Annotated in this window: 46 protein-coding genes and 1 pseudogene (2 of these 47 cut by a window edge); 21 read left to right on the plus strand and 26 right to left on the minus strand. The window is 72.1% G+C overall.

What is annotated here, in order from left to right; translation table 11 throughout:
• Positions 1-14 carry the 5' end (the start) of a DUF3140 domain-containing protein gene (locus ACI2L3_RS12680; RefSeq protein WP_404752337.1) on the minus strand. The gene continues 385 nt to the left of window position 1, outside the view, so 14 of the gene's 399 nt are visible here — the first part of the coding sequence; the start codon lies at positions 12-14; its stop codon lies off the left edge, out of view.
• A gap of 268 nt (positions 15-282) precedes the next feature.
• On the opposite strand from ACI2L3_RS12680, the gene ACI2L3_RS12685 reads away from it, so the two are divergent.
• Positions 283-1,713, plus strand: coding sequence for a vanadium-dependent haloperoxidase (locus ACI2L3_RS12685; RefSeq protein ID WP_404752338.1), 1,431 nt, complete (start codon positions 283-285; stop codon positions 1,711-1,713).
• Between the two features lie 62 nt (positions 1,714-1,775).
• Here the strand turns inward: ACI2L3_RS12685 and ACI2L3_RS12690 are convergent, their stop codons facing one another.
• From ACI2L3_RS12690 to ACI2L3_RS12705, 4 genes are all read right to left on the minus strand, one after another.
• Entirely contained in the window at positions 1,776-2,756 is a 981-nt protein-coding gene (locus tag ACI2L3_RS12690) for an SMP-30/gluconolactonase/LRE family protein (RefSeq protein ID WP_404752339.1), read from the minus strand.
• Between the two features lie 81 nt (positions 2,757-2,837).
• Entirely contained in the window at positions 2,838-3,548 is a 711-nt protein-coding gene (locus ACI2L3_RS12695; RefSeq protein WP_404752517.1) for an alpha/beta fold hydrolase, read from the minus strand.
• Positions 3,549-3,662: 114 nt separating this feature from the next.
• Entirely contained in the window at positions 3,663-4,388 is a 726-nt protein-coding gene (locus ACI2L3_RS12700) for an alpha/beta fold hydrolase (protein ID WP_404752340.1), read from the minus strand.
• Positions 4,389-4,668: 280 nt separating this feature from the next.
• Positions 4,669-4,947 (minus strand): hypothetical protein, encoded by a 279-nt coding sequence (locus tag ACI2L3_RS12705; protein WP_404752341.1) that lies wholly within the window; start codon positions 4,945-4,947, stop codon positions 4,669-4,671.
• A 461-nt stretch (positions 4,948-5,408) separates the two neighbouring features.
• On the opposite strand from ACI2L3_RS12705, the gene ACI2L3_RS12710 reads away from it, so the two are divergent.
• From ACI2L3_RS12710 to ACI2L3_RS12740, 7 genes are all read left to right on the plus strand, one after another.
• Positions 5,409-6,320 (plus strand): glutaminase, encoded by a 912-nt coding sequence (locus ACI2L3_RS12710; RefSeq protein WP_404752342.1) that lies wholly within the window; start codon positions 5,409-5,411, stop codon positions 6,318-6,320.
• A gap of 131 nt (positions 6,321-6,451) precedes the next feature.
• Positions 6,452-7,246, plus strand: coding sequence for a phytanoyl-CoA dioxygenase family protein (locus ACI2L3_RS12715; protein ID WP_404752343.1), 795 nt, complete (start codon positions 6,452-6,454; stop codon positions 7,244-7,246).
• A gap of 119 nt (positions 7,247-7,365) precedes the next feature.
• A complete protein-coding gene (locus ACI2L3_RS12720; RefSeq protein WP_404752344.1) occupies positions 7,366-7,707 on the plus strand; it encodes a GNAT family N-acetyltransferase in 342 nt (113 codons plus the stop codon).
• Complete coding sequence (locus ACI2L3_RS12725; RefSeq protein ID WP_404752345.1) at positions 7,707-10,598, plus strand: AAA family ATPase; 2,892 nt, start codon at positions 7,707-7,709, stop codon at positions 10,596-10,598. The genes ACI2L3_RS12720 and ACI2L3_RS12725 overlap by 1 nt, the downstream gene beginning before the upstream one ends.
• Positions 10,599-10,638: 40 nt before the next feature.
• Positions 10,639-10,845 carry a hypothetical protein gene (locus tag ACI2L3_RS12730; RefSeq protein WP_404752346.1) on the plus strand — a complete coding sequence of 69 codons (207 nt, stop codon included), beginning with the start codon at positions 10,639-10,641 and terminating at the stop codon, positions 10,843-10,845.
• Positions 10,846-10,943: 98 nt separating this feature from the next.
• Positions 10,944-11,468 (plus strand): hypothetical protein, encoded by a 525-nt coding sequence (locus ACI2L3_RS12735; protein WP_404752347.1) that lies wholly within the window; start codon positions 10,944-10,946, stop codon positions 11,466-11,468.
• Positions 11,469-11,484: 16 nt separating this feature from the next.
• Complete coding sequence (locus tag ACI2L3_RS12740) at positions 11,485-12,048, plus strand: dihydrofolate reductase family protein (protein WP_404752348.1); 564 nt, start codon at positions 11,485-11,487, stop codon at positions 12,046-12,048.
• On the opposite strand, the gene ACI2L3_RS12745 is transcribed toward ACI2L3_RS12740, so the two are convergent.
• The gene (locus ACI2L3_RS12745; protein WP_404752349.1) at positions 12,045-14,765 is read right to left on the minus strand and encodes an AAA family ATPase; all 2,721 of its coding nucleotides are present in this window, start codon (positions 14,763-14,765) and stop codon (positions 12,045-12,047) included. The two genes, ACI2L3_RS12740 and ACI2L3_RS12745, sit on opposite strands and share 4 nt — an antisense overlap.
• A 209-nt stretch (positions 14,766-14,974) precedes the next feature.
• On the opposite strand from ACI2L3_RS12745, the gene ACI2L3_RS12750 reads away from it, so the two are divergent.
• Complete coding sequence (locus ACI2L3_RS12750; protein ID WP_404752350.1) at positions 14,975-15,865, plus strand: AraC family transcriptional regulator; 891 nt, start codon at positions 14,975-14,977, stop codon at positions 15,863-15,865.
• Here the strand turns inward: ACI2L3_RS12750 and ACI2L3_RS12755 are convergent.
• Positions 15,862-16,851 carry a helix-turn-helix domain-containing protein gene (locus ACI2L3_RS12755; RefSeq protein WP_404752351.1) on the minus strand — a complete coding sequence of 330 codons (990 nt, stop codon included), beginning with the start codon at positions 16,849-16,851 and terminating at the stop codon, positions 15,862-15,864. The genes ACI2L3_RS12750 and ACI2L3_RS12755 overlap by 4 nt on opposite strands.
• Before the next feature lie 316 nt (positions 16,852-17,167).
• Between ACI2L3_RS12755 and ACI2L3_RS12760 the strand changes: the two genes are divergently transcribed.
• The gene (locus ACI2L3_RS12760) at positions 17,168-18,145 is read left to right on the plus strand and encodes an alpha/beta hydrolase fold domain-containing protein (RefSeq protein WP_404752352.1); all 978 of its coding nucleotides are present in this window, start codon (positions 17,168-17,170) and stop codon (positions 18,143-18,145) included.
• Positions 18,146-18,151: 6 nt separating this feature from the next.
• Here the strand turns inward: ACI2L3_RS12760 and ACI2L3_RS12765 are convergent, their stop codons facing one another.
• The 3 genes and pseudogenes from ACI2L3_RS12765 to ctaD all read right to left on the minus strand — a co-directional run.
• Positions 18,152-19,138 carry a helix-turn-helix domain-containing protein gene (locus tag ACI2L3_RS12765; protein ID WP_404752353.1) on the minus strand — a complete coding sequence of 329 codons (987 nt, stop codon included), beginning with the start codon at positions 19,136-19,138 and terminating at the stop codon, positions 18,152-18,154.
• A gap of 52 nt (positions 19,139-19,190) precedes the next feature.
• Positions 19,191-19,541 carry a hypothetical protein gene (locus ACI2L3_RS12770; protein WP_404752354.1) on the minus strand — a complete coding sequence of 117 codons (351 nt, stop codon included), beginning with the start codon at positions 19,539-19,541 and terminating at the stop codon, positions 19,191-19,193.
• Between the two features lie 5 nt (positions 19,542-19,546).
• Positions 19,547-21,157: pseudogene (gene ctaD / locus ACI2L3_RS12775) on the minus strand (cytochrome c oxidase subunit I); the annotation flags it as partial.
• Between the two features lie 193 nt (positions 21,158-21,350).
• Here ctaD and ACI2L3_RS12780 point away from each other — a divergent pair.
• Both ACI2L3_RS12780 and ACI2L3_RS12785 read left to right on the plus strand, forming a co-directional pair.
• Positions 21,351-21,923, plus strand: coding sequence for an RNA polymerase sigma factor (locus tag ACI2L3_RS12780; protein ID WP_404752355.1), 573 nt, complete (start codon positions 21,351-21,353; stop codon positions 21,921-21,923).
• A complete protein-coding gene (locus ACI2L3_RS12785) occupies positions 21,913-22,947 on the plus strand; it encodes a CU044_5270 family protein (protein ID WP_404752356.1) in 1,035 nt (344 codons plus the stop codon). The genes ACI2L3_RS12780 and ACI2L3_RS12785 overlap by 11 nt, the downstream gene beginning before the upstream one ends.
• Before the next feature lie 21 nt (positions 22,948-22,968).
• Here ACI2L3_RS12785 and ACI2L3_RS12790 read toward each other — a convergent pair whose 3' ends face one another.
• Positions 22,969-25,254, minus strand: coding sequence for an FUSC family protein (locus tag ACI2L3_RS12790; protein WP_404752357.1), 2,286 nt, complete (start codon positions 25,252-25,254; stop codon positions 22,969-22,971).
• A gap of 204 nt (positions 25,255-25,458) precedes the next feature.
• Here ACI2L3_RS12790 and ACI2L3_RS12795 point away from each other — a divergent pair, with 204 nt between their 5' ends.
• On the plus strand, positions 25,459-25,929 hold the full coding sequence (locus tag ACI2L3_RS12795) for a peroxiredoxin (protein ID WP_404752358.1): 471 nt from the start codon (positions 25,459-25,461) through the stop codon (positions 25,927-25,929).
• A gap of 30 nt (positions 25,930-25,959) precedes the next feature.
• On the opposite strand, the gene ACI2L3_RS12800 is transcribed toward ACI2L3_RS12795, so the two are convergent.
• A complete protein-coding gene (locus ACI2L3_RS12800; RefSeq protein WP_404752359.1) occupies positions 25,960-26,484 on the minus strand; it encodes a MarR family winged helix-turn-helix transcriptional regulator in 525 nt (174 codons plus the stop codon).
• 124 nt (positions 26,485-26,608) lie between these two features.
• Here ACI2L3_RS12800 and ACI2L3_RS12805 point away from each other — a divergent pair, with 124 nt between their 5' ends.
• The 3 genes from ACI2L3_RS12805 (at position 26,609) to ACI2L3_RS12815 (ending at position 30,556) form a co-directional block, all read left to right on the plus strand.
• Entirely contained in the window at positions 26,609-28,117 is a 1,509-nt protein-coding gene (locus ACI2L3_RS12805) for an MFS transporter (protein ID WP_404752360.1), read from the plus strand.
• Positions 28,118-28,203: 86 nt separating this feature from the next.
• Positions 28,204-28,761, plus strand: coding sequence for a PadR family transcriptional regulator (locus ACI2L3_RS12810; RefSeq protein ID WP_404752361.1), 558 nt, complete (start codon positions 28,204-28,206; stop codon positions 28,759-28,761).
• Positions 28,762-28,831: 70 nt separating this feature from the next.
• Positions 28,832-30,556, plus strand: a complete 1,725-nt coding sequence (locus ACI2L3_RS12815; RefSeq protein ID WP_404752362.1) for an acyl-CoA dehydrogenase family protein — start codon at positions 28,832-28,834, stop codon at positions 30,554-30,556.
• A 16-nt stretch (positions 30,557-30,572) separates the two neighbouring features.
• Here ACI2L3_RS12815 and ACI2L3_RS12820 read toward each other — a convergent pair whose 3' ends face one another.
• From ACI2L3_RS12820 to ACI2L3_RS12830, 3 genes are read right to left on the minus strand one after another with little or no spacing between them, the layout of a single operon-like run.
• The gene (locus tag ACI2L3_RS12820) at positions 30,573-32,102 is read right to left on the minus strand and encodes an aldehyde dehydrogenase family protein (RefSeq protein ID WP_404752363.1); all 1,530 of its coding nucleotides are present in this window, start codon (positions 32,100-32,102) and stop codon (positions 30,573-30,575) included.
• Positions 32,099-33,487 (minus strand): 2-oxoadipate dioxygenase/decarboxylase family protein, encoded by a 1,389-nt coding sequence (locus tag ACI2L3_RS12825; RefSeq protein WP_404752364.1) that lies wholly within the window; start codon positions 33,485-33,487, stop codon positions 32,099-32,101. The genes ACI2L3_RS12820 and ACI2L3_RS12825 overlap by 4 nt, the downstream gene beginning before the upstream one ends.
• Positions 33,488-33,538: 51 nt before the next feature.
• Positions 33,539-34,732, minus strand: coding sequence for an NAD(P)/FAD-dependent oxidoreductase (locus tag ACI2L3_RS12830; protein WP_404752365.1), 1,194 nt, complete (start codon positions 34,730-34,732; stop codon positions 33,539-33,541).
• A gap of 303 nt (positions 34,733-35,035) precedes the next feature.
• Here ACI2L3_RS12830 and ACI2L3_RS12835 point away from each other — a divergent pair, with 303 nt between their 5' ends.
• Complete coding sequence (locus ACI2L3_RS12835; RefSeq protein ID WP_404752366.1) at positions 35,036-36,070, plus strand: helix-turn-helix domain-containing protein; 1,035 nt, start codon at positions 35,036-35,038, stop codon at positions 36,068-36,070.
• On the opposite strand, the gene ACI2L3_RS12840 is transcribed toward ACI2L3_RS12835, so the two are convergent.
• Together ACI2L3_RS12840 and ACI2L3_RS12845 are read right to left on the minus strand one after the other, a co-directional pair.
• On the minus strand, positions 36,042-37,043 hold the full coding sequence (locus tag ACI2L3_RS12840) for a hypothetical protein (protein WP_404752367.1): 1,002 nt from the start codon (positions 37,041-37,043) through the stop codon (positions 36,042-36,044). The two genes, ACI2L3_RS12835 and ACI2L3_RS12840, sit on opposite strands and share 29 nt — an antisense overlap.
• Positions 37,044-37,189: 146 nt before the next feature.
• Entirely contained in the window at positions 37,190-38,602 is a 1,413-nt protein-coding gene (locus tag ACI2L3_RS12845; protein ID WP_404752368.1) for a helix-turn-helix domain-containing protein, read from the minus strand.
• Between the two features lie 201 nt (positions 38,603-38,803).
• Between ACI2L3_RS12845 and ACI2L3_RS12850 the strand changes: the two genes are divergently transcribed.
• Positions 38,804-40,150 (plus strand): M64 family metallopeptidase, encoded by a 1,347-nt coding sequence (locus ACI2L3_RS12850; RefSeq protein ID WP_404752369.1) that lies wholly within the window; start codon positions 38,804-38,806, stop codon positions 40,148-40,150.
• A 106-nt stretch (positions 40,151-40,256) separates the two neighbouring features.
• Here the strand turns inward: ACI2L3_RS12850 and ACI2L3_RS12855 are convergent, their stop codons facing one another.
• On the minus strand, positions 40,257-41,108 hold the full coding sequence (locus ACI2L3_RS12855) for a calcium-binding protein (protein ID WP_404752370.1): 852 nt from the start codon (positions 41,106-41,108) through the stop codon (positions 40,257-40,259).
• Positions 41,109-41,320: 212 nt separating this feature from the next.
• The gene (locus ACI2L3_RS12860; protein WP_404752371.1) at positions 41,321-42,427 is read right to left on the minus strand and encodes a LacI family DNA-binding transcriptional regulator; all 1,107 of its coding nucleotides are present in this window, start codon (positions 42,425-42,427) and stop codon (positions 41,321-41,323) included.
• A 276-nt stretch (positions 42,428-42,703) separates the two neighbouring features.
• Here ACI2L3_RS12860 and ACI2L3_RS12865 point away from each other — a divergent pair, with 276 nt between their 5' ends.
• Positions 42,704-43,651 (plus strand): nucleoside hydrolase, encoded by a 948-nt coding sequence (locus ACI2L3_RS12865; protein ID WP_404752372.1) that lies wholly within the window; start codon positions 42,704-42,706, stop codon positions 43,649-43,651.
• Positions 43,648-45,099 carry an MFS transporter gene (locus ACI2L3_RS12870; RefSeq protein ID WP_404752373.1) on the plus strand — a complete coding sequence of 484 codons (1,452 nt, stop codon included), beginning with the start codon at positions 43,648-43,650 and terminating at the stop codon, positions 45,097-45,099. The genes ACI2L3_RS12865 and ACI2L3_RS12870 overlap by 4 nt, the downstream gene beginning before the upstream one ends.
• 30 nt (positions 45,100-45,129) lie before the next feature.
• Here ACI2L3_RS12870 and ACI2L3_RS12875 read toward each other — a convergent pair whose 3' ends face one another.
• Both ACI2L3_RS12875 and ACI2L3_RS12880 read right to left on the minus strand, forming a co-directional pair.
• Positions 45,130-50,796, minus strand: coding sequence for a WD40 repeat domain-containing protein (locus ACI2L3_RS12875; RefSeq protein WP_404752374.1), 5,667 nt, complete (start codon positions 50,794-50,796; stop codon positions 45,130-45,132).
• 129 nt (positions 50,797-50,925) lie between these two features.
• Entirely contained in the window at positions 50,926-51,852 is a 927-nt protein-coding gene (locus tag ACI2L3_RS12880; RefSeq protein WP_404752375.1) for an SMP-30/gluconolactonase/LRE family protein, read from the minus strand.
• Between the two features lie 76 nt (positions 51,853-51,928).
• On the opposite strand from ACI2L3_RS12880, the gene ACI2L3_RS12885 reads away from it, so the two are divergent.
• Complete coding sequence (locus ACI2L3_RS12885; protein ID WP_404752376.1) at positions 51,929-52,399, plus strand: Lrp/AsnC family transcriptional regulator; 471 nt, start codon at positions 51,929-51,931, stop codon at positions 52,397-52,399.
• Positions 52,400-52,407: 8 nt separating this feature from the next.
• Here ACI2L3_RS12885 and ACI2L3_RS12890 read toward each other — a convergent pair whose 3' ends face one another.
• From ACI2L3_RS12890 to ACI2L3_RS12910, 5 genes are all read right to left on the minus strand, one after another.
• Complete coding sequence (locus ACI2L3_RS12890; RefSeq protein WP_404752377.1) at positions 52,408-53,739, minus strand: APC family permease; 1,332 nt, start codon at positions 53,737-53,739, stop codon at positions 52,408-52,410.
• Between the two features lie 84 nt (positions 53,740-53,823).
• Positions 53,824-54,588, minus strand: coding sequence for an SDR family NAD(P)-dependent oxidoreductase (locus ACI2L3_RS12895; protein ID WP_404752378.1), 765 nt, complete (start codon positions 54,586-54,588; stop codon positions 53,824-53,826).
• Positions 54,585-55,574 (minus strand): ornithine carbamoyltransferase, encoded by a 990-nt coding sequence (locus ACI2L3_RS12900; protein ID WP_404752379.1) that lies wholly within the window; start codon positions 55,572-55,574, stop codon positions 54,585-54,587. The genes ACI2L3_RS12895 and ACI2L3_RS12900 overlap by 4 nt, the downstream gene beginning before the upstream one ends.
• Positions 55,571-56,899 (minus strand): APC family permease, encoded by a 1,329-nt coding sequence (locus tag ACI2L3_RS12905; protein ID WP_404752380.1) that lies wholly within the window; start codon positions 56,897-56,899, stop codon positions 55,571-55,573. Before ACI2L3_RS12905 ends, ACI2L3_RS12900 begins: the two co-directional genes overlap by 4 nt.
• Positions 56,896-57,384, minus strand: the 3' portion of a protein-coding gene (locus ACI2L3_RS12910) for an ArpA protein (RefSeq protein ID WP_404752381.1). 300 nt of this gene lie beyond the right edge of the window; the window shows 489 of its 789 coding nt (coding positions 301-789); its start codon lies off the right edge, out of view — the gene reads right to left on this strand; it ends in the stop codon at positions 56,896-56,898. The genes ACI2L3_RS12905 and ACI2L3_RS12910 overlap by 4 nt, the downstream gene beginning before the upstream one ends.

A 57,384-nucleotide genomic window follows, 5' to 3' on the forward strand; every position in this document is an offset into this window, starting at 1 on the left:
TTGCTGTCGTTCATCCGCCTGTCCCGGGTTGCCCAGGCGCCCCGAGCGAAACGAAGGCGGAGGGGAGGGCGGGGAGGGGGAGGTCGGTGAAGCCGTCGCTTTGCACCTTAAGCATAGAAGTGTCCGGAATTGGCTATGGCGGCGACGGATTTCGGACAAGCATCCTGCCGGGGTCGGACATTCCGCGGGGAGCGGTCCGTGCCATCGGTGCGCCGGGGCGAGGATCACGCCGCCACCGCTGCGGTGGTGCTCGTTCAGGATCGTTCCCAGGGGGGTTTGACCATGACCGCGCACATCCGGACCGTCAACGACAAGCGGACGGCGCGCTGGCGCCGGGCCCTGGTGGTCGCCGTGGCGGTGACCGTCGCGAGCACCACGCTGACCGCGGCGCCGCAGCCGGCCCACGCGGCGCTGCCGCCACAGACCATCGCGGACCCGGTGCACTACTGGAACGACGTACTCATGGAGGTCATCCGAAGAGAGGGCGGCGGTCCCGGCCCGATGGCCAGGTCCGCCGCGATGCTGAACGCCGCCATCTACGACGCGGAGTCCTCGTACCAGCTCAAGTGGAAGGGCAAGATCACTTCCGAGCCGTACATCCGCGCCGACAAGTACGCGGGCTGGGTCGAGGGGCCCGACGAGGAGGAGCGGGTCGTCGGACGGACGGCCTACAACATTCTGCTCGGGCTCTACCCGGGGCAGACCCACTACCTGGACGCCCGGTTCCGGGAGCGCTTCGGCACCGAGCCGACCGGGTTCGACCTCCTCGACACGACGATCGTCGGGCCGATGGTCAAGCAGATGCGGGACGCCCGTCACGCCGACGGCTCCGACAACGACGAGAAGTACGTCGCGGACAACAAGCCCGGCGCCTGGCGGCCCACCAGCTACCCCGACATGGTCGACCCCAGCTGCAGCCAGGCCAGCCATGCCGTGACCCCCTTCTGGGGACAGGTCAAACCCTTCGCGCTGACTTCGGGCTCGCAGTTCCGGCCGCCGACCCCCGGCCTGTACGGCACGTACGAGAAGCTGCTGGCCAGCGACGCGTACAAGCAGCAGGTCGACGTGGTGCGCAGAGCCGGCGCCGACCAGCCCACCGCCGAGACGCCCAAAATCAACCGCACCACGGAACAGGAAGCGGTGGCCTGGTTCTGGGCCAACGACGAGGACGGCACGTACAAGCCGCCGGGCCAGCTGCTCCAGGCCACTCGTGAGGTGGCGACCCAGCAGAAGCTCAACACATACGAGAACGCCCGGCTGTTCGCACTCGTCTCCATCGCGATGGCGGACGCCGGGATCGCGGTGCGGGACGTGAAGTATCTGACCTCGATCGATCTGTGGCGCCCCGTCTCCGCCATCCGCGACAGCGGCCTCGACCCCAAGTGGAAGCCCCTGCTCAAGACGCGCGCCGGAGTCAACGTCACCCCGTGCTTCCCGGCCTGGGCCTCCGGACACGCCACCTTCGGCGCCTCCTGGGCCGGCGTGATGAAGCGCTACTTCCGCACCGACGACATCGCCTTCACCATGACCACCGACGAACCGCAGTCCCCCATCAAGTCCCGTTCGTTCACCAGCTTCAGCCAGGCCGCCCGGGAGGACGCCCAGAGCCGGGTCTGGCTCGGCGTCCACTTCCCGTGGGACGCCGACGACGGGCTCGTACTGGGCGACAAGATCGCCGACCACGTCTACACGACAAAGCTGCGCAAGCTCTGACGCCGTGCTCAGGTCCGGCAGCCGGGCGTCGCGACGACCGGCTGCCGGCGGCCGGCGGCCGGCTAACGGGCAGGGCCAGGGTTGATCCGGGCGGTCAGGAGGTTGGGGTCGTTGTTGGTGAAGTAGGCGCCGCTGGCGATGTAGGCCTTGTTGCCGCGCACGGCGAGCGAGGTCGGGTTCTCCAGCCCGTCGGCGCCGGTCAGTACGACGGTGTGGCTGCCGTCCGGCCTGACGTGGGCCACCTCGTTGTCCGCGTTGATCGCGGCCAGGAGCGTGTTGCCGTGGCCGGTGAACGCGAAGTCGTCGATGTTGGTCAGGCCGGTGGCGCGGGTCTCGACACGGCCTGCGGCGCCGTGCCGGGTGACCGGGATGCGCAGCACGGTGCCCTTGTCCAGGTTGGACACCCAGACCGCCCCTTTGTGGACCTTGATGCCGTTGGCTCCGAGGAATCCGGCGGCGGCCAGTTCGGGGGCGGCGGCCCACCGGGCGGGCTTGCCTCCGGTGACGGGCACCCGCCAGACCGTGCCGAGAACCGAGTCGGCCACGTACAGCCGGCCCTCGTGCCGGTCGAGGGCCAGGCCGTTGGGCAGGCCTTCGGCCGGGAGCGCGGCGATGCGCTGCGGGGTGCCGCCGGGGCGCAGGCGCCACAGCCCGGTCAGGTCGCCGCTGCCGGTGGCATACAGGAAGTACAGGGTTCCGTCATGGGCACGGACGATGCCGCCGAGGAAGGGCGAGGAGAGGGCCGGGGTTTCCGCGCCGGCCGGAGGCTTGGGCAGAGTGGCGAGGACCTGTACGCGGCCGTCGCGGTGCACGCGGGCCACTTGCCGGCTGTAGGCGAAGGTGACGACGGCGCTGCCGCCGGGCTCGAGGGTGATGTTCTCCGGGCGCTGACCGTCGGCCATGTTCAGGTGCGCCACGAAGCGCACGTGGGGCTTCGGGACGGCGGTGGCCGCCGTAGTGGTACCGGCCGCGGTCATGGTGAGAGCCGCGGCGACGGCCGAGGCCAGGAGGCCGGTGCGGCTGCCTGTCAGGAATCCGGGCATGGGGGTCTCGTCTCTGTGTCTCGGATGTGTCTTGTGTCTTTGATTGCGAGGTGTGGCGGCCGGGGGCGCGCGCCCGTCCGGTCAGTGGTGGGAGCGGACGGAGCGGACGGAGCGGACCGCGCGCAGGATGAGACCGGTGACGGGGCCGGGATCGCTCACCGCGACCGCGTGCGGGGCGCGGACGGTGACCGTGTGGGCGTGGGCGCGCTTGGCCATCCAACGCTCGGCGGCCGACGGGATGTTGCGGTCCTCGGTGGCCACGAGGTACCAGCTGGGGATCTTCTTCCACGCGGCCGCGGTGGCCGGTTCCTGGAGGGCCGCCAGGGTGATCGGACGCTGTCCCGCGGCCATGACCTGGGCGGTCTGCCGGGGGACACCGGCCGCGAACTGCTTGCGGAACAGGTCCTTCTTGATGACCAGTTCCTCTCCCTGACCGCCGTCGGGCAGCGGGTAGTACTGCGTGGCGGTCGCCTGTCCCAGCGTGCTGCCGGGGAACTTGTCGGTGAGCTGTAGTGCGCTCTCCCCGATGTCGGGCACGAACGCGGCGATGTACACCAGTGCCTTGACCCGGGGGTGGCCGGCCGCGGCCTGGCTGATGACGGCTCCGCCGTAGGAGTGCCCCACCAGCACGATCGGTCCGGTGACGCTGTCCAGCACGCTGCGGATGTAGGCGGCGTCGCTCGCGAGGCCGCGCAGGGGCAGGGCCGGTGCCAGTACGCGGTGGCCCTGGCGTTGCAGGCGTTCGACGACCGCGCTCCAGCTGGAGGCGTCGGCGAACGCGCCGTGGATCAGGACGACGGTGGGCGCGGCCGGGCGGCCGTACCGTTCGGCGTGAGATCGGTGGGTTCATCGTTCGCTCTCTGGAGGGGTGAAGATCTGCTGAGGGCTGTGCGTGCGGCGTCGGCGTCAGTCGGAGGTGGCCCGTACGGCTTCCTCGATCAGGTCGACGACGCGCTCCGGGTGGGCGAGCATCACCAGGTGGGAGGAGTCGACCTCGACGGTGGTCATGCCGGCCCGCTGGTAGCCGTAGCGCTCCACGTCGGGGTTGATGGTGTGGTCGGACGACGCGACCAGGCCCCAGGACGGCTTGGTCTTCCAGGCCGCGGCCGGGGCCGCGTCAACGAAGGCCTGGGCGGCCAGCGGTCGCTGCGACACGGCGAGGACGGCGGCGAGCCGCGGGTCGACGTCGGCGGCGAAGATGGCAGGGAACTTGTCGGTACGGACCGACACGTCGGTGCCGGGCGTGGCCGAACCCTCGATAGGGAAGGGGGTGTGGACGAGCGCGGCGGCGAGGTCGCTGTCCGGGAAGCGGCCCTGCAGCTCGCCCAGGCTCTCGCCCTTCTCCAGGGCGTAACCGGCCAGGTACACCAGTGCCTTGACGTTGTCCTCGGTACCGGCGACGGTGATGACCGCGCCGCCGTAGGAGTGGCCGACCAGGACGACAGGACCGGGTATCTGCCGGACGACGGAGGCGACGTAGGCGGCGTCCCCGATCAGGCTGCGGTTGGGCACGGCCGGGGCGACGACGTCCAGGCCGCGGGCGAACAGCCGGGGGATGACCTGGGCGTAGCTGGAGGCGTCGGCGAAAGCGCCGTGCACGAGGACGACGGTCGGCTTGGCGGAACTGGGCATGGGAAACTCCCTCATCAATGGGGTGGGTGTTCGGCGGGATTGCCGCGAGGCGTCGGTGAACTGCCGGTGCGGCGCCGCGAGATGTCGCGGTTCGGTCCGGCCTCGGTGCCGATTGCGTGCGGTATGCACTGACCGGATGTGAGCAACCTTAGGGACGACCGGCCGGGGGTGTTTGTCTGTCAGCGCCCTGACTGTGGCCTGTGCGTGTCCATGTCGGAGGGCCGCGCTGTTCCGGCTTTCCTCGTTCGGCGGACGGGTGTGGCGGGCGGCGCCCGGCCCCTTATGGACGCGGCATGTTCCGGATGTTCGCGCGGGCGAGGTGCGCCATGCGTCCGACGCCAGGAGTTGCGGCGCCCACCAGCTCCACCAGCCGGGTCAGATCGTGGTCGGCGGGGCGGATCGCGGGCCGGTCCAGCGGCATGGCGAGTTCGGCCCCGCCCGCCGGAGAGTGCTCGCCGGCGACGTCTCCCGGCAGCGACACGACGGACACCCCGCGCCGGCGCACTCCGGCGCGGGCCAGGAGGTCGACGTACTGCTCGGCAACGGTCTGTCTGGGCACGGGTGCTCCTCGGATGGTCGCTCGCGGGGCGGTGGCCACGCCAAGGAGGAAGCGAGCGGAACACTTGTCCGTCCGACCTCCGGAATCGCCATTTCGACAGTGCCGTGCCGGTGGGATTCCTCAGGACGACGCGCAGGGAATGCGGATGGCAGCGGGGCCGGGGAATGACCCGCACATCACCGGAACCGGTCGGCCGGTGCGCCATCAGCGAGCTCACCGGCGGAAGAGGCCGAGGCTGACGGAGGCCCGAGTGCCTGCCTACAGGTGCAGACCCGCGTGGCTCGTCAGCGAGCTGGTGCGCGAAGCGGGTGTCGCGGCCGTCCGGCTCGGCGGCGGATTTCTCCGTGCTCGCCTGCGGTGACGACCGGGCGTTATTCTGTGGCCGCGGATGCTGACATAGCCCCGTAACCAGCGGCTTTCTGGACGAACCAGCCGCGCACCATATGCAGAAAGCTCGGATTGTGGACTACCAGGCCGTTCTCGAAGAAGTCGCCGCCTTCGCCCGGCCGCTGGTGGGCCGCGGCCAGGTGGCCGGGTACATTCCGGCGCTCGCGGGCGTGGACGCCGAGCGCTTCGGCATCGCGGTCGCCGACGTCAACGGTGAGGTGCACGGGGTGGGGGACTGGCAGGAGCCGTTCTCCGTCCAGTCCATCTCGAAGGCTTTCAGTCTCGCGCTCGTCCTGGCGGAGGGCGGCGAGCGGATCTGGGACCGGGTCGGCACGGAGCCCTCCGGCAACCCCTTCAACTCGCTGGTCCAGCTCGAGTACGAGAACGGCATCCCGCGGAACCCCTTCATCAACGCCGGCGCCCTGGTCGTCACGGACCGGCTGCAGAGCCTCACCGGCGACGCCGCCGCGACGATGCTGGAGTTCCTGCGCGCGGAGAGCGGCAACCCGGATGTCGCCTTCGACCCGGTGGTGGCGGCCTCCGAGGCCGAGCACGGCGACCGCAACGCGGCTCTCGCACACTTCATGGCGAGCTACGGCAACCTCGACAACCCCGTGAGCACGGTGCTCGAACACTACTTCCGGCAGTGCGCGATCCGTATGAGCTGCCGCGACCTCGCCCTCGCCGCGGCCTTCCTGGCCCGGCACGGGCTGCGCGGCGACGGCACGCGCCTGCTGCCCGCGCGCGAGGCGAAGCAGGTCAACGCGGTCATGCTCACCTGCGGTACGTACGACGCGGCGGGCAGCTTCGCCTACCGCGTCGGCCTGCCGGGCAAGAGCGGCGTCGGCGGCGGCATCGTCGCGGTGATCCCGGGCCGCTGCACCCTGTGCGTCTGGAGCCCGGGCCTGGACTCGTACGGCAACTCCGTGGCGGGTGTGGCGGCGCTCGACCACTTCACCACGGTGACGGGCTGGTCGGTGTTCTAGGGGCCGCCGGCGCAGGCCCCAGGCAGAGCCGTGCCGGCCATGCCGACACATGCCGGCCACGGCTTCGGCCCGACAGCAGCCGTGCGGCATGTGTCGGGTGGGACGCCCGGCCCCGATGCCACGCTGACAGCATGAGTGAAGCGATGATCAGCGCCGATGATGTGACCGAGTTCGTGGAGAACGGGTTCCTCCGTGTGGAGGAGGCGTTCTCGCGCGACCTCGCGGCGGAGTGCCGGGAGATCATGTGGCGGGACATCGACGGTGAGCCCGATGACCCGACGACGTGGAAGAGCCCCGTCGTGCGGCTCGGCGCCTACGGGCAGGAGCCCTTCCGGGCCGCCGCCAACTCCCCTCGCCTGCACGCCGCGTTCGATGCCCTCGTCGGCGAAGGGCGCTGGGCGCCCCTCGGCGGACTCGGCACGTTCCCCGTGCGGTTCCCCAGCGACCTGGAGCCGGGCGACGACGGATGGCACATCGACGCGAGCTTCCCGGGAGACGATCCCGCCGACTTCATGTCCTACCGGGTGAACGTCGCCTCCCGGGGGCGGTGGCTGCTGATGCTGTTCCTGATGTCCGACGTGGGCCAGGACGACGCGCCCACCCGCATCCGAGTCGGATCCCACCTGGACGTCGCCGCACTGCTCGCACCCGAGCGGGAGGCCGGCCTGCCCTTCATGGAACTCGCCGAGCGCGCCGTGCCCGCCACTGATCACCGGCCGCTCGCCCTCGCCACGGGCCGGGCCGGCGACGTCTACCTCTGTCACCCCTTCCTCGTACACGCGGCGCAACCGCACAGAGGTACCGAGCCCCGCTTCATGGCGCAGCCACCGCTGCTTCCCCGGCCGGGGCGGGGCCCGAGCGTCGAACGTTCCGATGGCGAACCCTCCGCCGTGGAGACCGCGATCCGCCGGTCTGCCGCCTTGTAGGCGCCTGACCTGCACAGACGCCGCAACTGTATAAGATGTGCCGAAACTTCATCGGCCGCAGTCGCGAGGGCACCGCACCGTGCAAAGGGCCCCACGCGCCACTGAAAGGCAGTACGACAATGACGCAGCCCGCACCGACTCCGGTCGTTCGACGCGTGGACGCCCGGCATCGGTACGAGATCCTGGTCGACGACAAGAGCGCCGGATTCACCGCGTACCGCGACCGCGACGACCGACGCGTGTTCTTCCACACCGAGATCGACGACGCCTACGCGGGACAGGGCCTGGCCTCGATCCTCGTACGAAAGGCATTGGACGACGTACGCGGCGCGGGGCTGCGCATCGTGCCGGTCTGCCCTTACGTGGCGAAGTTCCTGGAGAAGCACGAGGAGTTCGCCGACCTCGCCGATCCGGTGGACCCCGAGGTCGTGGAGTGGCTGGACGGCGTGCTGAAGCGCTGATGGGGCGCGACGTTTCCCCTCTGGTGGGGCGCGACGCGCAGCTCGCCGTCATCGACGCCGCCCTGGCGGACATCGGCTCCACCGGCACCTCCGTGATCCTGCGCGGCGACCCCGGCACGGGGCGGACCGCGCTGCTCGGTTCCGCCGAGGCGACGGCCCGTCGCGCGGGACTGCGCGTGCTCCGGATGACCGGGGCCGAGGCAGAGGCGGGGCTGCCGTTCGCCGCCCTCCACCAGATCCTCTGGCCGCTGCTCGACGACGCCCGGGGACTCACGGACGAGCAACGGCACGCCCTGGAAAGCGCGTTGGGCATCCGCGAGGGGACACCGCCCGAAGGGTTCACCGTGGCGAGCGCCGCCCTCACCCTGCTCGCCCACGCCGCCGCACGCCGCCCCGTGGTCGTCCTCCTGGACGACCTGCAGTGGGCCGACCCGTCCAGCGTCGCCGTGTTCGGATACGTACAACGTCACCTGGCCCCGCTGCCCGTCGTCGCCATCGCCGCGACCCGGCGGGCGGGAGACACGGCCGGCCGCGCACCGGCCGCCGTCAGGGAGAAGCGCGACGCCAACGAGGGCCTGCCGGGACAGGTGATCGACCTGCCGCCGCTGGATGCCTCCCAGGCCGAACGGCTGCTCCGCACGACGCACCCCGCCCTGCCCGACGGGGCGCGCCGCAGGGTGCTGCGGGCCGCCGCCGGCAACCCGCTCGCCCTGCACGAACTCCCGCGGCAGCTGCGGCGGGTGGCCGCCGACCGTGCCGAGTCCTACGCGGGCCCCGCCCCGCTCGGGCTGACCGACCCCTTCGACGCACTGCCTCTCGGGGAGCGCCTCGGGCGGCTGTACGAGGACAGGCTGCGCGCCCTGCCCGATGCCGTCCGGCGCCTGCTGCTGGTGGCCGCACTCGACGACGCGTCCGCCCGCTGCGGCACCGTACTGCGGGCCATGGCCGACCGTGACCCGGGCACAGCGTGGACACGGCTCAAGGAGCACATCGAGAGCTCCGGCCTCGCGCACACCGACCCGGACAGCGACGTCGTGGTGTTCCACCACCCGCTGGTCCGCGCCTGCCTGGTGCACATCGCCTCCCCGGCGGAGCGCCGCGCCGCACACCGGCTGCTGGCGGACGCCCTGCCCGCGAAGAGCCCCCGCCGAGCCCTGCACCTGGCCGCCGCAGCGCTCGGCACCGACGGCGAACTGGCCGCACTGCTGCACGCGGAGGCGGACAGCATGGCCGCCCAGGGCGGAGACGTGGAGGCGGCGGAGCTGATGGCGCGGGCGGCCCGGCTGAGCCCCGACCCGGCGAGCAGAACCGCGCGCCTCGTCGCCGCCGCGGCCGCCGCCGTCCGGAGCGGCCGCCCGCACCTCGCGGCGGAACTCGTCGCCGAGGCCGAGACCGAGGCCCGCCCCGGAAAGCCCGAACCCGCCGCCCCCTACGCCTTCGCCGTCGCCTACACCCGCCTCCAGCTCGGCGCCGACCCGCATCCGTCGATCGAGCTGCTTCCCGCCGTACTGGGGACGCCCGTACTGGAGACGCCAGTACTGGAGACGCCCGTACTGGACGAACCGGACGGCGGCGATCCGCAGGCCGCACTGCGCGAACCGATGCTCTTCCTTCTCCTCGTCGCGGCCGCCCTCACCGGGGACGAGCGTGCCTGGGCCGCCGTCGAACGCCACGCGGCACACGCCTCTCCGGCCGCGACGCTGTGCCGCGACGCCTGGGCCGGTGCCGTCCACGAGGTGCCGCGCCGGCTGCGCGAGACGGTCGCCACCCTGCCGGCGGACCGGGAGACCACCGCCGCCTGGTTCCTCCTGTGGGCGGCCGCCGCCGTCGATGCCGTCGGCGAGCACGACGCCCTGTGGAGCGCCTTCGCGCGCCACCACGCGTACGCGACGCAGACGTTCATCGACAGTCTGCGCGCCCGCGACGACTTCCTGCACGGCCACTGGGACGCGTCCCTGACCGCCTCCCGCGCGGGCGCCCGCACCTCCGCGGACCACGGCTACGCGCTGGCCGAGACGCTGTTCCTGCAGAACACCGCGCAGATCCTCGCGGCCCGCGGGGACCGGGCCGGACTCGCCGAGCTGGAGCCCGCGCTCCGCGCCCGCGCCCGAGCCCGTGGGCTCCGCCTGGTCACCGAGCGCCTGCGCGGCGCGAAGGTGCTGTGCGCACTCGGGCACGGCCTCACCGAGGAGGCATGGCACCACGCGCGCGGTCTCATGCCGCCCGACGAGGGCGAAGAGCTTCCCTCCGGCAGCCCGTGGCTCCACCTGTCGCTCGTCGACCGGGTGCAGGCGGCGGTCGACAGCGGCCGGCGAGCGGAGGCCCGTCACCACCTGCGCGCGGTCCGCTCGTCCGGCCTCGCCCGCGCATCGGCGCACCACACCTTCCTGATGGCCGTCGCCGAGGCCTTCGCGGCCGAAGAGGACGAGGCGGAGGAGCGGTACGAGGCCGTGTACGCGCTGCCCGGCGCGGAGAGCTGGCCCTTCCCGCTCGCCCGGGCCCACCTGGCCCATGCCGCGTGGCTCCGGCGTCACGGTCGGCCCGAGCGGGCGGTCGTCCACTCCCGGGCCGCGCTCACCGTGTTCACCCGCCTCGGCGCCACGCCCTGGGCCGCACAGGCGTCCCGGGAACTCGCCGCGGCGACGGCGGACGCCGGGACAGCGGCAGGGCCGGCCGGAGGACACCGGCACTCTTCCCTCTCGGCCCAGGAAACGCGTATTGCGGAGCTCGCGGCCGAAGGGCTGACCAACCGGCAGATCGGTGAGCGGCTCGGCCTGTCACCGCGGACGATCGGCGCGCACCTCTACCGCGTGTTCCCCAAGCTCGGCATCACGACGCGGGCCGGCATCGCCCGCGCCCTCGCGGACGGGCCGGGAACCGGGCGCGATTGAGGAACCGACGTGCTGTACCGTCCTGCTGTCCAACAGGCACATGATCAGCGGGGGAACGACGATGGCGGCGCTGGGCCTCGTCTTCATCCTGCTGCCCTGCCTCAGCATCATCGCTTTCACCGGCTTCGCCGCCTGCCGTGCCCAGCGGCCCCGTGTCTTCAAGCTCTTGGCGGCCTTGTGCCTGAGCGCCGGTCTAGTCTGCGCCCTGGTCCCGGTCGGAACGGTCACCTGGTTCCTGTTCCTGTAGAGGGTCTCTCGTAGAGGACTACCTGTGTAGGTGGCGAGGCGGCAGCCGATCGGTGCACCGTCTTCCCGGCGTCCCCCTTCTGCTGGATGATCCCTCGCATGACTCAGCAGCGAACCGACGGAGCATTACCGGCCGACGCGGCCAACAGCTACGTGGAAGCACTTCGTGAGCGGCTGGCGGCCGACGGATGCGGGGTGACCGCGGCCAACTGGGGCGAGCACCGCGTGGCGATCGGCAGCCGGGCGGACCGCAAGGCGCGGTGGTTCGGCACCAGGACGGAGCTGTTCGTCTTCGCCGCCGCTGTGCCGCGCGTCGACGACGCCTCGCTCGCCGAGTTCACCGGATGGTCCCTGACCTACGCGAAGAGCATCCGCAGCGGCCTGCCGGGTGCCCGCAACGCGGTGATGGTCCTGTCCGCCCTGGTCAGCGACGACGTCCAGCCGTCCGCGAGGGAGTGGGCGGCCGCGGACGCCCGGATGCTGGGGACGTCCGTGGTCGGCCGGCCTCTCACGATAGAGACGGCCCCGGGAGCCGGCCGGGTCACCATGTACCGAGGCGGGGTCGCGTGGGGCGGCATGTTCACGCGTCACGTCCTGGAGAAGGCGGCCCTGTACTTTCCCTGACCGGTGAGGACTTCAGATGCGCAGCGTGACCTATTCGATGGGCGTCTCGCTCGACGGCTACATCGTCGGGCCGGACGGCGGGTTCAACTGGACGGATCCCGACGCGGAGGTCTTCCGCTTCTGGATCGACGAGATCCGAGAGGTCGGTGTCCACCTGTTGGGGCGCCGGCTGTACGAGACGATGCTGTACTGGGAGACCGCCGACCAGGACCCGTCGCTCGACGACTCCATGCTCGAATGGGCCGCGCTCTGGAATCCACTCCCCAAGGTGGTGTTCTCCACCACGCTGTCGGCGGTGCGGGGCAATGCCCGCCTGCTCTCCGGGGGCCTGGCGGAGGAGATCGAGCGGCTGCGGGCCGAGCCGGGGGAGGGCGACATCGCGATCGGCGGCGCGACGCTCGCCGCCGAGGCCGCCGCCGCGGGACTGATCGACGAGTACCGGGCCGTGGTCCACCCGGTGCTGGTCGGCGGCGGTATCCCGTTCTTCCCTCGGCACGAGCGCCAGGTGGACCTCGAACTCGTCGAGACCCGCACCTTCGGCTCCGGCGTCGTCTACCTCCGCCACCGTGTGACGCGCTAGGAGTCGGGCAGTGCCCTCGCCAGAGCGGCCCGCGATGTGACGCCCAGCTTGGGGAAGATGCGGTAGAGATGGGCTCCGATCGTGCGCGGTGACAGCTGGAGCGCGGCGCCGACCTGTTTGTTCGTCAGGCCGGTGGAGACCAGGCGGGCGATCCGCAGCTCCTGAGCCGTGAGCAGGACAGGCGCGGGGCCCGGGCCGCGGTCGGCGGCCCGCAGCTCCGCCCGGCACTGCGCCACCCAGGGGTCGGCGCGCAGTTCCTGGAAGGCGCGGATCGCGGCGCGCAGGGGCTCCGCCGCCTCGGTGTACCGCCCCCGGCGGCGCAGCCAGGTGCCGTGCGACAGGCGCAGCCGCGCCAGGTCGAAGACCCACTCACCGGCGCCCGGTACCGCGTAGGCCGCCGCGTACGCCGCGTCGGCCTCCTCGTCCTCGGCGGTGATCGCACATGCGGCGGCCAGCAGAAAGGCGTGGTGCGCGGAGATGGAGTCCATCCCCGCGGCCCGCGCTGCCGCGACATGGGCGAGCGCCTCCGCCCGGCGGCCGCAGCGTAGGCTCGCGACGACGAAGTCGTAGAAGGGGAGGTGGAACCAGGCGAGGCCGCGCGGCAGTTCACCCGGCGCCATCAAGCGCCGCAGCAGCCCGTACGCCTCCTCGTGCCGGCCGTGCGCCAGGGCGGCGAGGGCTTCGAGGCGGTCCAGGTGGTCGGTGACGAACCGCATCCGTGCCCGGGCCGCCGCCGGTTCGACGAGGGCCCGCACCGCGCGCAGGCCCTGCTCGTCACCGCGGCCCGCCACGAAGTGCGCGTAGTAGTACCGGAAGAGCAGGGCGTTGCAGTGGTAGCCGAGTTCGTCCGCGAGGCCGGCCTCGCGCAGACAGTCTTCCGCGGTGTCCCAGCCGCCCCGCAGAAACGCCTGATGACACCGCGCCTTCGCGACGGAGCCCTGTGTGGCGTACGTGTGCTCGTCGTTGAAGAGCCGCCACAGCTCGTCGTCGGCCGCGTCCACCGCCGACGCCGCCCACAGCAGCAGCCACGCACCCGCGGTCTCCCGCTGCACGGCCATCCGCGCCACCAGGGCGCGCAGCTCCGCCTCCGCGCCGTGCGCCGTGCGCGGCGGGTCCGACCAGGCGCGACGGCAGAGCACGGCGGCGGGGGAGAGGTGCGCCTGATGCCGCTCCAGCGCCTCCCAGCCACGCGGGTCGCCCGTGTAGGCCGAGGCCAGCAGCAGCTTGAACGCCATCTGCTCGACGAGATCGCCGAACGCCGGGGCGCCGGGAGCGGTCAGCGCGGCCAGGGCGCCGGGCAGCAGCGCGAACGACGAGGCGAAGTCGACGTGGTGACTCTGGTCGACGTACACGACCGCGTAGGCGAACAGCGGCGCGATGTCCTCGGGCACAGGACCTCGCCGGATCTCCGCCACCAGTTCCGCCGCGTACGCGAGGCGGCCTCCCCGGGCCGACATGACGGCGGCCCACGTCAGCCGCCGCGCCCGGTCACCGGGGTCGGTGCCGAGAGCCGCCGCGCGGTCGAGGAGCAGCGCCCCCTCCGCGTCGCCGCCGCGCAACGCGATGCGGGTTCCGGCCTCCTGAAGCCGCGCGGCGAGCCGTTCGTCCGTCCCGTCCGCGGCGGACGCCTCGTGCAGCAGCCGGCGAGGGTCGTCCGCGCGCAGCCGCTCCGCCAGCGTCCGGTGGGCGGCGCGCCGTTCCGCCGCCGACGCGGAGGCGATCACCGCGCTGCGTACGAGTGGATGCCGGAACACCAGCCGCCCCGCGGAGTCCAGCCGCGCCAGACCGCTGGCCTCGATACGCCCGAGAATCCACTCGGCACGGTCCTCACCCGCCCGCAGCACGGCGTCGTTCGCGACGGTGGCGGCGCCGTCCAGCGCGGTGAGCAGCAGCGCCCGGGCCGCGCTCTCGGGCAGTGACCGAAGCCGGCGCGCGAACAGTTCCTCCAGACGCTCGCCCAACGGCAGCCTCTCCGGCAGCGGCAGCACACCGCTGCGGTGCTCGGCCGCCAGCTGTCCCGGCAGCTCGGCCAGGGCCAGCGGATTGCCCGCCGCCTCGTCCATCACGCGCCGGGCGGTGGCGGCCGCGAGCCCCGGGTGCCAGCGCCGCAGCAGGGTGCGGGAGTCGTCGCCCGACAGCGCCTCCACGTCCACCGGGTGGGCGGGCCAGCCCTCCAGGGCGGAACGGTCGGGCCGGCTCGTGCACACCATCACCACGGGGAGCCCGGCGACCCGCTGGTGGAGGAAGACGAAGACGGCCGCGCTGGACGGGTCCACCCAGTGCAGGTCGTCGACGAGGACGAGCACGGGACGGCGGCGCGCCTCCGCCGCGAGCAGGGCCAGTGCCGCGGCGCCCACCATGAAGCCCTCCGGGGGCAGTCCGTCCCGCAGCCCCAGGGCCCGTTCGAGTGCGAGCCGCTGGTGCGGGGGCAGCGCGCGCGAGTTCTCCCGAAGCGGCCGCAGTACGTGGTGCAGCGCGCCGAAGGCGATACCGGACTCCGCCTCGTTCCCCGCGACGCGCAGGACGGTGAAGCCGTCCCGTGCGGCGCGCGCGGCGGTCCAGTCGAGCAAGGTGGTCTTCCCGATGCCGGCGTCACCGCGCAACACCGTCGCCGAGCCACCGGCTCCGGCCCGCGCACGCTCCAAGAACCGTTCCAGCAGCGTCTGTTCGCGCTGACGGCCGACAAGCGTCCTGTCGCCGCCCTGCCCGCTCCGCACGACTGCTCGCACCTTCCCCTCGCCCCCCTGCCCTTGCCCCGTGCCTGGTTTCTCGGCTCAGGACGGTCCGCCCGTACTCCGTCACGTACGCCCACGGACCACCACCGTGACACCCTCGCGATGCCTCACCGTGCACGGCTCGTGCCCCTGCCCGCAGGGAACGCCGCACGCTCTCGTCACCGACGTCCCGACCACCCCAGGCTGACTGCGTGAGCCTGACGACGACCATGACCACCGGTTCCGCCACCAGCACCCAAACGCTCGGCTTCCTGCACGTGCGTACGGTGCGGGGAGCGGCGCGATGCGTACTGCACGCCCCTGAAGACGACGCGGCGACGGAACCCGCCGAGCCCACGGAACCGACCGAACCATATGTGCTCCTGGGCATCCACAGCCTCGGCCGGGCCACCCTCGTCCGGCGGGGGAGCGCCGAGGCCTGCCTGCCGGGCGACCTCTTCGCCTGCGACGGAGCGGAACCCTTCGTCCTGGAAGAGGAGGGGGACTTCGAGCTGCACCTGGTACGCATACCGCGGCGCGCGCTCACGCTCACCGACCGTCAGGTACGCGAGCTGGGCGGCCGCGCCCCCTTCACCGACGGGACCGTCGCGTCGCTGCTGGGCCCACTGCTGCGGGACATCACAGGCCTCCGGCCCGGACACGCACCACGGACCGCGCTCCGACTGGCCGGCGCCGTCGCCGACCTGGTCGGGCTGCTCGTCGCGGAGGACGCCGTCAGCGGACCGCAGGACGGAGGGCAGGACCGCGAGGCGCTGATGGCCCGGTTGCGCGCCTACGTCGACGCGAACCTGTGGGACAGGAACCTGACCCCGGCGAGCGTCGCCGAGTCCCAGCACATCTCGATCCGCTACCTGCACAAGCTCTTCGAGGGCCGGGGCAGCACGGTCGGCCGGTGGATCCAGCACCGCCGCCTGGAGGAGGCACGCCGCGAACTCGCCCGCCCCGGCCGCGACGACATCACGGTCTCAGCGGTCGCCCGCCGCTGGGGCTTCGCCAGCGCCACGCACTTCAGCCGCAGCTTCCGCGCGGCGTACGGGATGTCGCCCAGCGACTGGCGCGACGGCAGGACCACCCCCGTCTAGACCCCCGTCACCCATCCCTCCGCCCCCGCCCCGGCCAGCCGCCGCCACTCCTGCGGCGAATGACCGTGGACGGACTTGAACGCGCGGCTGAAGTGGGACGCGCTGCGGAAGCCCCAGCGGGAGGCCACCACGGCGATGGAGGGCGTCACCCGGCTGCGGCGCGCGAGTTCGTGGGCGCACTTCTCGACGCGCCGGCGTTGGATCAGTCTGCCCACGGTCACCCCCTCGGCCTCGAAGAGACGGTGGAGGTAGCGGACCGAGATGAGATGTGCCGCGGCGATGCGTTCCGCGGACAGCTCGGGGTCGCCGAGGTGGGCTTCGATGTATTCGAGGATCGTGACGAGGAGAGGGTGCCGGTCGGGGCCCGGTGGCCCTTCCGCGTCCGCGGCGAGGTCCTCGACCAGACCGGCGACCAGGTCCGCGACGACACCCCCGAGCCGCTCGCCCAGCACGGGCGGCACCCGGGACCCGGCCGTCTCCAACTGCGGGAGCAGGGCGGGCAGGAGCGCGGCCGCGCCCTCGGACGGGGTCACGGCGCGCGCCGTGAGGGAGCGGAGGGGGACCGCGGGCAGGTGCAGCGCGTGCAGGGGGAGGCGGAGGACGAGAAGCCGGCCGCGCTCCCGCTGCTCGATCGAGAAGGCGCGGCGCAGGTCGGTCAGGGCCAGCTCACCGCTCTCCACGGCCGCGCCGCGCCCGTCCTGCGCCAGCCGCACGGTCCCCTGGCGGGGGGCCAGGAGCGCGACCGCGTCTCCCGCGTCCCGCGGGGCGGAACGCGGGCTGCGGACGAGGCGCAGCGGCCCGGCCTCGCAGGTGAGCATGCGTACGTATCCGAAGTGGTGGAGCGTCACGGCTCCGTGGGCGCGCGCGTCCGGGCCGGTGGGGTCGGTGGGTTCGACGACCGGCGTGAGCCAGCGGGAGAACGCGGCCTCCACATCGGTCGACGTCTCGGTGCCCGGCGACACGGCCGTACCGGATCGAGTGCTCACGGGGGGCTCCCTTCATCCGTCCCCGGGCCGATGCGCGGTGCGCGGTGCGTGGTGCGTGGCAGAGGGGGACGGTCGCCCCTGGACCACGGCCCTGCCGTCAGTCTCGGCCGACGGCGGGGGGAGGCGTTAGGTCATATGACTGCCCTTCGTGGAGGTGGGGGGAGCCTGCGGAGGACGCGGCCGAAGTGTGCACGCAGCGGCATGCATCCGTAGGGTGGCCGCACGCTTTTCGGGTCGACGGCGTCCTAGGGTGGGTACTCCGTGCCCGGCGGAGCCGCGAACGGCCCCTTGATCCGCCCCTCGTGCAGGAGTCCCCGTGGAAGCAGACGTTCCGGCCGCCCGGGAGAAACCTGTCCTCGAACGGTGGACGCGTGCCTTCGCCGAGGCGCACACGTGCCCCGCACCGTCGGAGGCGGATCCCGTCGCGTCCAGGAACCGCATGGCGGCGCTCTGGGACGGCGGCGGCGGTGACGAACCCGACGTCGAGGAGGAGTGGCTCGCTCTGCCGGGGCCCGACGGGAACCGCATCCGGGTACGGATCCTGCGGCCCGCGGGCACGGACGAGCCGCTGCCGGTCGTGCTGTATCTGCACGGGCTCGGCTGGATGCTGACGGACGCGTACGCGCACCGGCGGCTGGTGGCGGACCTCGTCCTCGGCGCGGACGCCGCGGTCGTCGTCCCCGAGTACGACGTACCGGAGGACGCGCGGCACCCCCACGCCGTGGAGCGTGCCTACACCGTCGCCCGGTGGGTCGCCCGGCACGGCGCCGAGTGCCGTCTGGACGGGAGCAGGATGGCGGTCGTCGGCGCCAGCGCGGGCGCCCAGCAGGCCGCGGGCCTCACCCTCGTGGCACGCGAGCGCGGCGGTCCCCGCTTCCGCCATCAGGTGCTGGTCTGCCCGGTGACCGACGCGGCGATGGACACCCCGTCCTACCGCCAGTTCGCGGACGGGTACTTCCTCGGCCGCGCCGCCATGAGCGACTACTGGCGGCAGTACGCGCCGGACCGCGAGAGCCGGACGCACGCCGTCGTCTCCCCGCTGCGCGCACCGGTGAGCCGGCTGCGCGGGCTGCCGTCGGCGCTGGTCCTCACGGCCGAGGCGGACGTGCTGCGCGACGAGGGGGAGGCGTACGCGGCACGCCTGCGGGAAGCGGACGTGCCGGTCGTCTCGATCCGCTACCAGGGCACGATCCACGGCTTCGTCCTGTTCGACCTGCTCCGCCGCACGGAGGCCTCCAGGGCGGCCCGCATCCAGGTGACGGACACGCTGCACGCCGCCCTGCACGCGGCCTGAGCCGCGTCAGGCCGGGTCGGTCTCCGTGACACCCGAGCCGGCGCGCTGCCGCCGCCACTCGCTGGGCGACGCGCCGTACGCCGCCTGGAAGCGGCGGCTGAAGTGGCTGGGGCTGCTGAACCCGCACCGGGCGGCGACCGCCGCGACGGTGAGCCGGTCGTAGCGGGGTGCGGCGAGCATCTCGCGTGCCTTGGTGAGGCGTTCGGTGATGAGCCACTGTTCGAGGCTGATGCCCGCGTCGTTGAGCAGGAGGTAGAGCCTGCGTACGGAGACGGCGTGTTCCTGCGCGATGCGTTCCGGCGTCAGGTCGCGGTCCGCGAGGTGGCGGCGCGCGTAGGCGAGGATCCGGGTGAGCAGTGTGTCGTCCATCGTGGAACGGACGGCGGGCGCGTCCTCGGCGTGCGCGGCCGACAGGAGCAGCGCGCGGACGAGTTCGGTGGTGGCCGAGGCGAGGGCCCCGGCGCCGGGGTCGGCTTCCAGGCGTGCGGGGTCACGCCACACGCTGCGCAGGTGGTTGAGGACGAGGTCGTACATCGGGCTCGCGCGCAGTCGTTGCGAGGCCCGCACGACGGTGTCCACCGGTACGTCGAGGCGGTCGACGTCGAACATCACGGACCGGGAGGCGCCGTCGCCCGACCAGCCGTAGACGCGGGGCGACAGCTCGTGGAAGACGCAGATGTCGTCCGGGCCAAGGACCTGCTGCCGCCCCGCGACCTCGGCGCGGTGGGCGCCCTCCGGCTGGAGCGACACGGAGATCACGGGGCTGCTGCGGTGGTGGCGTACGTGCCGTTCGTTCCGCCGCACCTCGAAGCCCGAGTTGCGGGTGGAGAAGAGATCCAGCCCGCCCACGCGCCACAGCTCCATCCGCGCGTGGATGCCGGCCTCGGGCTCCTCGTGGACGACTTCGTTGGGCACCGACGAGTCGGTGAGCGCGTGGTGGAACGCGTCCGCCCGCTCGCGCGGCGCCACGGTGGAAAGATCGACAAGCAGCACGGAACCCCCTAAGACGACTGCCCCCAGGGAGAACATTCTGCCTCATTGAAATCTAAAGCATTCCTCCCGCCCTGAGGACCGCCGACGCCAGGGCCAGGGGCAACGCCAGGGCCAACAGGCTCCCCAGGAGAAGTCGCCGCCGCAGAACGCGGTACGTCTCCTCGTACTCGGCGCGGAGTTGGCACGCCCGCCGGGCGATGTGCTGCCAGCCGTGCCGGGTGAGCGACAGGTGCTCCTCGGCGTAGAGGCGTTCCACCTCGGCGCGCTGGGTGTCGGTCAGCCAGGGGAGGCGCTGGGTGAAGTGCCGTGCCGCCGTGCGGCCCTCGGCGCGGGCGGCCGCCACGAGGAGATGGCCCTCGACCTCGTTGATGAAGGCCCGCACGCGCACCGGGCGGTCGTCCATCGCCGTCACCGCAGGGCCCGCTGTTCGGCCGCGGCGATGTCGGGGTGGTGCAGGTCGAAGGCGGGTGACTCCGAGCGGATGCGGGGAATCGTCCGGAAGTTGTGCCGCGGGGGCGGGCAGGACGTCGCCCACTCCAGCGAACGGCCGTAACCCCACGGGTCGTCGACCTCGATCTTCTTGCCGTACTTGGCCGTCTTCCAGATGTTGTAGAAGAACGGCAGGAACGAGAGACCGAGCAGGAAGGAGAAGATGGTCGACACGGTGTTGAGGGTGGTGAAGCCCTCCACCGCGAGGTAGTCGGGAACCCGGCGGAGCATTCCTCCCGTGCCGAGCCAGTGCTGGACGAGGAACGTGCCGTGGAAGCCGACGAACAGCGTCCAGAAGGTGATCTTGCCCAGGCGCTCGTCGAGCATCTTGCCGGTGAACTTCGGCCACCAGAAGTGGAAGCCGGAGAACATCGCGAAGACCACGGTGCCGAACACCACGTAATGGAAGTGCGCCACCACGAAATAGGACTCGGACACATGGAAGTCCATCGGCGGCGCAGCCAGGATGACGCCCGTCAGACCGCCGAAGGTGAAGGTGATCAGGAAGCCGACCGCCCACAGCATCGGGGTCTCGAAACTCAGGGACCCCTTCCACATCGTGCCGATCCAGTTGAAGAACTTCACGCCGGTCGGCACGGCGATGAGGAACGTCATGAAGGAGAAGAACGGCAACAGCACGCCGCCGGTGACGTACATGTGGTGCGCCCACACCGTCACGGACAGACCCGCGATCGCGATGGTCGCGCCGATCAGACCCATGTAGCCGAACATCGGCTTGCGGGAGAAGACCGGAATGACCTCGGAAATGATGCCGAAGAACGGCAAGGCGATGATGTACACCTCTGGATGGCCGAAGAACCAGAAGAGGTGTTGCCACAGCAGCGCGCCGCCGTTGGAGGCGTCGAAGATGTGGGCACCGAACTTGCGGTCCGCCTCCAGGGCGAACAGCGCGGCGGCCAGGACCGGGAAGGCCAGCAGGACCAGCACCGCGGTCAGCAGCACGTTCCACACGAAGATCGGCATGCGGAACATCGTCATGCCCGGGGCGCGCATGCAGATGATGGTGGTGATGAAGTTGACCGAGCCCAGGATCGTGCCGAAGCCGGAGAACGCCAGACCCATGATCCACATGTCCGCGCCGATGCCCGGCGAGCGGACCGCGTCCGACAGCGGGCTGTAGGCGAACCAGCCGAAGTCGGCCGCGCCCTGCGGGGTGAGGAATCCGCCGACCGCGATCAGCGAGCCGAACAGGTACAGCCAGTAGGCGAACATGTTCAGCCGCGGGAAGGCCACATCGGGCGCACCGATCTGCAGCGGCATGATCCAGTTCGCGAAACCGGCGAACAGCGGCGTCGCGAACATCAGCAGCATGATCGTGCCGTGCATCGTGAACGCCTGGTTGAACTGCTCGTTCGACATGATCTGCGTACCCGGACGGGCGAGCTCGGCGCGCATGAAGAGCGCCATCACACCGCCGATGCAGAAGAACGCGAACGACGTGACCAGATAGAGCGTGCCGATCGTCTTGTGGTCAGTGGTGGTCAGCCACTTGACGACGGCACGTCCCGGGCGGCGGGGCCGGGGCGCCGTACGCACGGGCACGGAAGCGGGGTCTGAGGCGCGCGCGGGCGGCGGCATCACGGTGTTGCTGTCCATGCCCCGCCTGTGTCCGGTGGGCACCGTTCTGTGACAGGTGCGCGGAGCGACATGGATCACACCCCGGGGGTGTGACGATCACAGCCGTGCCGGACACTTCGTGATCGTGAGCGACGACGAAACCTTCGCCGCTGCCTATCGCGAGCACTACTGGGCGGTCAGCCGCTACGTGGCACGGCGGCTCGGCGGCCCGGCGAACGACACCGAGGAGGTGGTGGCCGACGTGTTCGCCGTCGCCTGGCGGCGCCGCGCCGACCTGCCACCGACCCCGCTGCCCTGGCTGTACGGGATAGCGCGGCGCTGTCTGGCGAACGCGGTCCGCGGCTACGGGCGGCGCCGCCGCCTCCTCGAACGGATCGGCCACGACGAGAGCCGCCACCGCAGGCACGTCGTGGCGGGTCCGGAGGCCGAGCACGCGGGGGACTGGGTGCACGAGGCCCTGGGCCGGCTCTCCACCTCCGATCAGGAGGTGCTGCGCCTGACGGCCTGGGAGGGACTCGACACCGACGAGCTCGCGACCGCCCTCGGCTGCGGTGCCCGGGCCGCGGCGATGCGGCTGCACCGCGCCCGCCGCCGGCTGAGAGCCGAGATCGACCGCATGCGGCCCGCGCCGGCCGCACGGCCCGCCCCTGAAGCGACCCGCGCCACCGTTCCGGAGGACCACGGCCATGGCTCATGACGACGAACTCGCCCTCCTGCGCGCCGCCGACCCCGTGCCCGGCGACGACATCCGCTACCGCGACCGGCCCCTGCCCGGCCACGCGGAGAGGCAGTTGAACCTGCTCCTGCACAGCGCACCCGAAACACCGCGCAGCGCACCCGCAGCGCGCCGCGGACCCGCACGCCAAGTGCGCCGCCTGGTCTGGGGCATCGAGATGGTCTCCCTCGCCGTGGCGGCCGCGCTGGCCCTCGTCCTCGCGGGGTCGGGCAGCGCGCCCGCCGCCGCGGCCCCCCACCCGCTCACCCTCCGCTCCGGCTCCACGCCGCTGCCGCTCGACCGGATCGCCGCCCGGGCGTCGGCGTCGGCCTCGGCCGAGAACGCGCCGCGGCTCCGCAAGGGAACGCACATCCGGACCTGGAGCCTGGCGCTGGGGTCGGGACCCGGCGCCGAAGCGCCGATCACCCTGCCCGAGGAGCGCGTCACCCGCTGGCGGCCGGACGGCAGCCACACGGAACTGGTCGTCGCCACCGACCCCCGCCGCCCCGGGAAGCCGGTCATCGCCGACGGCGCTGACGGGCCGCGCACGGTCCACGACGGCAAGGTCCTCAGCGACCGCACCTACCCCCCGAGCCGGGGCACGGCCCCTCCGCAGTCCCGGCCCCCGCACACACCCAAGGCCCTGCGCGGCTACCTGGCCGAGCTCAGCCGCCCCAGCGACCCCGCCCCGCTCACCGACACCCGTGAACTCCTGGACGCCGTCGCGATGTTCCTCCGCCACTGGACACCCGGAGCCGACGAGACCGCCGCGCTCGCCCGCATCCTCGCCGACGCCGACGGCCTGCGCCCGGCGGGAACGGTCACCGACCGGCTGGGCCGCACAGGTCAGGCGTACGTCCACGAGAGCGACGGGCTGCGACGCATCCTGATCCTCGACCCGGCCGACGGAACCGTCCTGGGCCTGGAGGACACGGTCACCGAGAACGACCCCACGTACGGAGTGAAGGCGGGGGACGTCATGTCGTACAGCGCTTGGGTGCGTTGAGCCCGAGGTGCGGCTCCTGCCTCAGGGCTTCTTCCGCGCCGCCGTCGCGCCGCCGCTCTCCTCGGGCGCCGCGAGCGGCACCCCGAGCGGGCGCGCCAGACCCACGATTCCCTCGTCGAGCCGCTGCAGATGCCGCAGCACGCGGAACGCCACCGAACCGGTGCGCAGCACCTCGTGGCGGCCGCTGTCCAGCATCGAGGCGATGCTGGAACCGGACTCGATGACGCCGTCGGGCTCCTCGTCGCGCACCTTCGCGGCGATCAGGTCGATGTTGTGCGTGATCCGCCGCCCGGCGAGCGCGAGCCGGGCGTCGGCCGCGACGCTCTTGCTGGAGGGCACCAGCTCGGCCGTCGCCGCCAGCGAACGGGCGTGATAGGCACAGGTCTCCAGGAGCGCGACGATGTACCGGGCCGTCTGCCGGCGGGCCCGCAGCGGGGCGATCGGATGCGTCAACGGCTTCGTGGAGCTGCGCAGATCGTCGAGCGCGGTGTCCAGGTCGCGCGCCAGGTCCACGAGGTCGACCGGGGGCCCGCCGCTCAGCTGGCCCACGGCGGCGGACACGACGTCCCGCAGCCGTGCTAGGACGGTGCCGAGCTCCTCGTCGGTCCGGTGCGACGTCCGCACCGGAAGCACCAGGACCGCCGCGATGATTCCGCAGGCCGCGCCGAGCGCCGTCTCCTCGATCCGCAGCACCAGGACGTCGAGGCTGTAGGTGTTGAGCAGGGTGTAGAGCAGGCCCAGCATCGCCGTGACGAAGAACGACATCAGCGCGTAGGACAGCGGCGCGGTGAAGAACATCCCGAAGACGCAGAGCACGACGAGGGCGAACGCGGCCCACGTGTGGTTGCCGACGGCACCGGCCAGCGCCACCCCGGCCACCACACCGAGCACCGTGCCGACGAGGCGGCGGTAGCCCTTGACCATGATCTCGCCCGTGGACGCGGTGTTGAGGAAGACCACCCAGCAGGTCAGCACCGCCCAGTACCACCGCTGCGTCGACAGGAACTCACCGCCCACGATGGCCAGCGCCGAACCCACCGCCACCTGCACGGCCGCCCTCGTGGTGGGCCGCCGCAGCCCGGTCTGCTCCGGCTCCTCCGCGTCAGCGGCCTCCCCGGAGATCGAGATCTCCTCCGCCTCGAACTCCTCACGGGACCGCATGGCCTCCGGACTGTCGTACTCCTCGTCCCGCGCCCCGTCGGTCGCGAGCCGCAGGCCCAGGATGGCGCGCGCCGCCTCGCCGATCGCGCGGAAGCAGTCCTGGATCGCGGGCGAACCCTGCGGCAGGCCCTGCTCCTCGCGGTAGCCGAGCAGCCTGTTGCGCACGTACGGGAGCGCCGTACCGCGGTCGTCGGGCACCAGGCGCACCACGAGCAGGTGCAGCGCACGCAGATCGCGGCGCAGCGCGGTGCCCGCGTCCTGCCCGATCCGGCCGCGCCGCGACAGCGGTACGGGCGCGCTCGGCAGGTGCAGGGTGAGGGTCTCCACGCGCTCCGCGCTGCGGGCGTTGAGGAGCAGGACGCCGAGGCGTTCCGCGGCGATCTCGGCGTCGGCCACCCTGCGTTGCAGGAGCGCCGCCGCCGCCGCGTCGCGGCTGCCCTCCTCCAGGCGGCCCTGGATCATCAGCGCCGCCTCGTGCAGTCGCGCGGTGCTGCGCCGCAGGTCGTCCAGGACCTTCTCCAGGTCTTCGGCCGACCCCGCGTCCGCGTCCAGGAGCTCGATCTGGTGGGCGATCAGCTGGGCGAGCCGCGCCCGGAACGCCTCGCGCAGCCGCGCCAGGGTGCGCTCCGGCGTCTCCGGCACCACGGCGAACCGGACGACCGCGCTGCACGCGAAGGCGAGGGTCAGCGTCAGCCAGAGCGTGGGCAGCGCCGACGGTGACGCGCTGACGAAGAGTGAGACGAAGTAGACCTGAAAGCCGATCAGGCCGAGCGCGGTGCCCCGTTCGCCGAAGCGGCGGCAGTAGACGGCGCCGAAGATCAGCAGGACGAAGAACAGGTCACCGGCGATCACCCGGGAGTTGAGCAGCGCCCCCAGCGAGATCGCCGCCAGCGCCACCGGCCACCCGAGCGCCAGCGTGATCGCCTGCCCCCGCACCTCCTTCTCCTGGATCGCGAAGGTGGCGACCATCGCCGTCATCGCGCCCGCGACGAGATGGGTCACCGACGTGCCGAGCGGAGCCAGCACGGCGAGCGCGAGGAGGATCGCCCCGACCGTGCGCAGTCCCGCCATGAGCCGCAGGAGTCCCGGGTCGGATGCCGAGAAACGGTCCCAGACGCCCTTCGCTGTCCGTCGTGCCGCTGCCATCGTGATGCCGTACTCCCCGTCGTTCTCTCGGTGCCTCCCGGCGTGCCCCAGCATTGCACGACGGAGTTTCGGGAGGTCAAGGCCGGTCGGTGGGGCGGCCGACGACGGTTCGCGCCCATCAAGTAGGGTTTCGCTCCCGCCATTCGAGGAGGCCCCGGTGTCGTCACTGGACCGTACGTCGCACAAGAGCCGGGAACGCCGGGCATGACGGCGCGCGTGGCGGTCGGCGACACCGTCGAGGACTTCACCCTGCCCGACGAGACCGGCACCCCGCGCCGGCTCTCCGAACTCCTCCTGGACGGCCCGGTGGTGCTGTTCTTCTACCCGGCCGCCCTCACCCCCGGCTGCACGGCCGAGGCCTGCCACTTCCGGGACTTGGCGGCCGAGTTCGACGCCGCCGGAGCGCGGCCCGTGGGGATCAGCGGCGACGAGGTCGAGCGGCAGCGGGAGTTCACGGAGCGGCACACTCTCGGCTTCCCGCTGCTCTCCGACCCCGACGGCGTGGTGCGCGGCCGCTTCGGCGTGACCCGCGGCTTCTCCCTGGCGCCCACGAAGCGCGTGACGTTCGTCATCGGCAAGGACCGCACCGTCGCAGAAGTGGTCCGCAGCGAACTCCGCATGAGCGCACACGCCGACCGCGCGCTGGCCGCCGTACGCGGGCTCGGGGCGGCCTGAACCCCGGCTGGGCGGCTGGGCGCGAGCCGGTCAGGGAGTCCGTCCGCCAGGGGTGCGGGGGGAGCCCGGAGTGCCCGCGTCGTGTTCCGTGAGGTGGCTGTCCATGGTGGTGTTCAGGTCGGCCATGAACGCTTCGAACTGCTCCAGGAACCGGGGCGGGTAGTGCGACATCGCGGCGTCGAGGCGGTCGGCGAGCGGGCCGAAGAATTCATCCGCCCGCTCCTGGATGTGCCCGCCGCTGCGCAGCGTGACGATGCGCCGGTCGGAGTGCTCGCGGGCGCGGGTGATGTGCCCCGCGGCCTCGAGACGGTTCAGGAGCGCGGTCGTGGCGCCCGTGGACAGGGAGATCCGCTCACTCAGCCGCGCCGGTGACAGAGGAATGCCCCGTTCCTCGGCGGCGGCGATCTCCAGGACCGCGGTCGCGTCGGTGGAGTGCAGGCCCAGCCAGGCGGCGAAGCGCCGACTGAGCTCGGCGTAGTGGCCGCCGTAGATCCTCAGAGATTCCATCAGCCGCTCACGCTGCTCCGCGACGCCGTCGCGCACGGCTTCCTCCATGCCGGCCCCTCCACCCTTCTCTCCCGTCGCGCCGTCCGCGGTCCGCACGGTCACTCCGCTTTGACAACCTACCGCTCCAACTTTACCTTCATCATGGAATTACTTCACCATGGAGGTACCTGGCGTGCGTGACCCATCCCTCACCCCTGACGAGACGACCGAGCCCTACCGCTGGCGATGGCTCATCCTGGTGGTGATGATCGTCGCGGAGGTCATGGACCTCCTGGACGCCTCGATCGTCAATGTCGCCGGCCCTGACCTGGAGCGATCCCTCGGTGCCGGTCCCGTCGGCCTGCAATGGGTGATCGGCGGCTACGCCCTCACCCTTGGCGCGGGCCTCGTGCTGGGCGGCCGGCTCGGCGACCGCTACGGCCGGCGCCGCATGTTCCTGATCGGCCTGGCGGCCTTCACCGCGAGCTCCCTGCTGTGCGCGGTCGCGCCGAACATCGAGTCGCTGATCGCCTTCCGCCTGCTGCAGGGCGCCGCCGGGGCGATGCTGCTGCCCCAGGGGCTCGGCCTGCTGCGGGAGAATTTCTCCGGCCCCGAGCTCACCAAGGTCTTCGCGATCTTCGGACCCGTCCTCGGCCTGGGCGGCATCATCGGCCCGGTCCTGGGCGGATTCCTCATCGAGGGCGACTTCTTCGGCCTGGGCTGGCGGTCGGTGTTCCTGATCAACCTGCCCATCGGCATCGCGGCGCTGATCGTCGCGGCGAGGTTCGTGCCCAAGAAGGCGGGCGACCGCACGGTACGGGTCGACATGACCGGCGCCGCCCTGGTCGTGATGTCCTGCGCCCTGCTCGTGCTGCCGCTGAACCAGGGGCAGGAGAACGGCTGGCCGTTGTGGACATGGCTGTCCATGGCCGCCTCGGCGATCGGTTTCGCCCTCTTCGCCCTCCAGCAGCGCCGCACGGCCGCCGCGGGCCGCGAGCCGCTGGTGACTCCGGGGCTGCTGCGCAAGCCGGCCTTCACCGTCGGACTCGGCGGCATCGCCCTGTTCTTCGGAGGGCTGATCGGCACCCAGCTCGTACTGACCCTGTTCCTCCAGATCGGGCAGCACTTCACCGCGGGCGACGCGGGCCTTGGCAATCTTCCCCTCGCGGTGGGAACCGCGATCGGCGGCGCGGTGAGCGGCGCGTTCCTCGCGGACAGGATCGGCCGCAAGGTGCTGCAGATCGGACCGCTGGTCCAGCTGGCCGGCGCGGCCGTGTTGTGGTTCGAGCTCGACGGCCTCGACGCCGCCTCGTTCTCGATCTGGGACATCGCTCCCGGCGTGGCGGTGGCGGGCATCGGTGCCGGCATGGTGATCGCCGCCCTGTTCAGCTTCATCCTGGCCGCGGTCGACGACGACGAGATCGGCTCCGCCTCCGGTGTCCTGTCGGCGGTCCAGGCGGTCGGCGGCTCCATCGGCGTCGCCGTCTTCGGCTCGGTGTTCTTCGCCCGGGCCAAGACCGGTGACTTCACCGGCGGCTTCCATCGTGCGCTGCTCGTCCAGGCGTGCCTGCTGGTGCTTTTCCTCGCGATCACCTTCCTGCTGCCCAAGAAGGGCCGCCCCGAGGAGGAGCAGCACGGAATAAGCCCCGAGGCGACTGCCGACGGCCCGGCGCCCACTGCTCGTTCATGCGGCACCGCATGACCGGCGCGCCCACGCCCGGGGTGAGCCGCGTCTCACCTGGCCGGTGGCGCTTGTCTATGCAACGAGTTGCATAGAAGGATTCGGGCATGGCGCTTGAGCACGCGATTCTCGTCTCCCTGCTGGAGAAGCCGGGCTCCGGCTATGAGCTGGCCCGGCGGTTCGACCGCTCCATCGGCTACTTCTGGGCCGCCACGCACCAGCAGATCTACCGCGTCCTCAAGCGCATGGAGAGCGACGGCTGGCTCGCGCACCGCGAGGTGGCGCAACAGGACCGGCCGGACAAGAAGGAGTACTCCGTCGCCGCGCTCGGCAAGGCCGCGCTCTCCGAGTGGCTGCAGGAACCGATCCAGCCCGAGAGCGTGCGGCACGAGCTCGCCGTGAAGATCCGCGGCGCCGCCTTCGACGACCCGGCCGCGCTGATCCACGAGGTGGAGCGGCACCGCCAGGCGCACGCCGACCGGCTCGCGCACTACCTCGCGGGGGAGCGGCGCGACTTCACCGGGCCCGAAGCGCCGGTCACCGAAGCCCCCGACGCCGGACGGGAGCTCCAGCATGTCGTGCTGCGCGGCGGCATCGCGTACGAGCGGATGACGCTCGACTGGCTCGACGACGTGCTCGCCACCCTCCACCGGCTCAGCCGCTGACCTTCCCAGCCGCTGACCTCCTTCCGTCCATCACCCCTCATCACCCTCCGAGCCGGAAAGGCGAACCACCATGGCCGACCCGCTGCTGTTCCACCCGACCACCTACGACCCGACCCACTTCGACCCCGAGACGCGCAGGCTGCTGCGCGCCACCGTCGACTGGTTCGAGTCGCGCGGCAAGCGCAGGCTCATCGAGGACTACCGCTCCCGTGCCTGGCTCGCGGACTTCCTCGACTTCTCCGCCAAGGAAGGGCTCTTCGCGACCTTCCTCACCCCGGCCTCCGCCGCCGGCCAGGGGCAGGACGACAAGCGCTGGGACACCGCCCGGATCGCCGCCCTCAACGAGATCTTCGGCTTCTACGGGCTCGACTACTGGTACGCGTGGCAGGTCACCATCCTGGGCCTCGGCCCGGTCTGGCAGAGCGACAACGCCGCGGCCCGCGCCCGCGCCGCTGAACTCCTCTCCCAGGGCGAGGTGTTCGCGTTCGGCCTGTCCGAGAAGTCCCACGGCGCCGACATCTACTCCACCGACATGCTCCTGGAGCCGGACGGCGACGGCGGTTTCCGGGCCACCGGATCCAAGTACTACATCGGCAACGGCAACGCCGCGGGCCTCGTCTCCGTCTTCGGCCGCCGCACCGACATCGAGGGCCCCGACGGTTACGTCTTCTTCGCCGCCGACAGCCGCCACGAGGCGTACCACCTGGTCAAGAACGTCGTCGACTCGTCGAAGTACGTCAGCGAGTTCCGTCTGGAGAACTACCCGGTCGGCCCCGACGACGTCCTGCACACCGGCCGCGCCGCCTTCGACGCCGCGCTCAACACCGTCAACGTCGGCAAGTTCAACCTCTGCACCGCCTCCATCGGCATCTGCGAGCACGCGATGTACGAGGCCGTCACCCACGCGCACAACCGCATCCTGTACGGCCGCCCCGTCACCGCCTTCCCGCACGTGCGCCGTGAGCTGACCGACGCGTACGTCCGGCTCGTCGGCATGAAGCTGTTCAGCGACCGCGCCGTGGACTACTTCCGCTCGGCCGGGCCCGACGACCGCCGCTACCTCCTCTTCAACCCCATGACGAAGATGAAGGTGACCACGGAGGGCGAGAAGGTCATCGACCTCATGTGGGACGTCATCGCCGCCAAGGGCTTCGAGAAGGACAACTACTTCGCGCAGGCGGCCATCGAGATCCGCGGCCTTCCCAAGCTGGAGGGCACGGTCCACGTCAACCTCGCCCTGATCCTCAAGTTCATGGGCAACCACCTGCTGAACCCGGCCGAGTACGAGCCCGTGCCGACCCGCCTCGACGCGGCCGACGACGACTTCCTCTTCCGGCAGGGACCGGCCCGCGGCCTCGGCGCCATCCGCTTCCACGACTGGCGCACCGCCTTCGACGCCTACGCCGAGGTGCCCAACGTCGCCCGCTTCCGCGAACAGGCCGACGCCCTCTGCGAGTTCGTCACCACCGCCGCCCCCGACGAGAAGCAGAGCCGCGACCTCGACCTGCTCCTCGCCGTCGGCCAGCTCTTCGCACTGGTCGTGCACGGCCAGCTGATCCTGGAGCAGGCCCGCCTCACCGGCCTGGACCAGGACGTGCTCGACGAGCTCTTCGCCGTTCTCGTACGGGACTTCTCCGCGCACGCCGTCGAGCTGCACGGCAAGGACTCCGCCACCGCCGACCAGCAGAGCTGGGCACTGGGCGCGGTCCGCCGCCCCGTCGTCGACGACGCCCGCTCGGCACGCGTCTGGGAGCGTGTCGAGGCGCTGGCCGGGACGTACGAGATGGCGCCGTGAGCGAGGCCGTGCCTCGCTAGAGGAAGCTGACGTTCTGGGCGAGGGAGAGCCGGCTGGAGTAGTTGACCGTGTTGGTGGCCGACCGCATGTAGGCGCGCCAGGCGTCGGAGCCCGACTCGCGGCCGCCGCCGGTCTCCTTCTCGCCCCCGAACGCGCCGCCGATCTCCGCGCCGGACGTCCCGATGTTCACGTTGGCGATGCCGCAGTCGGAGCCCTCGGCGGACAGGAACCGTTCGGCCTCTTGCTGGTCGCGGGTGAAGATGCTCGACGAGAGGCCCTGGGGCACGTCGTTGTGCAGGGCGATCGCCTCGTCGAACGTGTCGTAGGTGATGACGTGGAGGAGCGGCGCGAACGTCTCCTCGCGGACGGTGTCGGTCTGCCGGGCGACGCGGACCACGGCCGGTTCGACGTACGCGGCGTGCGGCGCCGACGCGGCCGGGCGGCGGGCGCCACCCGCGAGGAGCTCGCCGCCCTCGCCACGCACCCGGTCCAGCGCGGCGTGCATGCCGTCAAGGGCCCGGGTGGAGATGAGCGGCCCGACCAGCGTGGTCCGGTCGAAGGGGTCGCCGATGGGCAGCTTCCCGTACGCGGTGGTGAGGCGGTCGACGAGCGGCTCGGCGATGTCGCGGTGCACGATCAGGCGCCGCAGCGTCGTGCAGCGCTGCCCGGCGGTCCCGACCGCGGCGAACACGATGCCCTGCAGCGCGAGGTCCAGATCGGCGGACGGCGCGACGACCGCCGCGTTGTTGCCGCCGAGTTCGAGCAGACAGCGGCCGAAGCGGGCGGCGACGCGCGGACCGACCGCGCGGCCCATGCGCGTCGAACCTGTGGCGCTGACCAGCGCGACCCGCGGATCGTCCACGAGCCGCTCCCCGACGGCCGCGTCACCGAGCAGCAGCCGGTGCACGTCCCGCGGCGCACCGACGTCGGCGGCGGCCCTGGCAAGGAGGCGGTCGCAGGCCAGGGAGACGAGCGGGGTGAGTTCCGAGGGCTTCCACACCACGGTGTCGCCGCACACCAGCGCGACGGCCGTGTTCCACGACCACACGGCCGCCGGGAAGTTGAACGCGGAGATGACGCCGACGACACCGAGCGGATGCCAGCTCTCCGCGAGGCGGTGCCCCGGCCGCTCCGAGGCGATGGTGCGCCCGTACAGCTGCCGGGAGAGACCGACGGCGAAGTCACAGATGTCGATCATCTCCTGGACCTCGCCGAGCGCCTCGGAGCGGATCTTGCCCGCCTCGATGGTGATCAGGTCCGCCAGGTCGTCCTGGTGACCGCGCAGCAACTCACCCAGCCTGCGCACCAGTTCGCCCCGGCGCGGCGCCGGTGTGCCGCGCCAGTCGAGGAAGGCCGCACGGGCCGCGGCGAGCGCCTCCTCGGCCCCGGCCGCGTCCGTGCGGGCCAGGCCGAAGAGGTCCTCGCCGGTGATGGGGGTGCGGGCCCGCAGGCTGTCGCCCTCGGGGACCGTGACGCCGATGCGGTCGAGTGCGGCACGGGCCCGGGTGCGCAGCTCGTCGATGGTGGGCAGGGCGATGCCGGTCATGACGCTCCTTGGGGACGCAGTGCGCGGGGCAGGCGGGCGAGGGAAAGGTCCCGCTGCCGCTCGTAGAGCGTGAACGGGTCGAGGACCTCCCGGCCCATGGCTTCGGAGAGCCGGTCGGCGTCGTACGAACTGCCTTCCTGGCCGCTGTTCCTGGAACCCGTGTCGCTGAGGTTGGACCGGAAGATGCCGGCGGCCGACCGGGGCAGGAAGTCCTCGTACACGATCGGCTCGGCGCGCAGCCAGCCGCCCGCCAGCAGACCTCCGAGGCCGGAGGGCGGCCGACTGCCGTCCGCGGGCCGTTCGGGGACGGCGTGGTAGGTGAAGAAGCCGAGCCCGCGCACGGCCAGTTCGTGTTCGGTCGGGGGCAGGTGCTCGGTCCACATGGCGCGGGCGACATCGCCGCGCTCGCCCGCGGGACAGTGCGCGGCCCGCTCGTCGACGAGGCCGAGCAGCCGGTCGTAGAGGGCGCGGCCCTCCCGGGTCAGCGCGATGCCGCGGGCCTCGACTTCGCCGAACCGCACCCGCAGCGCGCCGAGGGTCACGCTGCCGTCCGCGGTGCGCAGCGCGCGCGGCTCGGCCAGCGCACGGAACGAGGTCTGGCGCAGCAGCACGTCAGGGCCCGGCCAGCGCGGCGGCCCCTGAATGGTGTCGATCATCTCGATGCCGCGCACGGTCATGCGCCGGTAGAGCTCGTCGATGTCCAGGACGCGCGGGGTGAGGTGGTTGATGTGGGTGCTGCGCACGCCGCCGATGTCGGCGGCGACGGCGGAGACCCGCTCCAGGGCCGCGTACCACTCCCTGTCGATGGGCTCCGCCGACAACTCGAAGGCCGCTACGGCCAGTTCGAGGAAGCGTTCGGCGTCCGCGTCGGGCAGTTCCCGCTCCGCCTCCGCCCGGTCGGCCAGCGCGAGCAGCTCCGGCGGGAACAGCTCGCGGCCCGCGAGGAACGCGGTGAGGCGCGAGCGCAGATCCGCGTCGAAGAAGCGCGGGTCGGAGACGGTGAGCATGGACGTGAAGACCCGGAACGGGTTGCGGGCCAGCTCCTCCTCGTCCACCGGCCGGAACGCCGTCGACACGATGGGGAGCGCGCTCGCGGGGGTGTCGCGCAGGTCGTAGAAGCCGACGGGGCGCATGCCGAGGGCGCCGAAGACGCGGGCGACCTGCCGCAGCTCCTCGGGGGTGCCGACCCGGATGGCGCCGTGCCGTTCGGCGGTGACCCGCCCGATGGAACCGAGACGTTCCGCGTCGGCGCCCCGCGCGCGCAGGACGTCCTCGTTGACCTCGCGGGAGACGTCCACCAACGTCGTGTACGCGGGGACCTCGCGCCCGTACATCCGCGAGAGCCGCGCGGCGAACGCGGCGCGCAGCCGCCACTGTCCGATCATCGACACGTCATCCTTTCGGAAGCCCTTCCCTTTTCGGCAGCCCTCTCGCAGTCACACCACATGCGCCTCCGGACGGCTCTCGGACCCCGCCTGGAAGCGGTCCACGCCGAGCGGCGCGACGTCGACGCACGGCCGCCGCCCCAGGTACAGGTCGCGGACGAGCTCGCCCACCGCGGGCGCCTGCAGAAAGCCGTGCCCGGAGAACCCGGTGGCGTAGAGGAAGTTGGCCGGGGCGGAACAGCGGCCGATCAGCGCGTTGTGGTCCGGCGTGACCTCGTACAGGCCCGCCCAGCCGCCGGACACCTCCATCTCCGCGAGCGCGGGCGCCCGGCGCCGCGCCACCGCACGGAACAGCTCGAGCCAGCCGGGCGTCCACGTGGTGTCGAAACCCTCGGTCTCGCGGGGATCGGCGAGGCCGAGGAGCAGTCCGTCGTCACTGTTGTGGAAGTACGCCGACGACGCGAAGTCGATCGTGAAGGGGACGCGCGGTGGGGCCACCAGCGGGACCGTGAAGGCGAGTTGGCGGCGCAGCGGCCGCACCGGCAGCTCGACACCCACCATGGAACCGATCCGCGCCGACCAGGCCCCGGCGGCACAGACCACCGCGGAGCACGACACCGGGCCGCGGTCGGTGTGCACGACGGTCACGCGGTCACCGGCCGTCTCCATGCCGGTCACCTCGGTGTGCGTGGCGAACACGGCACCGGCCCGCACTGCGGCACGCGCGTACCCGCGGACGACGAGCGCGGGACGCGCGTGGCCGTCGGCGGGGGAGTGGGCGGCGGCCAGCAGGCCCTCGGTGCTGAGGTAGGGGCAGAGTGCACGGGCCTCGCGGGGCGTGACCATGCGGCTGGGCACGCCGAGGCTGTTCTGCGTCCGCACGCCGTCCTCGAAGTCGGCGACCTGGCCGGCGCCGGTCAGCAGGAAGAGATAGCCGACGGTGTCCAGCCCGATGTCCGCGCCCGGGCGGCGCGGAAAGTCCCGGAAGGCGCGCAGGCTGCGGTGGCCCAGCTCGATGTTGAGCGGATCGGAGAACTGCGCCCGCACCCCGCCGATCGGCTTCCCCGAGCTGCCGCCGCCCAGTTCGCCGCGCTCCACGACGACGATGCCGCGCACGCCCGCCTCGGCGAGATGGAAGGCGATGCTCGTCCCCATCACGCCGCCCCCGACGATCACGACGTCGGCCGTGGGCGGCAGGGCGCGGTACGCGGAGGAGGAGGGCGGCGGTAACGGTGCGGAGGCCAAGTGGCCGCTCCCTTCCGGGCGTCGGCCCGGGCTGTCATGGCGTGGCGGGGAACGCGGAACAGCTGTCTGCCCGCCATGGTGCAGCACGCCGCCCGCCGCGGTCCATGAGGCGTCTCTGCGCCAGTTCCTGCGCAGGCGGCAACCTGCTCACCGAGGTCCCGTCGCGGGCACAGCGGGACGAAGGCGCCCCGCCACAGTCGCCGTCCGTGCTCGTGCGGACGTCCGCCAACTGTCGGGCATCCCGGCCGCTCCGCGCGCCGAACGGCGCGCTTCTCCCGGCATCGTCGGCCCTATCCTCCTGTCATGGAAGCACTGGCCGTACGGCTGTCGGGACTCGACCCGCACGTGGAGGGCGCGATCCGCGTCGTCGCGTTCTACGACACGCTGATGCGCCGACGGGTGGACCTCCCGGCGCTCGCCCGGGCCTCGGCGGGCCTCGCCGAGTGCGTGACCGGAGTGCTGCTCCACGGCACCGGACAGACGATCCGCATCTCGCCCCAGGGAACGGCGGCGCCCGCCCCGCGGGCACCCGAGTCCAGTGCGGCGCCGATCACCCTCGACGAGGAGGAGATCGGCACGGTGTGGCTGGAGCGCCCCGGACCGCCCAGCCCCCTGGACGACGTTCTCCTCGACCGGCTCGCCATCGCCGCCGCGGCGGCCGTCGAGCGGTACGGACCGGCGCGCACCACGATGGCCGACCCCGCCCTGGTCGAACTCGCCATCAGCTCCGACAGCGAAGAAGCCGCCCGCGCCCGGGCGTTGCGGCTGCTGGGGTTCGCCGCTGACCTGCCGGTCCGGGCCGTCGCCGTACGCTCGCAGCTGCCGCTCGACCGGATCGGCGCACTGATCTGCCCGTCCCGGCCGGTGAAGGCGGCACCCCTCGCCGACGTGGGCGTCATCCTGGCCACCACCGTCGACCAGACGGCGTTCCCGGCGGGCGTACGAGCGGGTGTCGGCGCCGCCGCGAGCCCGGAGCGGTCCTGGCACGAAGCCCGCACCGCCCTCCGCTTCGCCACCCCCGGCCGGCCGGTCGTCCCCTACGCCGGCCTGGGAGCGCTGGCGCTGCTCGCGCAGATCCCCCAGGACGCCGTACGCGACAACGCCGACGTGGCCGCGATCGCGACCGTGGCCGCCGACGCGGACGACCTGGAGACCCTGGACGCCTACTGCTCCACCGGCTCCCTGCGCCGCTCGGCCGACCTGCTGCACCTGCACCACAGCAGCGTCGCCCGCCGCCTCGAACAACTGGGCAAGACCCTGAACATGGACCTGACCGAACCCACCGGGCTGCTGCGCGCCAGGCTCGCTCTCACCGCGTGGAGGCTGCTGGACGGCTGAGGGATGTGGTGGACGTGGTGGATGTGGTGGATGTGGTGGACGTGGTGGATACGGACGCGGGCGCCGTACCGCCGTCCCCGCGTCTCCGTTCGATCCGGCGCCATACCGCGAACGCGGCCATGGCGACCAGCAGATACACCGGCACCAAGAGCTCCACGTCTGGGGACGACACCTCCACGGGCCAGCCCGCGCCGCGCTCGTCGCCCTCGAAGACGATCCGGTTGACGGTCAGAAAGGCCAGGTGTGCCCCGATGCCGGTGCACAGCGGGGCACGCCGTACCGCGGTGCGGGCCGTGACGAGCATCAGGCCGAACACCGTCAGAAGGATCAGGTAGTCGACCGGGTTCTGCCCGCCCGGCGCGAGACCGACCGGCCCGGCCGTCCCGCCGACGAGGGGCGCGACCCCCGCCTCCACCACCGTCGACAGACCGGGCACGACCAGGAAGACGGCCGTCGTGCCGAGGGCCGAGACCAGGCCGCCGAACCGGCCGCGCAGCGCCGTCCACGTGCGGCCGCGCAGCGTCGTCTCCTCGGGCAGCGCCTCCAGGAGCAGCGCGACCACGCCGTTCGTGACCAGGAAGCCGGCGAGCTCGGGCAGGTCCGGACGCGACCAGCTCAGCAGCCCGGCGGCCGTCCCCGCACCGAGCACGAGCGCCGCGGAGCCCACCGTCACCCCCACCCCCACGAGCAGGGCCCGCAGGCTCTCACCCGGGCCGCCGAACCCGATGTCCTCCAGGGTGCCGCCCCGGCGCCGCAGCGCGAGCACGACGAGCGGCAGGGCCACCGCGCTGACCAGCGCGGCCGGCACGAGCCGGGCCACGAAGCCGGTCACGCCCACGGCATCGGCGAGTGCGGGACCCACCGCCGTACCCACGCCGAGCGCCACGGCCATCACGAGACCGCCGCCGAGCGCCCGGCCCAGGACCCCGGAGAGCGAGGGAGTGGGTGTGGGTCGCTGCGAGCCGCCTGCCATGTGTCGCTCCTCGATGTCGCTGTGGCCGCCGGATCAGGCCTGCGTCGTACTGACCATCGTCGGCGCCCGCGTGATCACGAGAGTCGTAGCCGTGGATGAAATGGCCGTACATCTTTCGATGCAGGCGCCGCGTGCGGACCCCGCCCTCACATCGGGGGAGGGGCGGGCGCGGGCCCCAGCGTGGTCGTGCCGGGCGCGGCGCGGTGCCCGAGACCCGTGCGGTACGCGTCCATCGCGGCCTCCACCCGGCCGGTGCGGCGCAGCAGATCGCCCAGGAGACGGCAGAGGTCCGCCAGATCTCCGACCGCGCTGGAACGTTCCAGGAGGGAGAGCGCGGCGCAGTAGTGCTCCTCGGCACGCTCGGTGTCGCCCCGCTCCTCCGCGATCAGCCCGAGCAACCGGTGCGCGCCGCCCGCGTGCACCGCGCCGCGCCCGGCCCCGAGCACCCCGGCGCCACCTCCACCTCCACCGTCTTCGTCTTCGTCGGCTTCCGTGGTGAGCAGCGGCCGCAGCAGCGCCTCCGCCTCCGCGGCCTTGCCGCGCCGCCGCAGTACGTCCGCCAGCTCGACCTCCACCTGCTCGGTGAAGAGCGCGGCCCGCTTGGAGGCGAGAATGCCGCGCGCCGTGCGCAGTTCGGTCTCGGCGTGCTCAAGGTCGCCGTCCTGGGCGTGCACGTAACCGCGCATCCAGTGGCAGTGCGCGAGCTCGGTGCGGATGTGCAGCTGACGGTAGAGCTCCTGCGCCTTGGCGAGCGACGCGTCGGCCTCGGCGATCCGGCCTTCGGCGATGAGGGTGCGGGCCACACCGCGGTGCATCCCGGCGACCAGCGCCGGATCGTCGACGCGCGGGGCGAGCGCGAGCGCCAGCTCTGCGGCGTGCGCGGCCCGCGCGTGCGCGCCCATGTCCATGTAGGGCGCGATGGAAGCCGTGTAGAGGAGCAGCAGGGCTTCCGGGTCGTGCAGCCCTGTGGCGTTCAGTTCGTCGAGGGTGCTCTCCAACAGGTAGCAGGCGTACCGCAGTTCGCCGGTGAGCAGGTGGGCCGTGGCGCGGCCTCGGATGGCCGGGACGCGGCGGGGCAGCGGCTCGTCGGCGAGCAGCCGCTCGGCGGCGGCGAACCGGTCACGGGCGCCGGTGAGTTCACCGGACTCCAGGAGGCAGTCGCCGAGACCCAGGAGAGCGTCGGCCTGTTCGTCCACAAGGGCGTGGTCGACGGCTTCTTCGTGGAGGGCGCGGAAGAGCGCGGCCGCGTCCTCGGCGGAGCCGGTGGCCAGGGCGCGCCGCGCGTCGGTCAGCCGCAGCCGCAGCTCCGCGGCCAGGTGGGCGGGGCGGCCCGTGGCCAGCTCTTCGTAGCTTACGTCGAGGCGTGCGGCGAGGTGGCGCAGTGCTGCCTCGGAGGGGCGCACCCTGCCCGACTCCAGCGTGGAGACGTACGCGGGGGTGTAGGCGGGCTCGGCCAACTGCCTCTGGGTGAGCCCGCGTTCGCCGCGCAGCCGCTGGACGCGCCGCCCGATCTCGGCCGGCCCGTCGGGCCGTACGCCCTCGGAACTCTTCTGCGTCACCGCTGCCTCTCCGTCGTCTCTCCGGACGCCTGTTTCTACGTACGTGGCGCTGAGGCCGTGTACTCACCGCGGCGCGAACCGGCCCGTCCCACAAGCAACTTGTCGCACACCCATTGCCTGGTGTCCCGGAAACCCTTACGTTGAGCCGCGCCTTAACCCTGCTTAACCCGCCATTTATATCGCGGACTTCGGAGGACGCCCATGCCCCCCACGCATCGAATACCCGGCCGAGCAAGCGGCCGTGCCAGACGCACGCCCCTGCGCATCGCTCTCGCCACCGGCATCGCCCTCACCGCGGCGGTCGTCGCCACCGCCCCCGCGGGCACGGCCACGGCGGCGGACCCGGAGGCCGAGGCCGCCCGGACCGAGCGCGTCGAGTACTTCACCGGCCCCGGCGCCCACCCCCGCCACACCCAGGTGCCCGCCTCTCCGGCGCTCTCCGCGAAGGAGCGCGCGGACATCAAGGGCGACGGCGACGTCATCCCGATCGTCGAAGCGGGCCCGACGGACGCCAAGCTCGACGTCGTCTTCATCGGCGACGGCTACACCGCCTCCCAGCAGGAGGACTTCCACGCCGACGTGCGTGCCAAGTGGGCGAAGGTCTCCGCCGTCGAGCCGTACGCCTCGTACAAGGGCCTGTTCAACGTATGGGCGGTCGACGCGGTCTCCCGGCAGTCCGGCGTCTCCGGCGACCCGACGAACGGCACCGTCAAGGACACGGCCCTCGGCTCCGGCTTCTTCTGCGACGGCATCGAGCGGCTGCTGTGCGTCGACACCAACAAGGTCGAGACGTACGCGAAGAAGGCCGCCGACCCCGACCTGGTCATCGTCCTCGCCAACTCCATCAAGTACGGCGGCGCCGGCTACAACGACATCACCTCGCCGTCCGGCTACGACGGCATCGCCACCGCCTCGTCGGACAACGCCCAGTCCGACCAGGTCGTCGTCCACGAGACCGGCCACTCGCTGGGCAAGCTGGCCGACGAGTACTGGTACGACGAGTACGGCACGTACCGGGGCGCCGAGCCCTGGGAGACCAACATCAGCAAGCTGCGGGCCGACCAGCTGACCGCCCAGAAGAAGAAGTGGTACCGGTGGATCGGCCGGACCTCGCCGGACGGCGGGAAGGTCGGCGCGTACGAGGGCGGCGGCTACTACCCGCGCGGCCTCTACCGCCCCACCACCGACTCGATCATGCGTACGCTCGGCCGCGAGTTCAACCTCCCCGGGCGCGAGGCCATGATCGCCGGCTTCCACCGGCACGCCTCCGTCGCCACCGCCGTCACGCCCACGGACCGCACCGTGCGACGCGGCGACAAGGTCCGCGTGCGGGTGGCGGACGGCATCAGGCTGCGCTGGAGCGTCGACGGACGCGAGGTCCGGCGCGCCAGGAACGAGACCGTGGTCACGCCCCGCTCCCTCGGAGTCCCGGCCGACAGCCGCACCCGCGAACTGTCCGTCCGCGCCACCGACCCGACGAAGGCCGTCCGCGATCCTGCGCTCCGCGCCCTGCTCAGCGACTCGCTCACGTGGCGGGTGAAGCGCTGACCGACTGATCCGCCGGTCCTCACCGCCCGACCCGGTGTCTCAGGTCGGGGGTGAGGGTGGCGCGGTCCGGGCCTGACCGGAACGTCGCAGCGGGGAACGGGGCCGGTCAGTCCTGGTGGAGTTCGTTGCGGCCCGGGCCGCCGGAGAGCTTGTCCGTGCCCGTGCCGCCCCACAGGACGTCGTCGCCGCTGTTGCCCCACAGCGTGTCGTCGCCCGCCTCGCCGTACAGCTTGTCGTTGCCCTTGCCGCCGTAGAGGACGTCGGCGCCGCCCTTGCCGTGCAGGACGTCGTGGCCGTCCTCGCCGTGCAGGTTGTTCTCCTCGCCGGTGCCGGTCAGGGAGTCGTTGCCGGGACCGCCGAAGCAGTCCTGGCTGCAGCGGGTGAGGGTGTCGTTCCCGGCGTCGCCCCACGGGCCGAAGCCCATCGGGCCGCCGCCGCCGTCGAGACGGTCGTCGCCGTCACCGCCGTGCAGGAGCGCGGACTCCGACGCCTTGATGACATCGTTGCCCGCGCCGCCGTAGACCCCGGCCCAGGCCTGACTGTCCGGCGCGAGGGTCGCGGTGTCGTTCTTGTCGCCGAGGTCGATGCGGTAGGTGTCGGAGTCGTCCGAGTTCTCCGGGATCTTGAACTCGCATCGCACGGCGGTGCGGTCGCCCTCCTGGGGATACACGCACTTGTCCCACTCCGCCGCGTCGGCGGAGATGTCGATGTCGTACCGGTCGTGGAAGGTGACGATGTAGTAGGAGTCGTGCTCACCGCGGTTGTCGATCTCTTCGTCGACCGTCACCTGGTTCTGCTGGCCGGGTGCAGCCTTGTACCAGAGCTCGCCGTCCGCGACGACGACGGAGCCCGTGGCCCGAGCGGCGGACGGGGCGGCCTGGGCGGCCGACGCGGCTAAGCCGGCCGTGCCGAGAGCCAGGGCGAGGGTGGCGGTGGCGGCTGCGATGGTCCGGTGCATGCGCATACGAAAGTGACCCTTCAGGGTGTACGTGGTGCAGTGATGCTTCTGGTCACCCAGTTAGACAAGAGGCCCGAAATCGGAGTTGCCCGGCGGGTCATGAACAGTGGCGGACGGCGTGGTGTCCGGTATGTGACCGGTGTCGCCGCGAGGACCATCGGCTCGTGAGGGCGACGCGGGCCCAGCACCGCGCTCCCCGCCCGCCGACCCGCTCAGCCTGCGTGCTCGGTGTAGGCCTCAGCGGCTGTGCCGTCAGGACGGCGGGCGGCGGGCGGCACGCCGAGCCGCCCCCCGCCGGCCCCGGACACGGCGGCCGCCCCGCCCCGCACGCTCGACTCGCGCACGACGAGCTCGGGAGCGAGCCGTATCGCACGCCGCGCGCCCTCCGTGCCGTCGGAGAGACGGCGGCCGAGGAGCCGCGCCGCTTCGGCGGCGAGTTCGGCCACCGGCTGGCGGACCGTGGTGATGCCGGGTGCGGAGAGCGCCGCCATCGGGATGTCGTCGAAACCGGTGACGGCGACATCGCCGGGCACGTCCGCGCCGAGCTGCTGGAGGCGCTGCAGCGCCCCGATGGCGATCAGGTCGTTTGCGCAGACCAGGGCGTCGGGGCGGGCGGGCCACACCTCGTCGACCGCGGCCCGCCCCCACTCCACGGAGAAGTCGCCGAGAGCCACCCGGTCCGGCGCCCCGGGATCGAGCGCGCCGGCCCCCGCGGCATAGGCGGCGCGCCGCTCGGCGGCCGCCGAGGCCGTCCCCGCCGCGCCGAGGAAGCAGACGCGGCGACGGCCCGCGGCGGCCAGATGGGACAGGACGAGGGCCATGCCCGCCGTGTTGTCGACGGCGACGGAGTCGGCGACGCCCGGGCCGCAGCCGCGGTCCATCAGGACCAGCGGCACCCGCGCCGCCGCCGCTGCCACCGCCTCCCGGCTGCGCTCCTCGTCCGCCGGGATCACGAGGAGCGCGTCCACCTGCCGGCTCAGCAGGTCGGCGATGTACTCCGCCTCGGCCGCCGGGTCGTCGTCGCAGTCGGCCAGCAGCACGGCGCGCCCGTCGGCATGCAGGACGTGCGTCAACTCCCGTACCAGCGTGGGGTAGAAGGGGTTCGTGATCTGCGGCAGGACGAGCCCGACCGTGCCCGTGGAGCGGCTGCGCAGGGCGCGGGCCGCGTGGTTGGGCCGGTAACCGAGCGCGTCGGCGGCCTCGCGGACGCGGCGGGCGGTCTCCGCGCCGACGGGGCGCGTGCCGGCCAGGACCCGGGACACCGTGGCGACGGAGCAGCCCGAGGCCCGGGCCACGTCTCTCAGCGTTACGTCCCCCACGCCGCGCCCACCCTTTCGACGAGCCGATCAAATTTCGGCAAACGTTATCAGCGGGTGTTCATCACGACCAGACCCTGATTCCGGGGCGCATTGCGCCGGTTGCGCCGTAGTTGCCCCGCTCCAGTGCCTGTCCGTTCCCTGTCCGTTCCGGGCGAGTTTGCCAGGGTGTGGTTTCGGCCATTGACATAATTCGCACCTGTGCACAGAGTCTTCGGAGAACGTTTTCCCGAGCCGTCGCCGCGCAGCGACGGCTCAGCCGAACAAAGAGGTTCCGCGATGCCCCGAAAGATCATCCTGGACTGCGACCCCGGACATGACGACGCGATCGCCATGCTCCTGGCGCACGGCAACCCGGATGTCGACCTGGTAGCCGTCACCACCGTGGTGGGCAACCAGACCCTGGAGAAGGTCACCCGCAACGCCCTGTCGGTGGCCCGCATCGCGAACATCACCGGCGTCCCCTTCGCCGCCGGATGCCCCCGCCCCCTCGTGCGCGACATCGAGAACGCCCCGGACATCCACGGCGAGAGCGGCATCGACGGCCCCCTGATGCCCGAGCCCACCCTCGCCCTGGACGAGCGCCACGCCGTCGACCTCATCATCGACACGGTCATGGCCCACGAGCCCGGCGAGATCACCATCGTCCCCACCGCGGGCCTCACCAACATCGCCCTGGCCGCCCGCAAGGAGCCCCGCATCGTCGAGCGCGTCCGCGAGGTCGTCCTCATGGGCGGCGGCTACCACACGGGCAACTGGAGCCCCGTCGCCGAGTTCAACATCAAGATCGACCCCGAGGCCGCGCACATCGTCTTCAACGAGAGCTGGCCCGTCACCATGGTCGGCCTCGACCTCACCCACCAGGCCCTCGCCACCCCCGAGGTCATCGAGCGCATCGGCAAGGTCGGCACCAAGCCCGCCCTCTTCGTCAACGAGCTCCTCGACTTCTTCGGCGCCATGTACCTGGAGGCGCAGGGCTTCGAGGCGCCGCCGGTCCACGACCCGTGCGCCGTCGCGTACGTCATCGACCCGAGCGTCATGACCGTCCGCAAGGCCCCCGTGGACGTCGAGCTCACCGGAACCCTCACCCTCGGCATGACCGTGACGGACTTCCGCGCCCCGGCCCCCGACGACTGCACCACCCAGGTCGCCGTCGACCTGGACCACACGCGCTTCTGGGACCTGATCGTGGACGCCCTCGAGCGGATCGGCGACGTCAGCGCATGAACGCCTCCTTCACCGAACCCACCGCCGCACCCGGCGGCGCCCGCGGCTCCCGCCCCGTGCGCATCGGCGTCCTGGTCGCCGCGCTCCTCGCGGCCTGCTTCGCCTTCCAGCTCAACGCGAGCATGCTCAGCCCCGCCCTGAAGAACATCGAGGACTCCCTCGGCGCGACCTCCGCCGAGATCGGCCTCACCCAGACCGCGTTCTTCACCTCGGCCGCGCTCTTCTCGCTCTTCCTGCCGCGCCTCGGCGACCTCGTCGGCCGCCGCAGGGTGCTCACCGGCATGCTGGCGCTGATGGTCGTCGGCTGCGTCGTCGCCGCGCTCGCCGAGAGCGTGCCGATGCTCTTCGCGGGCCGCGTCATCCAGGGCGTCTCCGGGCCCACCGTGCCGCTCTGCCTCATCATGCTGCGCAACGAGGTCCACGAACCGAAGAAGTACGGCACGCTGCTCGGTGTCATCACCGCCGTCAACGGCGGCATCGCGGGCGTCGACTCCCTCGCCGGCGGCTACCTCGCCGACCACCACGGCTTCCAGTCGGTGTTCTGGGTCATGGCCGGCGTGGCCGCGATCGCCACGCTCCTCGTCGCCACCCTCACCCCCGAGTCGAAGGCCGCCCACACGGCCGACACCCGCATGGACTGGCCCGGCGTCACCCTCCTGGTCATCTCCGTCGGCGCGGCCCTCATCGCCCTGAACGAGGCGGGCAAGCTCGGCAACGCGAACTGGCCGCTCGTCGTCGCCCTCTTCGTCGTCACCGCCATCGCCTTCGCCCTGTTCTGGCGCATCGAGGACCGCAGCAGCCACCCCCTGGTCGCCACCCGCCACCTGCGCCGGCGCTCCACCTGGGCACTGCTGCTCACCACCGTCCTCACCATGACCGGCGTCTTCGCCGTCATGAACGGCATGATCCCCGCCTTCGCGCAGGACGCCCAGGCAGGCTTCGGCATGAGCGCCGAGCAATCGGCCTGGTGGACCCTCACGCCGTACGCCCTCGCCGGCCTCGCCATGGGCCCGCTCGCCGGACGCCTGGCTGCCACGTACGGCTACGGCCGCATCCTGCGCCTCGGCCTCATCGGCTCGGCCGTGACGGTCGCCCTGATGCTGTTCACCCTGCACGCCGACTCGCGGCTGCTGCTCCTCGCCGCGTCGATCCTCATCGGCGTCACCTACGCGGGCGTGGGCAACATCGTCCTCAACGGCCTCGGCATCGTGCTCTCCCCGAAGGAGAACCCGGGCTTCCTGCCCGGTCTGAACGCGGGCGCCTTCAACCTCGGCGCGGGCCTCAGCTTCGCCGTCCTCTACGCCGTGCAGACCGCCGCGGAACCGGCCGACAAGACCTCGCCCGCCGGCTACACGGCAGGCATGATCGCCGGAGTCGCCCTCCTCGCGGCGGCCTTCGCGACGTCCTTCCTCATCCCCAAGCCGGTGGAGGCGGAAGTCACGGAGTGAGCGCGCCGTGCCGCCCGGCCCCCGCGGCCGTCACGTCGACGGGGGCAGCGGAAGGTCCGGCAGGTCCGCCTCGGTGCGGGCGAGGACGATCTGGTCGAACAGGGCGCCGTCGCCGTTGCTGCGCAGTGCGAGCTGGTCGACGACCTTGACCGCTCCGGCGGTGAACTTCCACAGGTCGAGGCGTACGACCTCCCAGTCGGCGGGGACGCGGCCCTGGAACCTCTTCTCGACCAGGGAGGTCTGCGGTGGCCAGTGCGAGTCGCCGATGGACGCCGAGAAGACGGGGGCGGACCTCGCGGGTCCGAGCCGGACGCTGATCCCCGTGGTCCGGACGCTGAGGGCCTTCCAGGCGAACTGGAGGTAGCGGTACTGGCCCGGGGCGCTCGGGTTCTCCACGATCCTGAAGTCCCAGTCGTGCATGGCGTGCCCGTAGGGCGCCCTCGACGTGGGGTAGCGCTCCACCGCGGCCTTCAGCCGCAGGCAGCTGTTCCCGACGGCCGCGCCGCCGAGCTGGATGTCGGCGGCCGCGCTGTTCTCCACGATGTCGCGCACGTCGTCCTCCCGGTCGTCGAAGAGGACGGCGAGCGCGCGGTCGTCCAGCACGTCCCGGTGGGAGTTGCCCGTCGCGGTGCCGTGGAACACGAGTTCGCCGAGGCGGATGTTGCCCACGGGCCAGCTGCCGCCGCCGGTGGTGCGCAGCCGGAAGCGGGAGGAGGACAGGGGCTCGAAGGTATGGGTGTGCACGGCGCCCGCGTCGGAGAGGAGCTTCGGGCCGTCCTTCCAGAGCCCGGCCCGGGTGTCCCACCACTGCAGCTGGACGTCACGCAGCCATGACACGGGGTGCGCCGGGTCCTCGGCGAAGGTCACGCCCGTGAGCCGGACCTGCGTGCGGAACGTGTCGACGGTGAACTGGAGCTCCTGCCCCTCCTGGACGCGGATGGCGCCGATGACCGACCAGGGCACCCACGGTTCGGCCGGCGGGTCGGCGCGGCCGTCGGTGAGCAGGGCGACCGCGTTCTGCTTGCCGAGGTCGACATGCCGGGTCGGGTTGACGAGGCGTACGTCGAAGAGGGCGGAGGTGGTCGTGATCAGGTTGGGAGTCAGGTCCTTGGGCGCCGTGGTGTTGCCCCAGCCCGCGCGGCGGACCACCGGGACGGGGTCGGGGGAGAGGAGCTCGGGACGGATGTCGGTCTCGGACGGGGTCAGCCGGGTCCGCCAGCGTTCGTCGAGGCCGGCGGTGCAGCGGATGACGGTGCCCGTCCAGGTCGCGACGAGGAGGCCGCCGTCGGGCAGCCAGGCCGACACCGGCAGCGCCTTGAGGTCCTTCGTGATCAGCGGGGTGCCGTCGCGCCCCAGTACGGCGAGGGTGCCGAGTTCGCTGCCGACGGCGACGCGGCTGCCGTCCGGGGAGACCCGGGGTCGGCGCAGCAGATCGTCCCCGGTGTACGTCCACAGCAGTCCGCGCCCGGCGTCGTACGCCTTGAGCCGGTTGCGGAAGGTGACCGCGAGGAACGAACCGTCGGCGCTGACGGAGACCTCGTCGGCGGCGGTGGGGATGGTGTTGACGAGGGCGCCGCCGCGGATCACGTACACCCGGCCGCCGTCGGCGTCCGACCAGATCACCGCGGTGCGCCGGTCGCCGCTGACGACACCGCCGCCGAAGCTCCCCGGGGCGGTGGGGATCGACCACAGGGTGGAGCCGTTCGCCGCGGCGAGTCCGGTGATCGTGTCCGCCGCGAAGGTGATGAGGGTGTCGTCGTCGAGCGCGAGGAGCCGCAGCGGGGTCCGCTCGCCGGTCTTCCACCACTCGTGCGCCCACCTCTCGCGTGCCTCCGTACCCCGGCTGTCCCACAGCGCGAGCCCGAGGTCGCCCGAGGTGGCGATCCAGGAACCGCCGGGCGCCGCCGCGAAGTTGTTCAGGCCGTAGTCGTGGCCCCACTCGCCCTTGGTCCAGTCGGTGGCCTTCTTGGCCAGGCCGAACAGGGCGAAGCGGCGCCGGGGCGACCCGTCGGCGCCCAGCAGGTACAGGTGGTAGCCCTCGGCGCTGTGCACGTCGAAGCCCTGTGCGGCGAAGCCGTCGCCGGGGGCGCTGGGGGTGTAGGCGAAGTGATGGCCGAGGCGGCGGCGCCAGCGTGTGGTGCCGGTGGCGAGGTCGAGGCCGTAGAGGTTGTGGTCCCAGTTGAAGGCGGTGAGCGCGGCGGTGCGGCCGTCGGCGGCGACCGCGATGTCGCGCACGTGCGGGCCGAAGGCGTATTCGGCCGGGGGCGGCAGCGGGTCGTGCGTCAGCGGCACGACGGCGTAGAGCCGGGCGGGAACGGTGCGCAGATCGGCGGTGAACTCCCCGCCGAGCAGGCTGACCCGCTCCCCGGTGAGCACGTCGACGACCTGGTGCAGCGCGGGCAGCGCCACCTTCAGCTTCGCCTGCACGGGAATCCGGTGGCCGCACCGCAGGCCCACGCGCCAGACCAGGCTCGACTCCCAGTCGAGCAGCGTGTTGTTGACCACCCAGATGTACGTGGTCCGCCCGGCTTTCCGCTCGCTGAGCCACACCTCGGGGTTGTCGCACTCGGCGACCGGCGTGACGACGCCCTGCAGGGCGGCGGTGACCTTGGCCGCCTGGTCGAGGAAGACCCGGCGGAGGCGGCGGTAGGAGTCGTCGTCGCTCTGTGGCGTCCCGTCGCTCTCGACATGGGTGAAGGCGGTGCCGAGGGCGCGGTAGGCGTCCCGGTGGCGCTGGACGCAGCTGTCGTCGGCGTAGACGGGCACGGCGTCCGGCCCCCGGCCCGCCTCGGCCAGCGCCGCGGCGAGGCGCGGGTCCAGGTCGACGCGCTGGCCGATCAGCAGGACGGCGTCGTAACCGCGCAGGACATCGGCGCTGACGTCCTCGGTGAAGACGAAGGTGGCCGGTCGGTGGGCGTACATGCAGGCCGTGTACGCCTCGAAGAGCCGCATGAAGTACTTGCTGCTGAGGCCCTGCGAGGTCTCCAGGCGCTGCATACGGGTGGAGACGACGATCGCGACGCGGTCGGCGTTGCGGGCGGCCGCGGTCGTGGGCCCCAGGCGGGCGCACAGGTCGAACGCGGCCCGCAGCATCGACGTGCGGCCCGCGCCGCCGGAGCGGGGATCACCGGGCCTGCCGCCGCTGCCGGCGCCGCGCTCGTCGAGGGCGGTGACGCCCTCCAGGTGGTAGGCGCCCTGGTCGCCGGTCATGCCGGTGCCGTTCGCGCCCCGCATCACCTGCTGCAGCAGCGTCGGCAGGAACATGCCGCCGGTGCCGTCGTCGTTGAAGAGTTCCAGGTGGCCCCAGGCGGGTTTGCCGGGGCGCCGGTAGTAGTCGACCATGTGGGCGGTTGCGCCCATGAGTTGGAGCTGCTCGCCCTGGTAGTGCAGGTCGACCTCGTCGGCGGGCGCGAACCTGACCGGGGGCAGGTTCTGTGGTTCCCGGTAGGGGCCGGTCATCGCGCTGACCATGCCGGGGAAGCGCTCGTTCAGGATGCCGCGGAACCGGGCCGCGTCCGCGGGCTTGAGGGCGATCGAGCGGTCGGTGACGGTGTCGAGGATCGGCACCCAGCCCCCGGGTTCCTCGACGAGCTCCAGCGCGTCGGTGTACCGCTTCCGCTCGTCCTCGTTCTGCGCGGCGGCCGCGCCGATGCCGGGCACCCACCAGTTCGCGCCCCAGGTCCAGCCGCGGAACGCCGCGTAGGTGTGCAGGCTGGAGGTGGTGTTCAGCAGGTCGCGGTCCACCTCCGGCTGCTTGCGTGTTTCGTGGTTCTTCGGCCAAGTGAGCGGGAGGTAAGTGTCGTTGGCGTAGAGGACCGCCTGAATCTCCATGCCGCGGGCGCCGTAGCCGGCGATGGTGCGGCGGGCCGGATCCTCGAACATCGCCTTGTCCCAGTGGACGGCGGTCTTCGAGAGCTTCAGCCGGTCGACGACGGCGGCGTCGGCGGCGGCGTCCTTGAACGACGCGGGCCACAGGAGGCCGAGACGGTCCACGAAAAGGTTGAGGCCGAGCTTCTCGGCCCTGGCGACGTGGTCCTCGACGGTGTCCGGGAGGTCCGCGAAGGCCGGCAGGCGCTGCGTCGAGGGGTTCTTGACGACGTCACGGGGGTCGGAGGGGATGCTCGCGTGGTTGTTGGCGTAGATGTCGCTGTACCAGGTGATGTGGAAGTCCGGCCGCCGCCCGAGACCGGGGCCGAGGTCGAGGTGTTGCGGTGCGACGGTGAAGCCGGGCGGCCGCTCGGCGTCGACGACGTACCGTCCGGGCGCCAGCGTGCCGGTGTACCGCGCGGTGAGTTCGAGGCGGCCGCGGCCGTCCGTCAGGGTGACGTTCTCGGCGTGGACCTCCGCCCCGTCCCGCAGCAGCCGCACGCGCGCGCTGCCCGGCAGCGGCGTGCCGTCGGCCACCCGGGCCACGACACGCACGGTGATGGGTTCGCCGCGGCCGTAGGAGAAGCGGTTCAGTGCGGTGAACGTCTCGGCGCCGCCCGCGCCGGTGCCGACGCGACAGGTCATCAGGGACAGCGAACCCTTGGTGCTCTCGGGCGTGCGGATCTGCACGATGCCGTCCACGACGTACTCGCCGATCCGTCCGGCGACGTCGGGCGACACCCGCAGGTGGTAGAGGCCCCGCGCGTCGGCGGGCGGGGTGACCGCCCCGGCGGTGAGGGACAGTTCGGTGAACTCCGGTACGCCGAGCGGTCGCAGCCACACCCGGAAGCGCGGCTCGGCGGACCACCCTCCCCGCTCGTGAACGATCGTCAGCGGCATCTTCCGTCCCGCGGTCCACTCGTCCGCCTCGTACGACACGGAGAGCCGCTCGATGTCGGCGCCGACGCGACGCACGAGCTGTCCGCTGAAGTCGTACACCTCGAACAGATACTTGGGGTCGTTGCGCTTCACGTAGTAGGACGTGCCGCGCACCCTGAGGTCCTGCACCGTGTATGGGTCCTCGGGCAGGGCCAGGGGGACCGTGTGCTCGGGCCGGCCCTGCGCGTCATAGACGGTCACCTGCCGCCGCTCCGGCTCTTTCGCCGCCCCGGTGGAGACGTGGAGCAGTCCGTCGTCGTCCACGTCGTAACCCCCGAAGGCGGAGCCCGCGGGCCGCACCTTGATGCTCCGCACGTGCGCCCCGTCGAGCGTCGAGACACAGATGAGTCCGGCCCCGGCCGTCGTGGGCCAGGCGGTGCAGAGCAGCCCGCGCTCCTCGGCCACCCGCAACCCCGCCGGGCCCCCCTTGGAGGTGGCGTTCTCGTCGAGCCCGGTGAGAGTGATGCGCTTGTCCACGGCGCCGGGCTTCAGCCGGACCACTTGTCCGCGGTGCTGGTCGATGGCGTAGAACCAGCCTGACCGGGCGGCCTCGACGGCCGAGGGCGCGAAGTAGCCGTCCGTGTCGTTGGCGGTGAAGTCGTCGATGCTGCCGAGCCGGTTGAAATCCTTGTCCCAGAAGTCGATCCGGTGCGGGTAGTGGGTCTCGGCGGTCGCGATCACCCCCTCCGCATCGGCCGTGATCGCCAACGCCGCGTACCCGACCCGCCCGAACCGCCGCGCCGAGCCGTCCGGCCCGAGCCGCAGCGCCTGGCCGCCCGTGCGACCGCCGATCACCAGATAGACGTGGTCGTCCCGGCCGAGCCCCAGGTGCAGGGCCGGGACGTCGAACGCGGGATGGTGCCTGGACACGACCTGCTCGATCGTCCTCACGGTGACACTCCCTCGGGAAGCCGTGCGCCGGCCGGGCGCCGTTGGCGATGGCCACCGATCAGCTTCTCGTCATGGAGGTGAGGAGGGATATCGCCACAACGAGCGAATGGGCAAACATTCGTACGACCTTCAGGGGCGCACGCGCGGCAGCCCCGTCACGGCCATCACCAGAGAGTAGAGCGAGCTGGTCGCCGTGATGAAGAGCCGGTTGTTCTTCGGGCCGCCGAAGGCGATGTTCGACACCGGCTCCGGCACCCGCAGCCGGCCGATCAGGGTGCCGTCGGGGTCGTAGCAGTGCACCCCTCCCTCGATGGCGGCGGCCCACAGGCGGCCGCCGTCGTCGAAGCGGAGGTTGTCGAACCGGCTGACGTCGTCCTTCGTCTCGGCGAACACCTTGCCCTCGGAGAGCGTGCCGTCCTCGCGTACGTCGAAGACCCGGATGCGGCCGGCCCCCGTGTCGGAGACGTACAGCTGCCGCTCGTCGGGCGAGAAGACGAGCCCGTTCGGCGCCCCGAAACCGTCCGCGACCAACCGCACCTCGCCCGTCGAGGGGTCGATCCGGTACACGTTGCGGCCGTCGATCTCGGGCTCCGCGCGGAAGCCCTCGTAGTCGCTGGTGATCCCGAAGTCCGGGTCGGAGAACCACACCGAACCGTCCGAGTGGACGACCGCGTCGTTCGGGCTGTTCAGCCGCTTCCCCTCGAACCGCTCGGCGAGGACGGTGACGCGGCCGTCGGGTTCGGTGCGGGTGACCCGGCGGTTGCCCTGCTCGCAGCAGATCAGCCGGCCCTCACGGTCGACGGTGTTGCCGTTGACGTGCCCGGCCGGCGAGCGGAAGACGGAGACCGCGCCGGTCTCCTCGTCCCAGCGCAGCAGCCGGTCGTTCGGGATGTCGCTCCAGACGAGCTGGCGCCAGGCGGGCAGGTACAGCGGGCCCTCGGCCCACCGGCAGCCCCCGTACAGCTTCTCCAGCCGGTCGTCCCCGTTCGCGCACCGTCCGGTACGGAACCGCTCGTCCAGGATCTCGTACAGGGAGGTGCTGTCATCGCCGGACATGAATACCCCTTAGCCGCCAGGAACCGAATGTCGTTCGGACGATCATGACTATGCCAGAACGCTGTATGGTTGCGCCATGGTGACTGTGGATGACGTGGACCGTCGGCTGATCTCCCTCCTCCAGGAGGACGCGACGATCTCGTACGCCGCGCTCGGCAAGGGCGCCGGACTCTCCGCGGGCGCCGCACACGAGCGGGTCCGCAAGCTGCGCGAGCGCGGCGTCATCCGGCGCACGACCGTCGACGTGGACCCCGCCGCGCTCGACCGCGGAGTGCTCGCCTTCGTGATGGTCGACTCGACGGCGTGGATGGGGGAGTCCGCGGACGCGTTCGCCGCGATCCCCGAGATACAGGAGGCGCACGTCATCGCGGGCAGCGCCTCGGTCCTGGTGAAGGTCCGCATGGCCACCACCCGGCAACTGCAGGACGTGCTGCGCCGCTTGTACGCGATCGAGGGCGTCAGCGGCACACACGCCACGGTCTCCCTGGAGACGTTCTTCGAACGCCCGGTCTCGCCCCTGCCCGAGCGCCGCCAGGCCTCGGAGTAGGCGCCGCCTCAGCTCGGGGCCGACGTTCCGCGGCGGCGCACGGCGGCCACCGCGCCGAGGACCACGCCGACCGCCAGGACGATCAGGCCGCGCGTCCACACCTCGGCCTCGATCTGCGTGGCGAGCAGCACGCAGGAGGCCGCGCCGAGGACGGGCAGGACGGTGTACGCCCGGAAGTGGGACCGCTCCACACGGTCCCGGCGCAGCACGAGGACGGCCGTGTCGACGAGGAAGAACACGACGAGGAGCAGCAGCACGAGCGTGGAGGCGAGCGTCTCCACGTCCCCCGTCAGCGCCAGCAGGAACGACAGGGCGGTCGTGGCCGCGATGGTCGCCCAGGGGGTGCGGCGGCCGGGCAGCACACGCGTGAGGAAGTGCGGCAGGAGCCCGTCGCGTGCCATGCCGTAGGCAAGGCGTGAGCTCATGATGCCGGTGAGCAGCGCGCCGTTGGCGACGGCGACGAGGGCGATGGCGCTGAACAGCTTCGGCGGCACCCCGCCGGCCTCCCGCACCACTTCGAGCAGCGGGCCGCTGGAGTCGGCCAGCGTCTCGGTGGGGACGGCCACCGAGGCGACGATCCCGACGAGGGCGTAGACGGCCCCCGCCGTCACGAGGGCGCCGAAGAGGGCGCGAGGGTAGGAGCGGCGTGGGTCGCGGGTCTCCTCGGCGACGTTGACGGAGGTCTCGAAGCCGACGAAGGAGTAGTACGCGAGCACGGTCCCGCTCAGGACCCCGGCCGCTGCCCCCTTCTCGGCGGTGCCGAGCTGGACGAGCCGCCCGGCGTCGCCGTCGCCGCGCAGGAACAGCCACACGCCGAGGCCGATGACGATCAGCAGCCCGCCCACCTCGATGACGGTCGCGGCCACGTTGGCGCGGGTGGACTCACTGATCCCGCGCGCGTTGAGCAGGGCCAGGGCACCCAGGAAGAGGGCCGCCACCAGGACGACGGGCAGGGTGACGAAGGCGGTCAGGTACTCCCCGGCGAAGCCGCGGGCCAGCGCGGCCACGGAGACGATGCCCGCCGCCAGCATGCAGAACCCGGCCAGGAATCCGGCGAACGGCCCGTAGGCGAGCGTCGCGTAGTGGGAGGCGCCCCCGGCCTTCGGATACTTCGTGGCGAGCTCGGCGTACGAGGCGGCCGTCAGCAGGGAGAGCAGCAGGGCGAGAACGAGGGGCACCCATACGGCCCCGCCCGACTCGGCGGCGACCTGGCCGACGAGGACGTAGACGCCCGCCCCCAGCACGTCTCCGAGGATGAAGAAGTAGAGCAGCGGTGTCGTCAGTGCCTTCTTGAGGCCGACGGACTGGTCGTCGGACTTGTCGGTGAGTTGCTCGGCCACTCGTTTGTGCTCCTCGGTGCGGAATCCCTCGTTCAGTCTGTCGAACGCCGCCGCGTGGGACGGCGTTCGACACGAGGGTTCCCCTCAGACGCTGCCTCCACCGTCGACGGTCAGCACGGCGCCCGTGACGAAGCCGGCATCCGGGCTCGCCAGGAAGGCCACCGCCGCGGCTATGTCCTCGGGCGTGCCGATCCTGCCCAGCGGGCGGTCCGCGGCTTCGGCGAGGAACTCGGCGTCGGACTGGCCGAGTTGGTGCGCCTCACGGGCGAGCATGGGGGTGCGGGTGTCGCCCGGGGCGACACAGTTGACCCTGATGCCCGCGGGGCCGTGGTCCAGCGCCATGGCCTGGGTGAGCATCACCACACCGGCCTTCGCCGTGCAGTACGCGGCGGCCTTCTCCCCGGCGCGCAGGCCCCAGCCGGAGGCGACGGTGACGATGCTCCCGTGTCCGGCCCGCTCCATGAGAGGGAGCACCGCCCGGCACACGAGGAAGACCGAATCCACGTTGTCGGCGAACGTCGCGTGCCAGTCGTCCAGGGACAGCTCCCGCACCGTCCCGCGCCGGATGCTCCCCGCGACGCAGCACACGTCGGTGATGCCGCCGAACCTGCCGACGACCTCCTTCACCAGCGCCGCGACCTCGTCCTCCGCGGAGAGATCGCACAGGAACGGCTCGGCGTGCCCGCCGGCGGCGCGGATGGCGCGGGCCACCGTCTCCGCCTCCTGGTCCCGGTCGACGACCGCGACGGCCGCGCCCTCGTCCGCGAGGCGCCGCGCGACGGCGCGGCCGATGCCACCGCCGCCCCCGGTGACCAGCGCCACCCGTGCGCCGGGCCGTGCCGCCGTCATCGCGGACCTCCGGAGAGCGTGCCGTCGAACAGCTGGGTGAGGAGGGCCTTCTGGGTGTGCAGACGGTTCTCGGCCTGCTGGAAGATCTTCGAGCGGGGGCCGTCCTTCACCTCGGCGTCGACCTCCTCGCCACGGTTGGTGGGCATGCAGTCGAGGAAGACCGCCTCGTCGCCGGCGAGCCGCATCAGCGGTTCGGTGATCCGCCACCGGTCCGCGAGCCGGGTCCGCGCCTGGATCTCCTCCTGGCCGGCGAGTGTGGGCGACTTCCAGCTCAGGGTGTACACGGCGGCGCAGCCGCGGACGGCCTCCTCCAAGTCGTGGGTGAGGTCGACGCGCGCGCCGGTGCGGGCGGCGACGGCCTGGACGGCGCTGGTCACGCGCTCCTCGGGGGCGAAGCCCGGCGGGTGCGCGACGGTGACGCGGTGGCCGAGCAGGGCTGCGGCCATCATGGAGGAGTGCAGCACGCCGGGGGTCTTCTGGCGCGGTGAGTAGGACCAGGCGTACACGATCCGCCGGTCCGGGACCTGCTGGGAGCCGTACAGCTCGCGCAGTGTCATGAGGTCGGCGAGGACCTGGCAGGGGTGTTCCTCGTCGTCCAGCGCGTTGATGACGGGGATCGTCGCCCGGTCGGCCATGGCGCGGAGGCGGCGGTGCCCCGCGCCGTACTCGTTCATGTCGTACCAGCGGACCACGAGCGCGTCGAGGTAGCGGTTGAGTACGCCGATGGTGTCCTCGATCGACTCGCGGTTGGCGAGCCGTAACTCCTCCACGCCGTACGGATAACTGACGGCGCCCAGTTGGGAGGCGGCGACCTGGAAGGAGACGCGGGTCCTGGTGGACGGCACGTTGAAGAGCAGGCCGATGCAGCGGCCCGCCAGGTGGGCGCGTGTGTCGTCGCCGCGTTTCATCGCTTCGGCGAGATCGAGCAGGGAGGACATTTCCTTGGCTGTGAGGTCCTGTATTCGCAGGATGTGTCGCGCGGTCACGTGAGTACTCCTGTCTCGGTGGGCGGGGTGACGCGCTTGCGCAGCCACCGCTCGGCGATGACGGCGACGAGCAGCATCGCGAGGGCGATGACGACGCTGACTCCGAAGAACGGCAGCATGGCGACGGTGGCCGCGATGACCGCCAGGTTCAGGCGGGCGGTGCGGCCCCGGGGGAGGAGCCGGGCGGCGGAGAGGAAGGCCATGAGGAAGATGAGCAGGTAGGTGGCCGACGACGCCTTGATCAGCGTGGTCTCGCTGGAGTCGGTGATCAGGAGGATGACGACCGGTACGGCGTAGCCGGGCAGGAGGGCGAGAACGGCGCGGGCCGGGACCCTGCCGCGCGCGGAGAGTCTGCTGAGCCCGGTCGGAAGGAGGCCGTCGCGGGCGAGTGCGAAGACGACCCGCGAGGTCCCCAGGCACCAGGCGTTGGTGGTGAGCAGCAGCAGGATTCCGGCGATGAGATATCCGGTGCTCCGCAGCCCGGAACCCGTGGCCACCTCCAGGAGCCGCACGAACGCCGTCAGATCCGACTGGCCCGCGGAAGTCCCGGGCAGGGCCACGGAGACGGTGAACGCCATCGCGAAATACAGGATCCCCACACAACTGACGGCGTAGAGAATTCCTTTGGGGAAGGTGCGTGCGGGATCCCGCACCTCCTCTGCCACCGGCGCCGCGTTCTCCCAGCCGATGAATCCGAAGAAGCAGATGAGCAACGCAGTGCCGAGAGAACTCCAGCCGTGCGGCGCGAACGGCGCGAGGCGCGTGTAGTCCCCCTCGGGCAGGGCCAGACAGATGACGGCGACCAGCAACAGCACCACGGTGCCGAGAACCGCCATCTGGGCCCGCGTACTCACCTTGATCCCGCAGAGGTTGAGCACCACGCAGAACACGATGACGGCGGCGCCCGCGAGGAGGGCCGCCCGGTTCGACGCCGTGGGATCGACCGCCGCGAGCAGATAGCGGCCGGCCGCGAGGCCGAGGACCGGATTGCCGGCGAGCAGTGTGATGAGGAGGAAGACGGCGGCGATGCGGCCCGCCCGGGGGCCGAACGCCGCTTCCACGAACTGGGCGACGCCCTTGCTCGTCGGGTGTTGTACGGACAGCGTCGCGAAGATCAGCGCGAAGGGATAGCTGTAGAGGATGAGCAGCCCCCACGCGACCAGGGAGAGCGGCCCCGCCTCCGCCCAGGCGAGAGCGGGGATCAGGAGCACGCCGGCGCCCATCACGGAGGTGACGTAGTGCGCCACGAGCCCGGGGGTGCCCAGTCTGCGTGGCAGCCGAGGGGGCCCGGGCGCCTGGGCCCGGGCCCTCTCCGCCGAGGTCATACGGTCTGCCTCGGCTGCCCCGCCTGGTCGTCGCGCGAGCCGTTCCAGAGTCCGTCCATGGTTTCGTGACTGATCTGTTTGTGCAGGTCGGCGCGGGACGCGTACCCCATGTTGATGATGAGGCGACGGCCGCCGCTGAGCGGATAGACGCGGTGCAGAGTGGTGTCCGTGCGCATCAAGTAGAGGTCGCCCGGCAGCAGTTCGAAGGAGTGGATGGGCTGCGTGATGAACTGTCGGTGCAGCTGCGGATCCTCCTTGTTCCAGTACGTGCGGGGCACGCACTGGACGAATCCGCCGTGCTCGGCGGGCGGGCAGGCGACCACCCAGACGAGCGCGAAGCTGTAGTCGTCCCAGTGCCAGCCGTGGGTGTCACCGGACTGCTCCAGCTCGGTGATCACATACCGCTCCGGCTCGTACGGGCAGGTGAGCACCGGCTCGCCCGCGACCTTCCCCAGCGCGTCGAGGAGACCCGCGGAGGCGTACAC

Origin of the sequence: Streptomyces sp. NPDC029674, from assembly GCF_044903205.1 — a bacterium.
In the GTDB taxonomy this organism is placed as follows: domain Bacteria; phylum Actinomycetota; class Actinomycetes; order Streptomycetales; family Streptomycetaceae; genus Streptomyces.

What these genes read in the sequence shown, in the direction of transcription:
- ACI2L3_RS12685 (WP_404752338.1), top strand. Translation starts at nt 283, where the DNA reads ATGACCGCGCACATCCGGACCGTCAACGACAAGCGGACGGCGCGCTGG.
- ACI2L3_RS12690 (WP_404752339.1), bottom strand. Translation starts at nt 2,756, where the DNA reads ATGCCCGGATTCCTGACAGGCAGCCGCACCGGCCTCCTGGCCTCGGCC.
- ACI2L3_RS12700 (WP_404752340.1), bottom strand. Translation starts at nt 4,388, where the DNA reads ATGCCCAGTTCCGCCAAGCCGACCGTCGTCCTCGTGCACGGCGCTTTC.
- ACI2L3_RS12715 (WP_404752343.1), top strand. Translation starts at nt 6,452, where the DNA reads ATGAGTGAAGCGATGATCAGCGCCGATGATGTGACCGAGTTCGTGGAG.
- ACI2L3_RS12720 (WP_404752344.1), top strand. Translation starts at nt 7,366, where the DNA reads ATGACGCAGCCCGCACCGACTCCGGTCGTTCGACGCGTGGACGCCCGG.
- ACI2L3_RS12725 (WP_404752345.1), top strand. Translation starts at nt 7,707, where the DNA reads ATGGGGCGCGACGTTTCCCCTCTGGTGGGGCGCGACGCGCAGCTCGCC.
- ACI2L3_RS12730 (WP_404752346.1), top strand. Translation starts at nt 10,639, where the DNA reads ATGATCAGCGGGGGAACGACGATGGCGGCGCTGGGCCTCGTCTTCATC.
- ACI2L3_RS12735 (WP_404752347.1), top strand. Translation starts at nt 10,944, where the DNA reads ATGACTCAGCAGCGAACCGACGGAGCATTACCGGCCGACGCGGCCAAC.
- ACI2L3_RS12740 (WP_404752348.1), top strand. Translation starts at nt 11,485, where the DNA reads ATGCGCAGCGTGACCTATTCGATGGGCGTCTCGCTCGACGGCTACATC.
- ACI2L3_RS12770 (WP_404752354.1), bottom strand. Translation starts at nt 19,541, where the DNA reads ATGGACGACCGCCCGGTGCGCGTGCGGGCCTTCATCAACGAGGTCGAG.
- ACI2L3_RS12785 (WP_404752356.1), top strand. Translation starts at nt 21,913, where the DNA reads ATGGCTCATGACGACGAACTCGCCCTCCTGCGCGCCGCCGACCCCGTG.
- ACI2L3_RS12790 (WP_404752357.1), bottom strand. Translation starts at nt 25,254, where the DNA reads ATGGCAGCGGCACGACGGACAGCGAAGGGCGTCTGGGACCGTTTCTCG.
- ACI2L3_RS12795 (WP_404752358.1), top strand. Translation starts at nt 25,459, where the DNA reads ATGACGGCGCGCGTGGCGGTCGGCGACACCGTCGAGGACTTCACCCTG.
- ACI2L3_RS12800 (WP_404752359.1), bottom strand. Translation starts at nt 26,484, where the DNA reads ATGGAGGAAGCCGTGCGCGACGGCGTCGCGGAGCAGCGTGAGCGGCTG.
- ACI2L3_RS12810 (WP_404752361.1), top strand. Translation starts at nt 28,204, where the DNA reads ATGGCGCTTGAGCACGCGATTCTCGTCTCCCTGCTGGAGAAGCCGGGC.
- ACI2L3_RS12815 (WP_404752362.1), top strand. Translation starts at nt 28,832, where the DNA reads ATGGCCGACCCGCTGCTGTTCCACCCGACCACCTACGACCCGACCCAC.
- ACI2L3_RS12820 (WP_404752363.1), bottom strand. Translation starts at nt 32,102, where the DNA reads ATGACCGGCATCGCCCTGCCCACCATCGACGAGCTGCGCACCCGGGCC.
- ACI2L3_RS12825 (WP_404752364.1), bottom strand. Translation starts at nt 33,487, where the DNA reads ATGATCGGACAGTGGCGGCTGCGCGCCGCGTTCGCCGCGCGGCTCTCG.
- ACI2L3_RS12835 (WP_404752366.1), top strand. Translation starts at nt 35,036, where the DNA reads ATGGAAGCACTGGCCGTACGGCTGTCGGGACTCGACCCGCACGTGGAG.
- ACI2L3_RS12840 (WP_404752367.1), bottom strand. Translation starts at nt 37,043, where the DNA reads ATGGCAGGCGGCTCGCAGCGACCCACACCCACTCCCTCGCTCTCCGGG.
- ACI2L3_RS12850 (WP_404752369.1), top strand. Translation starts at nt 38,804, where the DNA reads ATGCCCCCCACGCATCGAATACCCGGCCGAGCAAGCGGCCGTGCCAGA.
- ACI2L3_RS12855 (WP_404752370.1), bottom strand. Translation starts at nt 41,108, where the DNA reads ATGCACCGGACCATCGCAGCCGCCACCGCCACCCTCGCCCTGGCTCTC.
- ACI2L3_RS12865 (WP_404752372.1), top strand. Translation starts at nt 42,704, where the DNA reads ATGCCCCGAAAGATCATCCTGGACTGCGACCCCGGACATGACGACGCG.
- ACI2L3_RS12870 (WP_404752373.1), top strand. Translation starts at nt 43,648, where the DNA reads ATGAACGCCTCCTTCACCGAACCCACCGCCGCACCCGGCGGCGCCCGC.
- ACI2L3_RS12880 (WP_404752375.1), bottom strand. Translation starts at nt 51,852, where the DNA reads ATGTCCGGCGATGACAGCACCTCCCTGTACGAGATCCTGGACGAGCGG.
- ACI2L3_RS12885 (WP_404752376.1), top strand. Translation starts at nt 51,929, where the DNA reads ATGGTGACTGTGGATGACGTGGACCGTCGGCTGATCTCCCTCCTCCAG.
- ACI2L3_RS12895 (WP_404752378.1), bottom strand. Translation starts at nt 54,588, where the DNA reads ATGACGGCGGCACGGCCCGGCGCACGGGTGGCGCTGGTCACCGGGGGC.
- ACI2L3_RS12905 (WP_404752380.1), bottom strand. Translation starts at nt 56,899, where the DNA reads ATGACCTCGGCGGAGAGGGCCCGGGCCCAGGCGCCCGGGCCCCCTCGG.